This is a genomic window from Vulcanococcus limneticus LL, assembly GCF_943369875.1.
Lineage (GTDB): Bacteria > Cyanobacteriota > Cyanobacteriia > PCC-6307 > Cyanobiaceae > Vulcanococcus > Vulcanococcus limneticus_A.
This window is the reverse complement of sequence record NZ_CALROT020000007.1, coordinates 110,050-164,137: the sequence shown is the minus strand read 5'-3', so window position 1 is coordinate 164,137 and position 54,088 is coordinate 110,050. Positions and strand designations below refer to the sequence as shown.

Annotated in this window: 56 protein-coding genes, 1 tRNA gene and 1 pseudogene (2 of these 58 running past the window's edge); 24 read left to right on the top strand and 34 right to left on the bottom strand. The window is 67.3% G+C overall.

Features of this window, described 5'->3' with window-relative positions; translation table 11 throughout:
• The 3 genes in view from ACLV7J_RS09870 to ACLV7J_RS09860 are tightly spaced (at most 3 nt apart) and all read right to left on the bottom strand, a layout consistent with a single transcriptional unit that may run on beyond the window.
• Positions 1-2,871 carry the 5' portion of a UvrD-helicase domain-containing protein gene (locus tag ACLV7J_RS09870; RefSeq protein ID WP_411868932.1) on the bottom strand. The gene continues 936 nt to the left of window position 1, outside the view, so only the first 2,871 of its 3,807 coding nucleotides appear in the window; the start codon lies at positions 2,869-2,871; its stop codon lies beyond the left edge, outside the window.
• Complete coding sequence (locus tag ACLV7J_RS09865) at positions 2,868-6,245, bottom strand: exodeoxyribonuclease V subunit gamma (protein ID WP_411868931.1); 3,378 nt, start codon at positions 6,243-6,245, stop codon at positions 2,868-2,870. The genes ACLV7J_RS09870 and ACLV7J_RS09865 overlap by 4 nt, the downstream gene beginning before the upstream one ends.
• A gap of 3 nt (positions 6,246-6,248) precedes the next feature.
• Complete coding sequence (locus ACLV7J_RS09860; protein WP_411868930.1) at positions 6,249-6,941, bottom strand: metallophosphoesterase; 693 nt, start codon at positions 6,939-6,941, stop codon at positions 6,249-6,251.
• A 248-nt stretch (positions 6,942-7,189) separates the two neighbouring features.
• Here ACLV7J_RS09860 and ACLV7J_RS09855 point away from each other — a divergent pair, with 248 nt between their 5' ends.
• Positions 7,190-7,528, top strand: coding sequence for a hypothetical protein (locus ACLV7J_RS09855; RefSeq protein WP_411868929.1), 339 nt, complete (start codon positions 7,190-7,192; stop codon positions 7,526-7,528).
• A 34-nt stretch (positions 7,529-7,562) separates the two neighbouring features.
• Here the strand turns inward: ACLV7J_RS09855 and ACLV7J_RS09850 are convergent, their stop codons facing one another.
• Entirely contained in the window at positions 7,563-7,883 is a 321-nt protein-coding gene (locus ACLV7J_RS09850; protein WP_411868928.1) for an MgPME-cyclase complex family protein, read from the bottom strand.
• Positions 7,880-8,629, bottom strand: coding sequence for a pyridoxine 5'-phosphate synthase (locus ACLV7J_RS09845; RefSeq protein WP_411868927.1), 750 nt, complete (start codon positions 8,627-8,629; stop codon positions 7,880-7,882). The genes ACLV7J_RS09850 and ACLV7J_RS09845 overlap by 4 nt, the downstream gene beginning before the upstream one ends.
• A gap of 364 nt (positions 8,630-8,993) precedes the next feature.
• Here ACLV7J_RS09845 and ACLV7J_RS09840 point away from each other — a divergent pair, with 364 nt between their 5' ends.
• The 4 genes from ACLV7J_RS09840 to grxD all read left to right on the top strand — a co-directional run bounded on the left by ACLV7J_RS09840 (position 8,994) and on the right by grxD (position 11,036).
• Positions 8,994-9,782, top strand: coding sequence for a lysophospholipid acyltransferase family protein (locus ACLV7J_RS09840; RefSeq protein WP_411868926.1), 789 nt, complete (start codon positions 8,994-8,996; stop codon positions 9,780-9,782).
• A gap of 26 nt (positions 9,783-9,808) precedes the next feature.
• Positions 9,809-10,357 carry a hypothetical protein gene (locus ACLV7J_RS09835; protein WP_411868925.1) on the top strand — a complete coding sequence of 183 codons (549 nt, stop codon included), beginning with the start codon at positions 9,809-9,811 and terminating at the stop codon, positions 10,355-10,357.
• 100 nt (positions 10,358-10,457) lie between these two features.
• The gene (locus tag ACLV7J_RS09830) at positions 10,458-10,691 is read left to right on the top strand and encodes a BolA/IbaG family iron-sulfur metabolism protein (protein ID WP_255125639.1); all 234 of its coding nucleotides are present in this window, start codon (positions 10,458-10,460) and stop codon (positions 10,689-10,691) included.
• 24 nt (positions 10,692-10,715) lie between these two features.
• Positions 10,716-11,036: a Grx4 family monothiol glutaredoxin gene (gene grxD, locus ACLV7J_RS09825; protein ID WP_411868924.1), complete on the top strand. Its 321-nt coding sequence runs from the start codon at positions 10,716-10,718 to the stop codon at positions 11,034-11,036.
• A 53-nt stretch (positions 11,037-11,089) separates the two neighbouring features.
• Here grxD and ACLV7J_RS09820 read toward each other — a convergent pair whose 3' ends face one another.
• Positions 11,090-11,356 (bottom strand): DUF6761 family protein, encoded by a 267-nt coding sequence (locus ACLV7J_RS09820; protein WP_255125637.1) that lies wholly within the window; start codon positions 11,354-11,356, stop codon positions 11,090-11,092.
• Between the two features lie 207 nt (positions 11,357-11,563).
• On the opposite strand from ACLV7J_RS09820, the gene ACLV7J_RS09815 reads away from it, so the two are divergent.
• A complete protein-coding gene (locus ACLV7J_RS09815) occupies positions 11,564-12,289 on the top strand; it encodes a response regulator transcription factor (RefSeq protein WP_411868923.1) in 726 nt (241 codons plus the stop codon).
• A gap of 4 nt (positions 12,290-12,293) precedes the next feature.
• On the opposite strand, the gene ACLV7J_RS09810 is transcribed toward ACLV7J_RS09815, so the two are convergent.
• From ACLV7J_RS09810 to ACLV7J_RS09785, 6 genes are all read right to left on the bottom strand, one after another.
• Complete coding sequence (locus tag ACLV7J_RS09810; RefSeq protein ID WP_411868922.1) at positions 12,294-12,893, bottom strand: hypothetical protein; 600 nt, start codon at positions 12,891-12,893, stop codon at positions 12,294-12,296.
• On the bottom strand, positions 12,890-13,174 hold the full coding sequence (locus tag ACLV7J_RS09805; RefSeq protein WP_411868921.1) for a hypothetical protein: 285 nt from the start codon (positions 13,172-13,174) through the stop codon (positions 12,890-12,892). The genes ACLV7J_RS09810 and ACLV7J_RS09805 overlap by 4 nt, the downstream gene beginning before the upstream one ends.
• A gap of 94 nt (positions 13,175-13,268) precedes the next feature.
• Positions 13,269-14,879, bottom strand: coding sequence for a carotenoid isomerase (crtH, locus tag ACLV7J_RS09800; RefSeq protein ID WP_411868920.1), 1,611 nt, complete (start codon positions 14,877-14,879; stop codon positions 13,269-13,271).
• 32 nt (positions 14,880-14,911) lie between these two features.
• Positions 14,912-16,315 (bottom strand): FADH(2)-oxidizing methylenetetrahydrofolate--tRNA-(uracil(54)-C(5))-methyltransferase TrmFO, encoded by a 1,404-nt coding sequence (trmFO, locus tag ACLV7J_RS09795; RefSeq protein ID WP_411868919.1) that lies wholly within the window; start codon positions 16,313-16,315, stop codon positions 14,912-14,914.
• Positions 16,316-16,380: 65 nt separating this feature from the next.
• On the bottom strand, positions 16,381-16,503 hold the full coding sequence (locus ACLV7J_RS09790; protein WP_411868918.1) for a photosystem II protein Y: 123 nt from the start codon (positions 16,501-16,503) through the stop codon (positions 16,381-16,383).
• A gap of 111 nt (positions 16,504-16,614) precedes the next feature.
• Positions 16,615-17,136, bottom strand: a complete 522-nt coding sequence (locus ACLV7J_RS09785; RefSeq protein WP_411868917.1) for a gamma carbonic anhydrase family protein — start codon at positions 17,134-17,136, stop codon at positions 16,615-16,617.
• 114 nt (positions 17,137-17,250) lie between these two features.
• Between ACLV7J_RS09785 and ACLV7J_RS09780 the strand changes: the two genes are divergently transcribed.
• Together ACLV7J_RS09780 and ACLV7J_RS09775 are read left to right on the top strand one after the other, a co-directional pair.
• Positions 17,251-17,322: transfer RNA gene (locus ACLV7J_RS09780), tRNA-Lys, on the top strand.
• A gap of 243 nt (positions 17,323-17,565) precedes the next feature.
• Positions 17,566-18,936 carry a hypothetical protein gene (locus tag ACLV7J_RS09775; protein WP_411868916.1) on the top strand — a complete coding sequence of 457 codons (1,371 nt, stop codon included), beginning with the start codon at positions 17,566-17,568 and terminating at the stop codon, positions 18,934-18,936.
• A gap of 43 nt (positions 18,937-18,979) precedes the next feature.
• Here the strand turns inward: ACLV7J_RS09775 and ACLV7J_RS09770 are convergent, their stop codons facing one another.
• The 4 genes from ACLV7J_RS09770 to ACLV7J_RS09755 form a co-directional block, all read right to left on the bottom strand.
• Positions 18,980-19,264: a hypothetical protein gene (locus ACLV7J_RS09770; protein ID WP_411868915.1), complete on the bottom strand. Its 285-nt coding sequence runs from the start codon at positions 19,262-19,264 to the stop codon at positions 18,980-18,982.
• The gene (locus ACLV7J_RS09765) at positions 19,257-19,454 is read right to left on the bottom strand and encodes a hypothetical protein (protein ID WP_411868914.1); all 198 of its coding nucleotides are present in this window, start codon (positions 19,452-19,454) and stop codon (positions 19,257-19,259) included. Before ACLV7J_RS09765 ends, ACLV7J_RS09770 begins: the two co-directional genes overlap by 8 nt.
• 94 nt (positions 19,455-19,548) lie before the next feature.
• Positions 19,549-19,866, bottom strand: coding sequence for a hypothetical protein (locus ACLV7J_RS09760; protein WP_411868913.1), 318 nt, complete (start codon positions 19,864-19,866; stop codon positions 19,549-19,551).
• A 92-nt stretch (positions 19,867-19,958) separates the two neighbouring features.
• The gene (locus ACLV7J_RS09755; protein WP_411868912.1) at positions 19,959-20,657 is read right to left on the bottom strand and encodes a thermonuclease family protein; all 699 of its coding nucleotides are present in this window, start codon (positions 20,655-20,657) and stop codon (positions 19,959-19,961) included.
• 1,398 nt (positions 20,658-22,055) lie between these two features.
• On the opposite strand from ACLV7J_RS09755, the gene ACLV7J_RS09750 reads away from it, so the two are divergent.
• On the top strand, positions 22,056-22,751 hold the full coding sequence (locus tag ACLV7J_RS09750) for a response regulator transcription factor (RefSeq protein WP_411868911.1): 696 nt from the start codon (positions 22,056-22,058) through the stop codon (positions 22,749-22,751).
• Positions 22,752-23,233: 482 nt separating this feature from the next.
• On the top strand, positions 23,234-23,461 hold the full coding sequence (locus ACLV7J_RS09745; RefSeq protein WP_411868910.1) for a DUF3136 domain-containing protein: 228 nt from the start codon (positions 23,234-23,236) through the stop codon (positions 23,459-23,461).
• Between the two features lie 468 nt (positions 23,462-23,929).
• Here ACLV7J_RS09745 and ACLV7J_RS09740 read toward each other — a convergent pair whose 3' ends face one another.
• The 5 genes from ACLV7J_RS09740 to ACLV7J_RS09720 all read right to left on the bottom strand — a co-directional run bounded on the left by ACLV7J_RS09740 (position 23,930) and on the right by ACLV7J_RS09720 (position 29,468).
• Positions 23,930-24,157, bottom strand: coding sequence for a hypothetical protein (locus ACLV7J_RS09740; RefSeq protein WP_411868955.1), 228 nt, complete (start codon positions 24,155-24,157; stop codon positions 23,930-23,932).
• A gap of 1,437 nt (positions 24,158-25,594) precedes the next feature.
• The gene (locus ACLV7J_RS09735; RefSeq protein WP_411868909.1) at positions 25,595-28,120 is read right to left on the bottom strand and encodes a PAS domain S-box protein; all 2,526 of its coding nucleotides are present in this window, start codon (positions 28,118-28,120) and stop codon (positions 25,595-25,597) included.
• Positions 28,121-28,319: 199 nt separating this feature from the next.
• Positions 28,320-28,769, bottom strand: coding sequence for a CopD family protein (locus ACLV7J_RS09730; protein ID WP_411868908.1), 450 nt, complete (start codon positions 28,767-28,769; stop codon positions 28,320-28,322).
• A 226-nt stretch (positions 28,770-28,995) separates the two neighbouring features.
• Positions 28,996-29,271 (bottom strand): DUF1651 domain-containing protein, encoded by a 276-nt coding sequence (locus ACLV7J_RS09725; RefSeq protein WP_411868907.1) that lies wholly within the window; start codon positions 29,269-29,271, stop codon positions 28,996-28,998.
• Positions 29,268-29,468, bottom strand: a complete 201-nt coding sequence (locus tag ACLV7J_RS09720) for a galactose oxidase (protein WP_411868906.1) — start codon at positions 29,466-29,468, stop codon at positions 29,268-29,270. Before ACLV7J_RS09720 ends, ACLV7J_RS09725 begins: the two co-directional genes overlap by 4 nt.
• A gap of 559 nt (positions 29,469-30,027) precedes the next feature.
• Between ACLV7J_RS09720 and ACLV7J_RS09715 the strand changes: the two genes are divergently transcribed.
• The 3 genes from ACLV7J_RS09715 to ACLV7J_RS09705 all read left to right on the top strand — a co-directional run bounded on the left by ACLV7J_RS09715 (position 30,028) and on the right by ACLV7J_RS09705 (position 31,731).
• Positions 30,028-30,282 carry a hypothetical protein gene (locus ACLV7J_RS09715; RefSeq protein WP_411868905.1) on the top strand — a complete coding sequence of 85 codons (255 nt, stop codon included), beginning with the start codon at positions 30,028-30,030 and terminating at the stop codon, positions 30,280-30,282.
• Between the two features lie 292 nt (positions 30,283-30,574).
• Positions 30,575-31,087 carry a hypothetical protein gene (locus ACLV7J_RS09710; RefSeq protein ID WP_411868904.1) on the top strand — a complete coding sequence of 171 codons (513 nt, stop codon included), beginning with the start codon at positions 30,575-30,577 and terminating at the stop codon, positions 31,085-31,087.
• A 452-nt stretch (positions 31,088-31,539) separates the two neighbouring features.
• Positions 31,540-31,731, top strand: a complete 192-nt coding sequence (locus tag ACLV7J_RS09705; protein WP_411868903.1) for a Thivi_2564 family membrane protein — start codon at positions 31,540-31,542, stop codon at positions 31,729-31,731.
• A gap of 333 nt (positions 31,732-32,064) precedes the next feature.
• Here the strand turns inward: ACLV7J_RS09705 and ACLV7J_RS09700 are convergent, their stop codons facing one another.
• Positions 32,065-32,943 (bottom strand): sigma-70 family RNA polymerase sigma factor, encoded by an 879-nt coding sequence (locus tag ACLV7J_RS09700; protein ID WP_411868902.1) that lies wholly within the window; start codon positions 32,941-32,943, stop codon positions 32,065-32,067.
• A 670-nt stretch (positions 32,944-33,613) separates the two neighbouring features.
• Here ACLV7J_RS09700 and ACLV7J_RS09695 point away from each other — a divergent pair.
• From ACLV7J_RS09695 to ACLV7J_RS09680, 4 genes are all read left to right on the top strand, one after another.
• Complete coding sequence (locus ACLV7J_RS09695; RefSeq protein WP_411868901.1) at positions 33,614-33,820, top strand: CsbD family protein; 207 nt, start codon at positions 33,614-33,616, stop codon at positions 33,818-33,820.
• 76 nt (positions 33,821-33,896) lie between these two features.
• Complete coding sequence (locus ACLV7J_RS09690; protein WP_411868900.1) at positions 33,897-34,043, top strand: lmo0937 family membrane protein; 147 nt, start codon at positions 33,897-33,899, stop codon at positions 34,041-34,043.
• 182 nt (positions 34,044-34,225) lie between these two features.
• On the top strand, positions 34,226-34,516 hold the full coding sequence (locus ACLV7J_RS09685; RefSeq protein ID WP_411868899.1) for a hypothetical protein: 291 nt from the start codon (positions 34,226-34,228) through the stop codon (positions 34,514-34,516).
• Between the two features lie 37 nt (positions 34,517-34,553).
• The gene (locus ACLV7J_RS09680; protein WP_411868898.1) at positions 34,554-34,739 is read left to right on the top strand and encodes a CsbD family protein; all 186 of its coding nucleotides are present in this window, start codon (positions 34,554-34,556) and stop codon (positions 34,737-34,739) included.
• A 39-nt stretch (positions 34,740-34,778) separates the two neighbouring features.
• On the opposite strand, the gene ACLV7J_RS09675 is transcribed toward ACLV7J_RS09680, so the two are convergent.
• From ACLV7J_RS09675 to ACLV7J_RS09640, 8 genes are all read right to left on the bottom strand, one after another.
• Positions 34,779-36,569: an alpha-amylase family glycosyl hydrolase gene (locus ACLV7J_RS09675; protein WP_411868897.1), complete on the bottom strand. Its 1,791-nt coding sequence runs from the start codon at positions 36,567-36,569 to the stop codon at positions 34,779-34,781.
• A 495-nt stretch (positions 36,570-37,064) separates the two neighbouring features.
• Positions 37,065-38,306, bottom strand: a complete 1,242-nt coding sequence (locus tag ACLV7J_RS09670) for an IS256 family transposase (RefSeq protein ID WP_411868896.1) — start codon at positions 38,304-38,306, stop codon at positions 37,065-37,067.
• A 170-nt stretch (positions 38,307-38,476) separates the two neighbouring features.
• Complete coding sequence (locus tag ACLV7J_RS09665; protein WP_411868895.1) at positions 38,477-38,752, bottom strand: DUF1651 domain-containing protein; 276 nt, start codon at positions 38,750-38,752, stop codon at positions 38,477-38,479.
• A 542-nt stretch (positions 38,753-39,294) separates the two neighbouring features.
• Entirely contained in the window at positions 39,295-39,597 is a 303-nt protein-coding gene (locus ACLV7J_RS09660; RefSeq protein ID WP_411868894.1) for a HigA family addiction module antitoxin, read from the bottom strand.
• Positions 39,597-39,821, bottom strand: a complete 225-nt coding sequence (locus ACLV7J_RS09655) for a type II toxin-antitoxin system RelE/ParE family toxin (RefSeq protein WP_411868893.1) — start codon at positions 39,819-39,821, stop codon at positions 39,597-39,599. The genes ACLV7J_RS09660 and ACLV7J_RS09655 overlap by 1 nt, the downstream gene beginning before the upstream one ends.
• A 244-nt stretch (positions 39,822-40,065) precedes the next feature.
• The gene (locus ACLV7J_RS09650; RefSeq protein WP_411868892.1) at positions 40,066-40,530 is read right to left on the bottom strand and encodes a hypothetical protein; all 465 of its coding nucleotides are present in this window, start codon (positions 40,528-40,530) and stop codon (positions 40,066-40,068) included.
• Positions 40,531-40,642: 112 nt separating this feature from the next.
• Positions 40,643-40,771: a hypothetical protein gene (locus tag ACLV7J_RS09645; RefSeq protein ID WP_411868891.1), complete on the bottom strand. Its 129-nt coding sequence runs from the start codon at positions 40,769-40,771 to the stop codon at positions 40,643-40,645.
• 296 nt (positions 40,772-41,067) lie between these two features.
• A complete protein-coding gene (locus tag ACLV7J_RS09640; protein WP_411868890.1) occupies positions 41,068-42,204 on the bottom strand; it encodes a hypothetical protein in 1,137 nt (378 codons plus the stop codon).
• A gap of 423 nt (positions 42,205-42,627) precedes the next feature.
• Here ACLV7J_RS09640 and ACLV7J_RS09635 point away from each other — a divergent pair, with 423 nt between their 5' ends.
• Entirely contained in the window at positions 42,628-43,527 is a 900-nt protein-coding gene (locus tag ACLV7J_RS09635; RefSeq protein ID WP_411868889.1) for a hypothetical protein, read from the top strand.
• 591 nt (positions 43,528-44,118) lie between these two features.
• A complete protein-coding gene (locus ACLV7J_RS09630; RefSeq protein WP_411868888.1) occupies positions 44,119-44,679 on the top strand; it encodes a hypothetical protein in 561 nt (186 codons plus the stop codon).
• A 155-nt stretch (positions 44,680-44,834) separates the two neighbouring features.
• Here the strand turns inward: ACLV7J_RS09630 and ACLV7J_RS09625 are convergent, their stop codons facing one another.
• The gene (locus ACLV7J_RS09625) at positions 44,835-45,248 is read right to left on the bottom strand and encodes a sigma factor (RefSeq protein WP_411868887.1); all 414 of its coding nucleotides are present in this window, start codon (positions 45,246-45,248) and stop codon (positions 44,835-44,837) included.
• 28 nt (positions 45,249-45,276) lie between these two features.
• On the bottom strand, positions 45,277-45,552 hold the full coding sequence (locus ACLV7J_RS09620; protein ID WP_411868886.1) for a hypothetical protein: 276 nt from the start codon (positions 45,550-45,552) through the stop codon (positions 45,277-45,279).
• Between the two features lie 252 nt (positions 45,553-45,804).
• Between ACLV7J_RS09620 and ACLV7J_RS09615 the strand changes: the two genes are divergently transcribed.
• Positions 45,805-46,302, top strand: a complete 498-nt coding sequence (locus ACLV7J_RS09615) for a hypothetical protein (protein WP_411868885.1) — start codon at positions 45,805-45,807, stop codon at positions 46,300-46,302.
• A 31-nt stretch (positions 46,303-46,333) separates the two neighbouring features.
• Here ACLV7J_RS09615 and ACLV7J_RS09610 read toward each other — a convergent pair.
• Positions 46,334-46,579, bottom strand: a pseudogene (locus tag ACLV7J_RS09610) (LuxR C-terminal-related transcriptional regulator); the annotation flags it as partial.
• Positions 46,580-47,214: 635 nt separating this feature from the next.
• The gene (locus tag ACLV7J_RS09605; protein ID WP_411868884.1) at positions 47,215-48,147 is read right to left on the bottom strand and encodes a sigma-70 family RNA polymerase sigma factor; all 933 of its coding nucleotides are present in this window, start codon (positions 48,145-48,147) and stop codon (positions 47,215-47,217) included.
• 483 nt (positions 48,148-48,630) lie between these two features.
• Here ACLV7J_RS09605 and ACLV7J_RS09600 point away from each other — a divergent pair, with 483 nt between their 5' ends.
• The 4 genes from ACLV7J_RS09600 to ACLV7J_RS09585 form a co-directional block, all read left to right on the top strand.
• Positions 48,631-49,596 (top strand): hypothetical protein, encoded by a 966-nt coding sequence (locus ACLV7J_RS09600; protein WP_411868883.1) that lies wholly within the window; start codon positions 48,631-48,633, stop codon positions 49,594-49,596.
• Positions 49,597-49,685: 89 nt separating this feature from the next.
• A complete protein-coding gene (locus ACLV7J_RS09595) occupies positions 49,686-51,317 on the top strand; it encodes a DnaB-like helicase C-terminal domain-containing protein (RefSeq protein WP_411868882.1) in 1,632 nt (543 codons plus the stop codon).
• Complete coding sequence (locus ACLV7J_RS09590; protein ID WP_411868881.1) at positions 51,314-52,930, top strand: DNA primase; 1,617 nt, start codon at positions 51,314-51,316, stop codon at positions 52,928-52,930. Before ACLV7J_RS09595 ends, ACLV7J_RS09590 begins: the two co-directional genes overlap by 4 nt.
• A 130-nt stretch (positions 52,931-53,060) precedes the next feature.
• Positions 53,061-54,088, top strand: the start of a protein-coding gene (locus ACLV7J_RS09585; RefSeq protein WP_411868880.1) for a diguanylate cyclase. The gene runs 1,327 nt beyond the window's last position; 1,028 of the gene's 2,355 nt are visible here — the first part of the coding sequence; its start codon is at positions 53,061-53,063; the stop codon falls past the right edge of the window.

The window sequence follows — 54,088 nt, the reverse complement described above, 5'->3', positions numbered from 1 at the left end:
GTCGCGGCTGAGGGCATCGGTGTCGCGCCCCTCCTCGGCGGCCTGGGGCGGCAGGGGGCTGGCGCTGTGGGCCCAGCTGGAGTAGCTGGCCCGGCCCCAGCGGCTGTCGAGCCGGTGCTGGGGGACGGGCCCGCCGGTGAGGGTGCCCTCGGGAGCCTCCGGGGTCCAGTGCTGGTCTGGGGCGGGCAGCGCGGCGGGATCGAGGTGATGCAGCGGCAGGTCCGCCCGCAGGGTGCCGCCGGGCTCCAGCAGCCAGGGGGCCAGGGGATTGGCGCCGTGCTTCTGCTCCTGCCGCCAGCCGAGCACCAGCAGGTGCTGGGCCCGGGTGGCGGCCACGTAGGCCAGGCGCTCGCTCTCCTGTTCCTGGGCGGCCTGGTGGTCGAGGGCGGCCTGGCGGCCCACCCCCCAGTGGGGACTGAGGTGCAGATCCAGGCGCGCCGCCCGGCCGCCGGGCGGCCGCCAGCGGCGCCCGAGCTCACGGCTGGCGCCGGTGGGGGGCTGGGGCGCCATCCACAGGTAGGGGCAGATCACCACCGGATACTCCAGCCCCTTGCTGCGGTGAACGGTCACCACCGCGATCGAGGAATCGGCGGCGGCGCTGTGCAGCTGGTGGGCTTCCGGCACCTCCCGGTCGGGGTCGAGTCGCAGGCGCCGCAGCCAGTCGGCCGCGGCGGCGGCCGTGAGGCCGTGGCGATGCATGTGCTCCTGGGCCAGCTCCGCCGCCTGTTGCAGGTCCGCCAGGGCCCGCCCCCCCAGCGACAGCCGGGCCAGGCCCTCGGTGCGCAGCAGCTGGCCCAGGGCCGCCATCAGCCCCTGGCGCGGCAGTGCCACGGCCAGACGGCTGAGCACATCGGCCAGCGCGTCCCAGGCCTCCGGAGGGGCCGCCGCGATGCGCTCGGCCGACCAGCCCAGCAGCGGTGAGGCCGCCAGCAGCCGCTGCCGGCCCCCATGGCCGGGATCCGCCAGGGCATCGAGCAGCCGCTGCAGGCCCGTGGCCCCCTCGCTGGCGAACACGTCGCCGCGGCTCACCAGCCGGCTGGGCAGGTGGCGTCGCTCCAGGGCCCGCCGCAGCTCCTCCGCCTGGCTGTGGCGGGCCACCAGCAGGCAGAGATCGCCGGGCTCCAGGGGGCGTTCGCGGTCTGCCCTGCCCGCGGCGCCGGGCTGGCGCAAGGGCAGGCGGCGCTGCAGCAGATCAAGGCAGAGGCCCGCCACCTGCTCCGGCAGGGTCTCGCTGTCCAGCTCCAGCAGCTGCAGCGGTGCTTCGCCTGGCGGCAGCCGCAGCTCCCCCTTGCGGGCGCAGGCCTCCACCGCCGGCACGTCGAGGCCGGAGCGCCGCAGGCCCGCCGGCCCCATCAGGGCGTTGAACCCCGCCACCAGCCCCTCGGAGGAGCGGCGGTTCTGGGTGAGGCCGTAGCAGCTGTCGGCCCGATCGCGGGCCTGGCGGTAGGTGGCCAGCTCGCCGCCGCGGAAGCGGTAGATGGCCTGCTTGGGGTCGCCCACCATCACCAGCAGGTGGCGGGCCGGCGTGCCGGGCGGGGCGGTGAAGGCCCGCTCGAGGATGCGCCACTGGATCGGGTCCGTGTCCTGGAACTCGTCGATCAGGGCCACCCGGTAGCGCTCAGCCACCGCCGCGATCAGGGCGCCCTGGCCGTCGCCTGCGCCGGGATCCAGGCCCTCGAGCAGCTGGCCGAAGCCCATGCGGCCGCTGCGGCCGCGGCGCCGGGCCAGCTCGCGGCGGCCCCAGTGGGCGAAGTGCAGCAGCAGCCGTTCGGCGGGGCCATCCACCAGCTCGGCGATCGCCTGCAGCAGCGGCGCCTCCGGCAGGGGCCGGCCCTCCCCCTCGATCGGCGCCGTGGCCTTCACGTAGGGGCCCGGGTGGAAGACGTCGACCAGCAGCCGCTCGCGGGTCTTCTTGGCGCTGTTGCTGAACTCCAGCACCTCCCCGTAGCCCGGCACCGCGCCGTTGCGGGCCGCGATCCAGGTGCTCACCTGGGCGTCCCGTCCGCTGGGCTTGAGCACGTAGGGCTCGTATTTGGCCCCGGCCCGTTTCAGGTCGGCGGCGGTGGCGGCGAGGGCCTGCTCCAGGGCCGCCCCCCGCTGCTGCCACGCGGCCTCGAACCGCTGCCAGAGCCCGGGCCAGAGCGCTGTGAGCTGGGGGGCCAGGGGCTGCTCCAGGTCGAGCTCCGCCGGCAGGGGATCGAGCTCCAGGGCGGGATCGCCGTCGAGTCGCCGCAGCAGCGACTCCAGCACCTGGGGGTTCAGCCCCCGCTGCTGCAGCCCCGCCAGCAGCGCCGGCGGAACGGGCAGCACCTGCTGCTGCCAGTAGTCGTGGCACACCTGGGCCAGCCGCTCCCCGTCGTCGCTCTCCAGCTCCACGGCCGGACCCAGGCCCGCTTCGAGGGAGCGGCGCTGCAGGGTGCGGCGGCAGAAGCCGTGGATGGTGGTGATGTCGGCCCGATCGAGCTCCTCGAGGGCCAGCAGCAGCTGGCCGCGCACCCGCCGGCCGTCGTGTTGGTGCTCCAGCCAGGCCAGCAGCACCGGATCGGGCTGGTGGGAGCCACGCTCAGGGGCCTCGGGATCGGGGGGGCCGGGCTCAGACGGTCTGGCGCTGGCCTCCACCAGGGCCAGGGCCTCCTGCAGGCGCAGGGCGATCCGGTCCCGCAGCTCGGCGGCGGCGGCCTCGGTGAAGGTCACCACCAGCAGCTGCTGCAGGGTGAGGGGAACCTCGGGGCGGGTGACCAGCCGCAGCACCAGGTGGGCCAGGGCAAAGGTCTTGCCGGTGCCGGCGCTGGCCTCCAGCAGCCGCACACCCGGATCCAGCAGGAAGCGGTTGGCGTCGAAGGGCTGCAGGGCGGGGCCGGCGGAACTCACGGTTTCACCTCCTCGTAGAGGGCGAGCACCGGTTGCCAGAGCTCCAGGGCCCATTGTTCAAAGGCTTCCCCCAGCAGCTCCCGGGCCGGCAGCGAGGCCCCGAAGCAGAGGGCCTGGGCCTCCTGGTCGCGTTCGCCCGGTCCCTGGAAGCCCCCTTCCCAGCAGGCCGCCGCCTTGCTGAAGCCCGATCCGGGCTTCTTGGCCTCCGCCGCCGCGAAGGCCCAGCCCGTATCCGGTGGCACGGGCCAGCAGTGCTGCCGGAACTGCTCCCGCCAGGCCCGCAGCTGCTCCAGCTGCTCCCGGGCCGCGGCGGCCGGCGGGGGGGCGAAGCGCCCCACCACCCGGAAGCGCGGCCCGTCCCGGCCGATCAACACACCGCGCTCCGGCGTCTGGCCGGCCGCGGCGGCCAGCACCAGCTCCAGCCACAGCTGCAGCACCTGGCGACTGCGCACCCTGGCGGTGTGGGCTAGCACCAGGGCATCGCCGCGCCAGCGCAGCTCCGCCGCCAGCGCGCCATGGCGGGCAGTCTCCAGCCGCTCCTCCCCCAGCTGGGCCAGGCAGTCCCGCAGGGAGCTCCAGCGGCTGCTGAGCTGCTGGGCCTCCAGCTGGCCGGCGGCGTGGGGCGGCAAGACCCCCTGCCCCCGCTGCAGCCGCACCCAGTCGGGGGCGTCCTCGCCGCTGGCGGCGCTCCGCTCGAGCTGCTGGCGCAGCAGGCTGGCGCGGCTGCGCTCGTCCAGGGCCAGGGGTTCGAGGTCCTGCACCTGCTGGCCCCACTCCCTGGGCCTCAGCCCCAGGGCCGCCAGCCAGCTCTCCTGGGGGGCCAGCAGCCAGTGCTGCAGGTCGGTGAAGGCCTCGGCCTCCGGATCCGCATGGCTGCCGGACCCGGGGGCTGGACCGGCGGCCAGGGGCTGGGGAGGGGTGGCGCCGCGTCGATCCAGCATCCGGCGGGCCTCCAGCAGCCGCCGGTCGCAGCTGGCGGGCGGCCAGGGCCCCTCCGCCAGGAAGTTGCGCCGCTCCAGGGGATTGGGACTGTGGTCCCGTCGCAGCCGCGCCACGGCTTTGGGGCCCAGCTCCTGCTCCAGCAGCGCCAGCCACTGGCGCACGGGGGTGGAGGGCATCAGGGCCTCGCCGGTGCGCTCGTCGCGGCTGCTCCAGCTGATCAGCAGGTGCTCCCGGGCCGAGAGCAGGCTCTCCAGCAGCACGTAGCGGTCCTGGTCACCGGGGCTGGGGTCCCCCAGCTGGCGCTGCTGCTCCATCAGGTGGAAGCCGGGGCGCTCCCGCTGGCGGGGGAAGCTGCCGGCATCGAGGCCCATCAGCACGATCACCCGGTGGGGGATGGCCCGCATCGGCTCCAGGGCGCTGATGGTGAGGGCGCCGCTGCGGTGACCGAAGCGGCCGCTGTCGGCGCCGAGGCGCTCCCCCAGCACCTCCGCCACCACCGGCGCCTCCAGCTGCAGCGGACTGGCGGCGGCCAGCTCCGTCCAGTCGGCGAGGGCCGCGTGGATCGCCTGCAGCTCCCAGGCCCGCTCGCCGCCCTGGCCGAACAGCTCCGTCAGCAGCCCCCGCAGCAGCTCCGCCCAGGCCGCCGGTGTGCGGGGCCGGGCCAGCTGCTCGAGGGCCCGCCTCAGGCCCAGCAGCAGCTGCAACCAGCGGCCCTGCTGCTCCAGGCTGCCGGCCATGGCGAGCGGTGCGGTCCCGGCCGGTGCCAGGCCGGGCTGCTCCGGCAGCACCAGGCCGAGCACCAGCCGGTCCAGGGCCCAGGCCAGGCTGTGGGTCGGGTCGCCGCCGCGGGCGGCGCCATCGAGGCCCCAGCGGAAGCCGGCGCGCTGCAGCAGCTCCGTGATCGCGCCGGCCTCCGTGGGCGGCACCTGGCGGTGCTCCAGCAGGGGCCGGCAGGCCAGCAGCCCCTCCAGGGCCGAGGCCGTGAGCCGCTCGCCCCCCAGCTCCAGCAGGGCCAGCAGGCCGCTGCTGATGCCGGCCTCGCTCTGCTGGCTGCGGTCGGTGAGCCGCCAGGGCAGCTCCACCCCGGTGGCCTCGCTATCGCCGAACACGGCCCCCACCAGCGGGGCGAAGGCCTCCACCTGGGGCGTCATCACCAGGATGTCGCGGGGGGCCAGGCTGGGATCGGCGGCCAGCAGCTGCAGGATGCGGTCGCGCACGATCTGCACCTGGCGCAGCCGGCCCGGGCAGGCGTGGAACTCCAGGGAGGGGTCGCCCGCGGTCAGCTCCAGCGGCGCGGCCTCGTCCGGGTCCACCAGCCGCTGCTGCAGCTGCTCCAGCAGGGTCGGCTCCCGCTGCTGCTGCTCGCGGGCCAGGCAGGCGGCGCCCAGGAACAGGTCCCGCTCCTCCCAGGCGCCGAGCTGGGTGTCGCCGGAGCCCTCCAGCAGCTGCTGGAACTCGGCCCCCAGCCGCCCGAAGCGGGCCTCCAGGCCGGGGACCTCCAGCAGCCAGTCCTCCCCGAGGGGATCGAGGGCCGCGCCGCTGAGCCCACCACCGAGTCCGCCACAGCCTGTGCCGACCCGCTGCCACAGGGCGCGGCAGGGGGTGAGCAGGTAGAGCTCCACCTCCAGGTGACCGGAGAGGGCCTGCAGCAGCTCCACCTGCACCGGCGCCATGCTGCTCAGGCCGAACAGGCGCAGGGGGCTGCCGCGCTCCAGGCCCGGGATCGGCCGATCCCGGGGCCAGTGCCGCAGGCGCTCGATGGCGTCGGCCACCCGCAGCCCGAACGGCGCCCGTCCCAGCCGCTCCGCCAGCCGGGTGAACAGCAGCGGCTGCCACTGCTGCAGCGCCGGCAGGGGCTGGCCGCGTCCATCGAGCCGCTGGCCGGCACTCCAGGCGGCGAGCATCGCCGGGCGGTAGAGGGTGTAGTCGTCGAAGGCATCGGCGATGGCCCGGCCCAGCTGCCAGAGGGGACGGTCCAGGTGGCCCAGGGCGAGCGGCCCCGAGTCGTGGCCTGCTGGACCGTCGCCATGGCCCCGCTGCTGCAGCCACTGGCGCAGCAGCGTCGCCTCGCCCTGCTGCACCAGCTCCGGCAGCAGCTCCAGCAGCGGCCACACCAGCTGGTTGGCGCGCCAGGGATCGGCGCCCGCGGCTGGGCTGCCCCCGTCGTCACCGTCCTGCAGCACGGCCTCCACCAGCTGGCGCAGGTGGCTGCCGGGGAAGGGGAAGCGCAGGTTGGCGGCGATGCCGTCGGCAAAGGCACCGGCGCCGCTCCCGAGCCCGAGCGCCAGCTGTTCCCCCAGCCAGCGGCTGGTGGGCCAGGTGTTGACCACCACCTGCACCGGCTCGAAGGGCCCCGGCGGACTGAGCCGCAGCCGGGCGGCCAGGAGCTGGGCCAGCAGTTCAGCCCGGTTGCTGCGGTAGACCGTGAGCAAGGGTCAGCGGCGGCTCAGGCTGGGAGCCTGGGGGATGAAGCGCTCCATGCCGGGCCAGGGCTCCAGGCCCTGGGGCTGATCACCGGCCCGCAGCCCCGGCACGGACACGACGTCTCCGGTCTCGGGGCAGTAGGCACTCAGGGCGCCGCCGTAGCAGGCGCCGGTGTCCACCATCACGATGTGGCGCAGATGCCGCACGTGGGGTCCGGGGGTGTGGCCGATCACCACCTGGCCGAAGCGGCCGTCGTAGTGGTCCCAGAAGGCCATGCGGACCGTCAGATCCGGCTGCCAGCTGATCGGATCGAAGCCGGCGTGGGTGGCCACCCAGCCGTCGCCCCAGTAGGCGAGGGGCAGGTGGTCGAGCCGCTCCAGCCAGGCGCGGCAGAGGCGATCGCCGAGGTGGCGGTAGGTGTCGCAGCCGGCCAGGCCCTGCTGGGCGCGCCAGCTGCCGCTCTGCAGGGCCTGCACCAGGCCCTGTTCGTGGTTGCCCTTGAGCCACACGGCCCGGCCGCACTGCACCAGCCCCCAGGCGCGCTCCATCGTGGCCGCGATTCCGGGCCCCCGGTTGATCACATCGCCGCAGAACACGAGCCGGTCCTGGGCCGGCAGCGTGTCGAGCAGCCGCTCCAGGGCGGCATCACAGCCATGGACATCGCCGATCACCCAATGGCGGGAGCGGCTGCTGGGGGACGCCATGGATCGGACGCGTTAGGACCAGTGTTGCCTCCGATACCGCCTTCTGTCAGCCCCTGCGCAGACGGATGGCCGGCTCGGCACTGACTCGGCAGCGGCTCAGCAGCGCTGATAGCTTGCGCCAACACGCAGCAGCGGCCGGAGGCGCGGTAGCGATGGATTCCGAGGCCCCGGTTCCCGCCACCCAGGATTCACAACCTTCGTCGGCTCCGGCCCCAGCTCCTTCCCCGCAGGATCTGAGGGCCCTGCCCGTGGGCCGCCGGGTGGCCGCCCTGGTGAAGGCCCTCGATGGCGCCCAGCGCACCAACGAGGCCCTGGCCCGCTGCACCGATGGCGACGCCATGGTGGAGGTGCTGCTGGATGCCTCCAGCAAGCTGGGGCTGGGCCTCAGCCGCGCCGACCTGCTGCGCACCCCGCCCATCCGCGACTGGATCTGGTGGAAGAACAAGGAGGCGGTGTTCACCGTGGGGGACTCCAAGCCCCGCTACCAGCAGGACGGCCAGCAGGGCCGCCCGGAGCCCGCCCGGACCGGCCAGACCCCCACCCCCGAGGGCGAGGCGCCGCGCCGGAAGTTTCTCGGGCTGTTCTGAGCGGCCCGGCTCAGGGGGTTCAGCCCTGAGCCGCTCAGCCGAGGCTGGCCAGGGCGTCGCTGATGCTGGGGCTGGGGGCTTCGAAGCTGCCCCTGGCCACGAATTCCAGGCGCAGCTTGAGGAATTCGATGAATTTGGGATCGCTGGACACCACCGCTGCCGCAGGCCGGGGGACGCCGGCGGCCACGCCCGCCAGTTCGGGGGCCTCCAGGAAGGCCGGGCGCTTCACCAGCCAGAAGTCGATCGCCTTGCCGGTTTCGCCGTAGTGGCGCACCCGCTCCCTGAGCACCTCGTCGAGGGGCTCCTCCACGGTGAGGAAGGCCTCGCTGGCGGCCACGAAGTGGTACTGGGTCATGGGGCGGTGTTGCCGAACAGGGGGTCCCGGCGGGGATTCTGAACCAAGGCCCGCATCTCGCTGACGGCCTGCTGCAGGCCCACCGCCAGGGCCCGGGCCACGATCGTGTGGCCGATGTTCAGCTCCTCCATCCCCTCGATCGCCGCCACCGGCTCCACGTTCTGATAGGTGAGGCCATGGCCGGCGTTGACCCGCAGGCCGAGGCTGCGGGCGATCAAGCTGCCCTCGGTGAGGCGGGCCAGCTCCAGGGGCTGCTGGCTCCAGCTGGCCTCCGCATAGGTGCCGGTGTGCAGCTCCACCCAGCGGGCGCCGGTGGCCCGGCAGGCCTCCAGCTGGCGCGCCTCGGCATCCACGAACAGGCTCACGCCGATGCCGGCGTCCTGCAGCCGGCCCACTAGGCCGGAGAGGGCCTGCTGTTGGCTGGCCACGTCCAGGCCGCCTTCGGTGGTGACCTCCTCGCGCTTCTCCGGCACCAGGGTCACCATGTCGGGCCGGAGGCGCAGGGCGATGGCCTCCATCTCGGGGGTGGCGGCCATCTCCAGGTTGAGCCGGCTGCGCACCACGTGGCGCAGCAGCTCCACGTCCCGGTCCTGGATGTGGCGCCGGTCTTCGCGCAGGTGCACGGTGATGCCGTCGGCGCCGCCCAGTTCCGCCAGCAGGGCGTAGCTCACCGGGTCGGGCTCCACGGTGCGGCGGGCCTGGCGCACGTTGGCGATGTGATCGATGTTCACGCCGAGGCTGGCCATGGCACCGGAGAGGGGGCGAGTCCGGATCCTATGGATCGCCTGGGCCCAGCGCGGAGCTGGGCGTGCGGCGCTGGCCGTGGGGAGCTGGGCGCCAGGGGTGCGGGTCAGGGCCGCGCGGGCAACTGCCCGCACCGGCGCCATCGGCCGCCGGGTGGCCCCTAGGTTTTCATCCATGGCCAAGGTGGCGGGGCGCCCGGTCCAGGTCTGAGCCCTGGCCCACGGGCCAGGCCAGCCGTACAGGCCAGGCCAACAGTTCACCAGACCGGATCAGACGAGTTCAGATCAGACCAGTTCAGACCAGGCCAGCCCTTCGGTCCAGGCCAACAGTTCAGTCCAGGCGCGGATGACGGCCCAGCAGGCGCAGATGACAGCCCCGACGATGGCCAACCAGACCGGGGCCGAGCCCGTGCCGCCCCCCGCGCCGTCATCCCCCCAGGCCGCGGCGACCGCCTCCCTGGCCCTGAGCCGGCGGGAGCGCAGCCTCTGCAACGGCATCAACCCCTGGCTGGCGCCCCTGGCGATGGTGCTCACCCAGGACGTCGCCCTGCGGGGCTTCTTCCGCGCCGGCGTGCGCGTGCAGGGGGCCGAGCACCTGCCGCACTCCGGGCCGGTGCTGCTGGCGCCCACCCACCGCTCCCGCTGGGATGCGCTGATGCTGCCCCATGCCGCCGGCCGCCGCGTCAGCGGCCGCGACTGCCGCTTCATGGTCAGCAGCGACGAGATGGTGGGACTGCAGGGCTGGTTCCTGCACCGGCTCGGCTGCTTCCCGGTCAACCCCCGCAAGCCGGCGGCGGCCTCGCTGCGCCTGGCGGTGGAGCTGCTGCAGGCCGGCCAGCAGCTGGTGGTGTTCCCCGAGGGCCGGATCATTCAGGACGGCGAGGACGCCCTGCGGCTGATGCCGGGCCTGGCGCGGCTGGCGGCCCTGGCGGTGGGCCAGGGGGTGTCGGTGCCGGTGGTGCCGGTGGGCCTGGCCTACGGCCACGCCAAGCCCCGCTTCGGTGACCGCGCCGCCCTCTGCTTTGCGCCGCCGCTGACGCTGGCGGGGGTGGGCCGCCAGGCGGCGGCCGATCTCAACAGGGAGCTGGCGGCTGCGATGCGATCAGCTGAGGAAGCGGCCCGCCTGCTGGTGGGGCGTCCCCTGCAGGGCCCGTAGAGTTTTTTCACCTCATCGGAGTTGCCGTGCGTCGGCCCCTCGCAGCCCTTAGCCTCGCCGCCCTGGCCGCCGCTTCGGCTGCTGGACTGGCCTTCAGCCCAGTCCTCAGCGGTCCCGCCGCCGCCCAGGAGGAGCCCCAGAAGGTGCTCGAGTCCGGCACGACCGGCCTCAACCTGGCGGCGGTGAACGCCAAGGTGGCCCAGGGCGATGCCGCCGCCGCCGCCGGCCGTCTGGCTGAAGCCCGCGCCGCCTACGACCAGGCTCGCTCCGGTGCCCAGAGCCTGACCCGCTTCTACCGCAACCTCAGCGGCGCCTTCCGCGGCCTCGATGCCCGCATCCCCCGCGAGATGGACCAGAAGGGCCGCGAAGCCCTGGAACTGCAGGCCAGCATCAACCTGCGCCTGGCGGCCTTGCTGCGCCGCCAGAACCAGCCTGAGGTGGCCGTCCCCCTGCTGGTGGAGGTGATCCAGATCATGACCCCCGCCAGCGCCATGGGCCAGAAGGCCTACCAGAACCTGCTGGAACTGGGCTTTGTCACCACCCCCTACGCCGCCGCCGGCGCCGCAGCGTCCTGATCCGGCTCCGACGCTGGCCGGCGTCCGTGGCGCCCGTCGCCAGCCAGATCGCGAGCGCGGGCGCCTAGATTCTGCGCCCGTTGCCGCGTCCCCGGTCTGCATGGTCCATCCCGACCAGGTCCGCTCCGCCATCACCCAGGCCCTGCCCGATGCCGTCGTCGCCGTGGAGGATCTCACCGGCGGTGGCGATCACCTCTCGGTGAGCGTCGTCTCGGCGGCCTTCGCCGGCCTGAGCCGGGTGAAGCAGCACCAGCTCGTCTACGGCGCCCTGCGCAGCGAACTGGCCAGCGAGGCCATCCACGCCCTGGCCCTCAACACCTCGGTTCCCGCCTGAATCCCCCCCGCCACCGTTCAACCCATGGATCCCAGCACCCAGCAGCGCATCGAGGCCCTGGTCGCCACCAGCCCCGTGTTCGTGTTCATGAAGGGCAGCAAGCTGATGCCCCAGTGCGGCTTCAGCAACAACGTGGTTCAGATCCTCAACGCCCTGGCCGTGCCGTTTGAGACGTTCGACGTGCTCTCCGACGCCGAGATCCGTCAGGGCATCAAGGAGTTCTCCGACTGGCCGACGATTCCCCAGGTGTATGTGAACGGCGAGTTCATCGGCGGCTCGGACATCCTGATCGAGCTCTACAACTCCGGCGAACTGCGCGAGACCCTGGCCGTCGCCCTGGCCTGAGCCGCGGTCCGCTCAGCCGCTCCGGTCAGCCGTTCCGGCCAGCCCTCAGCCCCTCAGTTCCGACCGGATTCGTAGAGGGTGCTGAGGTCGCCGCCGGGGCCCACGAAGCTGGAGGGATCCATGATCCAGCGGTCCACCATCTCCTCGAGCCGCCGCTGGGCGATCGGATCGAGGATGGCGGTGCGGCGCAGGGCGTGCAGGTAGCCGTCCGCGTAGAGGCGCAGCTCCGAAGGGCCGTGGTAGCGGCTCGCCAGCGACTGGCAGGCGTCACACAGGGACTGGAAGTGACGGATGGCGTCGGGGTTCTGCAGGGAGGTCATGACCGGGGCTCAGGCTGGGGGCCTGCAACGACGACGCGGGGGGCGGGAGAGCGGGCCAGGGGTTGGGCCAGCTGGGAAGGCAGCGCCCGATACCACTGTGCGGCTGGAATTCCCGATAGCCTAAGCAGAGACCGGGAGTAGCGGGTGGAACTCGCGCCAAAACAGATCCCAGTCGCGGCGGCTTCTGGACCGACGCCAGGAGCCGGCATGGGCGCCGGCGGCCCCGCTTCCGAGCTGGGCCTCAAGCGGGTGCTGGTGGTGGATCCCCACCCCACCCTGCGCACGGTGCTGGCCCAGCGCCTGCGCCAGGACGGCCACCTCTCGGCCGCCGTGGCGACCGCCGCCGAGGCCGTGGCCCTCTGCGAAGACCAGACCCCCGATCTGCTGGTGTCGGCCGAGCTGCTGGAGGAGACCTCCGCCCTGCGGCTGGCGGCTCAGCTGCGCTGCCCGGTGATGGTGCTCACGGCCCGCTCCGGCGCCGAGCCGGTGGTGGCCCTGCTCGATGCCGGCGCCGACGACGTGCTGCGCAAGCCCTTCGGCCTGGAGGAGCTGGCGGCCCGCTGCCGCAGCCTGCTGCGCCGCAGTGGCAGCGGCCTGCAGGAGCGCGTCTGCGTGGGGCCTCTGGAGGTGCATCTGCTGCTGCGCCAGGTGACCCTGCGGGACCAGCCCGTGGAGCTCAGCCCCCGGGAATTCGCCCTGCTCTGTGCGCTGCTGATGCCGCCGGGCACCGTGCGCAGTCGCTCGGAGCTGCTGCGCATGGCCTGGCCCCCGTTCAGTGGTGGGCCCCGCTCGGTGGACACCCAGGTGCTCACCCTGCGCCGCAAGCTTGAGCAGGCCGGCCTGGGCGAGGGCGGCGGCATCGAGACCGTGCGCCAGCAGGGCTACCGCTTCAGCCTCGACACCCTGCCCGAGCCCAGCAGCGCCCAGCCCTAGCGGGCTACGGCCCGGGAATCGCCCAGACCCCCCGGACCAGGGCCGCGCCGGCCAGCAGTTCCGCCGCCAGCATCAGGGCGGTGAGCACGGCCAGCAGCTTGTAGGTCCAGGGCGGGCTGATGCGGCCGATGGCGCTGGTGTCCAGGCCGGTGCGGGCCTGGAGTTGCTCCATCAGTCCGTCCAGGTGCTGCACCCGTTGCGGCAGCAGGTAGGCCTGGCCAGGGGACGTGGCGCCGGCTGCCGTGGCCCGGCGCACGTACCAGACCCGGCCCCCCTGGCTGGTGGCCACGGGCGTGAGGCCCGTGATCTCGCGCCACTCCAGCCGCCAGCCGCGCCGCAGCAGCCAGGCGCACCAGCCGGGATGGCCCACCGCCAGGCCCGAATCGTCCACGCTCACCTGTTCGCTGGTGGCGGCCACCACCAGCAGCAGCCCCAGCGGCAGGGCCAGGCCGAGGCCGGTGCGCAGCTCGGGCGGTGCCAGGGCCGGCAGGGGCAACACCAGGGCCAGATAGAGGCCGATCAGGGTGAAGCGGATCAGCGGCGCCATCGGGTAATGGCGGACCCCCGCTGGCTGGTCGGCGCCGGCTGCCGGAGCGGACGTCATCGGTCTTCGGGGGAGCCGGGCAGGGGTTCGATCAGGGTCGGCGGCACGTAGCGGCCGCTGAACACCTCCTGTTCGCGCCCCTTCCAGAACTCGCCCAGGCGCATCAGATCGGCGGTGGCCTCCTGCAGCTTGCCCACGAACTCGTCGGGGTCCATGGAGTCCTTGGCCTCCTTGAGCTTGGTGAGCCGCAGCAGGTGCAGCATCCACGGCTTGCCCAGCTCGCCCCGCTGCTCCAGGTAGCGGGCCAGGTCCTCGGAACTGGGGGTGGGGGAGCTGCTCATGCCGCGCGCCTCAGGTTGTTCACCCTATGGAGCGCCCAGCGGCCAGCGTGATCGGCGAGCGGGCCGGTTTTCCGCAGCCCACTGGTGGGCCAGCTCAGGCGGGCAGGGCCCAGGGGTTGAGGCCCAGGTCGGCGCCGATGCGGTGGGCGCAGGCGAAGCCGCTGAAGGCCACGGCGTTGAGCCCCTGGCCGGGGAAGCAGGAATCGCCCACGCAGTAGAGGCCGCGCAGGCCGGTGCGGTTGAAGGGCATCGGCAGCAGGCCGGGCAGGCGCAGGGCGGGGATCGGGCCGTAGCTGCCGCCCATGCGGCCCAGGAAGCGGCGATGGCTGCGGGGGGTGCCCACCTCGCGGTGGCGGATGGCCCCGGCCAGGCCGGGCAGGATCGCCTCCAGGCGCTGGATCAGCCGGTCGGCGTCGGCCTGCTTCTTGGCGGCGTAGGAGCTGGGGCCCAGGCCCTGCCAGTGCTCCATGGAGCTCGGGGTGAAGCTGTGCACGATGTGGTGGCCGGGCGGGGCCAGGGCGGGATCCAGCAGGGTCGGGATCGACACGAAGATCACCCCCTGTTCGTCCTCCATGGCGCTCCACTCCTCGAGCATCAGGTGGTGGCAGTGGAAGCCCGCGGGGATCAGCGAGGCCTCCACCCCCAGGTGCAGCGAGAGGAAGGAGGGGGAGGGCCGGTAGCGGCGCCGCCAGCGGCTTTCGGCGGCCGGGGTGTGGGCGGCATCCACCAGGGCCGAGGCGGCGGGGCGATGGATGGTGTGGTCCTCCGTTGCGGTGGCCTCCGTCGCGGTGGCGAAGGTGTCCCAGCGGGTGGCGTTGCTCACCACCCGCCGGGCCTGGATCTGCTCGCCGCTGGCCAGCTGCACCCCCACGGCCTGGGCGTTGGGGCCCTCGCCGTCGAACAGCACCCGGGTCACGCGCGCCTTGTAGCGGATCTGGCCGCCATGGCTCTCCAGACCCGCCACCAGCTTCTCGGCGATCACGCCGACGCCGCCTCTGGGGTAGTTGATGCCGCCGGCATGGCGATCGGAGAACACCATGCCGGCGTTGATCATCGGCGTGAGGTCTGCGGGCATCACGCTCCAGCAGAAGCACTCCATGTCGATGAACTTGAGCAGGGCCGGATCCTGGATGTGCCGGCGGGCCACATCGCCCACGTTCACCGGCAGCCAGCGGGCCAGCCCCAGGCAGGCCAGCGGGGCCCGGAAGAACACCTTGGCCAGGTAGGCCGGATCCTCCAGCGACAGCAGGGGCATCGCATCGAGGCAGCGGAACACCTGCCAGCAGGTGTCGTAGAAGGCGCGGATGCCCTTGGCCTCGTGGGGGAACAGGGCCGTGAGCCGGGCCACGAAGCTGTCGTAGTCGCGGTCGACGGCCACGTTCAGGCCGCCGGGCAGGTGGTATTCGAGCTGGGCTGGATCGGGGATGGTGTCGCAGTGCTGGCCCACGTCGGCCAGGGCGCGGGTGAGCAGGTTGGTGTGGCCCTGATCTCCGAAGCCGAAGATCATCGAGGCGCCCACATCGAAGGTGTAGCCGTCGCGCCGGAAGCTGCCGCCCGATCCGCCCGGGATCATGTACCGCTCGAGCACCAGCACCCTGGCGCCCTTGGCGGCCAGCTGGGAGGCGGTCACGAGGCCGCCGATGCCGGCGCCGATCACCACGACATCCCAGGTGGCGGCGGGGCTGCTGGCGGGCACAGGCGACATGGCTGGGAAGGCTCCGACCCTAGGTGCCGGCCTCAGGCGCAGACGAGCGGGCGCTCGCTGGCCTGGGCCGTGAAGGGCGCCAGATCGGCCAGGGCCCGGTCGCGGTAGGCGCCGTAGCGCTCGCGCTTGCCCTGGATGCGGCTGGGCAGCTCCGGCAGCAGGCCGAAGTTCGGCGGCATCGGCTGGAAGCCGCCACGTTTGCCCTTGCCGCCGCAGGGGGCCTCGGCGATGAAGTGGGTGAGGGCGCCGATCATCGTGGTGGGCGGCAGGGCGATGGGCTCCAGGCCCCGGGCCAGGCGGGCGGCGTTGGTGCCCGCCAGCCAGCCGCCGGCCACGGCCGCCGCGTAGCCCTCGGTGCCGGTGATCTGCCCCGCCGCCAGCAGGCTGGGCCGGCTGCGGAACTGCAGGGTGGGATCGAGCAGCTGGGGCGATTCCAGGAAGGTGTTGCGGTGCATCACCCCGAAGCGCACGAACTCGGCGTTCTCCAGACCCGGGATCAGGCGCAGCACCCGCTTCTGCTCGCCCCACTTGAGGTTGGTCTGGAAGCCCACCAGGTTCCAGAGGCGGCCGTCCTTGTCTTCCTGGCGCAGCTGCACCACGGCGTAGGCGCGCTTGGCGCGGCGCACATCCCGGTCGTTCACGTCGCCCCAGCGGGGGTCCCAGAGGCCGATCGGCTTGAGCGGGCCGTAGCGCATGGTGTCCTCGCCGCGGCGGGCCAGCTCCTCGATCGGAAGACAGCCCTCGAAGAAGGTGGCGCTCTCCTTCTCGAAGTCCTTGAGGTCGGCCTGCTCGGCGCTCAGCAGCGCCTCGCGGAAGGCGAGGAACTGCTCCTTGGTCATGGGGCAGTTGATGTAGTCGGCGTCGCCCTTGTCGTAGCGGGAGGCGCGGAAGGCCACCGACAGGTCGATGCTCTCCCCCTCGACGATCGGGCTGGCGGCGTCGAAGAAGTGGCAGTCGGCGCGGCCGGTGAAGGCCCGCAGCTGCTCCGCCAGGGCTTCGCTGGTGAGCGGGCCGGTGGCCAGCACGGCGATCTCACCGGGGCCGGGCAGCTCACCGTGCTCGCGGCGCTCCACCGTGACCAGGGGGTGCTGCTCCAGGGCGGCGGTGAGGGCGGCGCTGTAGCGGCCCCGATCCACCGCCAGGGCGCCGCCGGCGGGCACGGCATGGGCATCGGCGGTGCCGATCACCAGGGATCCCAGGCGCCGCAGTTCCTCCTGGAGGAGACCGGCGGCCCGGTCACTGCTGAGGGCTCCGAAGCTGTTGCTGCAGACCAGCTCCGCGAACTCGGCGCTGTGGTGGGCCGGCGAGCGGCGCACCGGCCGCATCTCCACCAGCCGCACCGGCAGACCGGCCTGGGCGATCTGCCAGGCCGCCTCGGTGCCAGCCAGGCCGGCCCCGATCACCAGCAAGGGCTCTGGGCTGCTGCTGCTGGGCATGGACACGCGGACACCGGCTCGGCCTGAGGAGGCAGGCTAGGAGCCGGTCCGCACAGGCGAGCTGATCAGGCGCGGGCGCGCTTGAGCATCAGCTGCAGCTGGCCCACGGCGGCGCGGCCGATGTTGAACGCGGCCCAGCCCACGGCCAGCAGTACGGGGGCGGCGACGAGCAGGAGCCGTGCGTCCATGGCGGGGGGGAGAAAACTGCGTGGGGCGATCTTAAGGACCTGCTCCGGCTTCAGGGGGCTCCGGCGCCGCGGCTGATCGAATTTGCAGCAAATCGCGGGGCTGCGAGGGCCTCAGGGGCTGAAGCCCAGCTCAGGGCTGCGGCCGGCGTGGGCCATGGCCAGCTGCCGGTAGCGCCGGGCGTGCAGGCGCTGCTCAGCGGCCGCCTCCTCACTCAGCTCGCGCTTCACCTGGGCCGGGGCCCCCATGACGAGGGCCCTCGGCGGCACGTCCTTGGTGACCACCGAACCCGCCGCCACCAGCGCGCCGGCCCCCACCGTGACGCCGTTGAGCACCACGGCGCCGATGCCGATCAGGCAGCCGTCCTCCAGGGTGGCGCCATGGACCACGGCCCGGTGGCCGATGGTCACGTCCGCCCCGATCCGCACCGGCTGGCCGGGATCGCCGTGCAGCACTGCCCCGTCCTGCACGTTGCTGCCCTCGCCGATCACGATCGGGCAGACGTCGCCGCGGGCCACGGCCGTCGGCCAGAGGCTGGCGCCCGCCGCCACCTGCACATCGCCGATCAGCACCGCCGAGTCGGCCACCCAGGCGTCGGGATGCACGGTTGGGTCTGGCCAGGGAAAGGCGTCCATGGGCAGGGCATTGGGGCGCAGACCCCATCCTGGGGCGGCTTGGAGCTCGGTCCCCCTGGGTGATACGTTCTCTTGGTGCCCGCAAGGGCCACCCCGCGGGTTCACCCCAAGGGCGGGTCGCTAGCTCAGCGGTAGAGCACTCGGCTTTTAACCGATTGGTCCTGAGTTCGAATCTCAGGCGACCCACTTTCTGAAATCCTTTGGACTGCAAGGCTTTTCCCTTGCGTCGCAGTGATTTTGGGGCTCCCGGATGGCCGGTTACCCCAGGCGAATTGAGTCCGCGGAGAGCCGCCGAAGACCGTAGTTGTGCCATTTCCTTGGCATAACTGCCAAGAACTGCCAAACGCGCAGGCCGTCTCATGGGTCCGTCTCATGACCGGTCTGCGGGGCGTGCAACAGGGGAACCCTCCTCTCAGTGGTTTCACCCCCATGCCCTGCCTGGTCTCCCCCTTGGAGCGCGCCAACGGGATCCTGCGCCTCCATGAGCTGCCCCTGCGGATCCGGGAACGCCGCAACAGCCAGTGGCTGAGCGTCTACGAAATCCTCCCGAATGGCCGTGTGCTGGAGCGGGCCATGCGTGGTTACTCGGCAAGCAGCGATGGCGATGTCAGCCGCCTGTGCGACGCCTTGGTTGAGGTCTCGAAGGGCGATCGTCCTCTGCCCTGGACCAGCCTTGCCGAGCCCAGCACGGCAAGCACCGCCCACCTGACCCAGCCCTGCTGGCCCGAGATCTGTGAAGCCGTGGTGGCCTTTCAGCGGCGCCAGGGCGTGAACATGAATCTGGCGGGCCCGTTCAAGGGCAAGGGCTACTTCTGTCTGCTGCCGGTGGACCAGCCGGCCACGGAAGAGGACGTGCGCCGCTTTGCGGTGCACACCAGCGAGAGCCTCAAGGCCCGGCTGGAGGATCCGGCGGAACCGCTGGTTCCGATGGCGACCCATCGCCAGGGCTTCCGGCAGAAGCGGGAGGTGGTGTCACTGCTGCGCCGTGCCGGCTTCGGGGCGATCGCCCCACAGACACTGAGCGAGGAGCTCAAGGGGATGGTGAACCGCAAGAAGCAGGCGCTTGTGGCGGCCGGCGAATCGCGCCGGCGGATCCCCATCACCGAGGCGATCGAGCAGTGGCTGGATGCGGTGATGGAGGAGGACCCGCTGTGGGGCTGGGTGTTCGCGATGGTCGCCACCTACGGTCTGCGGCCCCATGAGGTGTGGCACATCGCGGAGCTGCCCGACGCCCAGGGCATGGTCAGCGTGGGAATCGCCGCCCGCCATATCAAGGTCACCAAGACCGGCTTCCGGGTGGCGCTGCCCCTGCCGGCCGCCTGGGTGGAGCGCTACGGCCTGGGCGGCCACAACGGCGAGCGGCGGCTGGCGGAGCTGCGACGCCGCTATCGGCCCCGCTACGTGAATGAGGAGGGGCAGCCCTACGACCCCGAGCGGGACCTGGTGATGCGCTGCGACAACAACGAGCGCCTCGGTGCTGTGTGCTGCCACAAGCTGCGCAGCAGTGATGCCAAGGCGGAGTTCGAGCTGCAGCACAAGCTCTATGCCTGGGTGGAGACGGCCCCGGCCCAGGGCAAGCGCAAGGCCCAGCGCCGCCGGGAGCGCTGCGTGCCCTACGACCTGCGCCACGCCTATGCGATCCGGGCACGGGAGACGACGACCTGGAACTACGCGGATGTGGCGGCGGTGATGGGCCACAGCCCGGAGGTGCACCGGCGCACGTATCTGAGCGAGATCAGCGGGGAGCAGACCAAGGCATCGGTGGCGCGGCGGATGCTCACGCAGTTCGAGGCCGCCTGAGGGCAGCGGGGGAGGGGAAGGGGCTGGAGCCCCCTCCCCTGAATCAGGGTGCCTGTTCCGGGCTGCTCGGGGAGAGGGCGCTGGCTGGGAACCACCGCCTGGCAGCGATCACCTCTCTGCAGTGATCGAGGTGCCAGAGGTGGTCGGAGCGCGGGGCGGCCGGGTTCTTGCGCACCCAGTGGACGCCCTGGCGCAGGACCCGCCGCTGTCGCCAGCGGCAGAGGGTGGAGCGGCTGATGGTCAGGCGCTGGCAGAGCGCAGCGGTCTCCAACCAGAGGCTTTCCGCTGCTGGCGCCTGGGCTGCCGGGGTGTCAGTGGCGTCAGCCAAGGCGTCCCAGGGCGAGCTGACAGCGCTGCAGGTGCCAGAGCAGGTGGGAGCGTCTGGCGGTGGGGTTCTTGGGCACTAGGTGCCGGCCGTCCTTGAGCAGGCCCTGGCGGCGGATGGAGAAGAGGGTGGTGCGGCTGATGGCCAGCTGGGTGCAGAGCTGGTCGGTGGTCAGCCAGAGATCAGCGGCCATGGGCAGTGGCGTGGAATCCGCTGCGGCTGATGCCTGCAGCAGGGGAGGCTACCGGCGGTGGCTGGGGTGCCCGGGGGTTGTGCTTCTTGGGGCCTCAGTCCTCCCAGTCCCAGACGCCCATCCGCTCGAGCCAGGCGTCGCTCTGTTCGGGATCCCAGCCGTGGCTGCTCTCCAACAGGTCGGCGATCGCGATCATCAGGTCGAAGACCTCCCCCGCGTAGCCGCCCTGACGCTGGGCCTGCTGCTGGAGGGCCTGGGCCAGCTGGAGCAGCTCCAGCTCTTCAAGAAGCCCGGCCTGGTCCGCAGCGGCCTGGGCGTGGGCGGCATCGGCCCTGGCCCAGGGCCAGTGGCTGGGCCAGAGGCTGTGCTGCCACGGCAGACACCAGGTCAGGAGTCGGTGCAGGTGCGGCACGGGCGCAGGGACGGGGCCCTTGAGGGTTCCGGGCCGCCGAACTGACACTCCGGCGCTGGGACGCGGGTGGCTCTACGGGTCAGGCGAGTGGCTCAGGGGCGAAGGCTTTCGCAGGCCTCTCCGTCGCCATTGCCATCGAGGTAGGTGTGGCCCTGGCGGAGCAGCTCCTGGGCGAGGGCATAGGAGCCGATCTCGCGGCAGCGGTAGCGCCGACCGCCGGCTGGGGTCGTGTTGGCCCAGGGGGCTGGCTTCTGACTGCTGGATCCGGCGGCTCCCGCACCAGAGGGTTGAGTGGTTCTTCTGCCCCGCCGGAAGTCCCAGGGGCGGGTGATGCCACCGGGCACCTGCCAGACCCCGTAGCGCCTGCGGCTGGCCCGGTGCTCGGCGTTCAGATATTCCTTGGCATCGCAGCCGGCGAGGTACTGGCGGTAGGCAAAGGCCAGGCCGTCCTCCACCAGGGCCAGGTTCAGATTCACCTCGCCGATCACTTCGGCCACGGTGCGGCCATAGCGGTCGGTGGTCTGGGGGATCAGCCGCACGGCGCTGCCGATCGGCAGGCGGGTCTGGAGGTAGCGGCGGGCCTGGGCGCCGTACGGCGCCTGGGCCATCTCGGGGGCATCAATGCAGGCCAGCCGCACCGTCACCAGCCTGCCGGTGTCGCCGACGCGGATCGTGTCGCCATCGCCGATCGACACCACTGTGGCGGTGCCTCGCTGCGCAAGGACAGGTGGTGAAGCCAGCGCTGGAGCCAGCAACAGGATCGAGAGAAGCGGCAAGGAAGTTCCGGGCATGGGGGAGGCTGCCCGATGACCAGCCAATGCAGGTCCACATCAAGTGTCCTTCTAACCCGGCCATAGCAGTGAGGCAGGAGATATCAGGGAGTAGAAGATGTCCAAGTAGGGGCTGGAATGGACATTGACGCTCTACCTTCTCCTGGTGAGTGATGCCTGGCCCAGGAGACATTGTTATTCAGAGGCAGTCAGTCCTGCGACTACCTCGATGCGGTAACCCAAATTGGAGATCAGAACCTGAATCAGTGAGGCCACGCATGCCCCCACCATAGCCTCAGCCAGAAGACCGGTCATGCTTGCCTCGACGAGGCTGGCCAGACTAGGACATCAACAGAAACAACATCATGATCGCTGGCGTAGACGCAATTCAGGATTTTTAGCCTGATCGCGATTCAACTATTTGGCGCTTGTGATAGAGAGTAATCATGCTTCTTTGCTGCGACCTGCAGTCTGAACGTGCTGTTGCCGAGGGGCAATACCCCCATCTGGGGACATTACAAACTGAGCCGTTGATCCAATACTGGAACAGCCGAACGCAAGGAGGGAGGCATGGTGGGCTTTAACGTGAACAGAATTAGCAGCTGCCTGGGACGGACCTGCAGAAATGGCGCACGGATGGTGACCTCAGCGAAATAGACCTGGCCTTGGTCATGGATCGCCTTGCTGAAGTGGATCAAGATATAGCCCGGCTTCAACAGAAAGAGTTGGCTGACACAAATATCAAGCCACTTGAAGGGAATAGCACCTAGCAGAGACAAGACCAAGGCCTGACATCGAACAAGGAATGCGATGCAGTATATGGGCATTCGTTCTTGTGATTTGCACCCTCTTCAAGGGCGAATCAATCGTCGCACGCTCGCTGTAATTGGGTATTGATCCCTGGTGTCTATGAGATTTAGCGAGCATCAAAATAGTCACATCACTGCCGATCGGAGCAATCGTATGCATCCAACGGGTGGCTCATGCTCTGGCGAGATCACATCCATGCACCACTCAGTCGACACGAGGGGGATCACGTCGTTCGATCAGCCAGAGTTTGATTGGAAAGCTAACGAGTATCGAGCTATGCTCAGCCCACCAACAAAGAGGCGGCAGGTCGAGCGCTATGATTCAAGCTTGGTGGCAAGCATTGCTAGCCCTGATCTCCGAGAGTTGATTCGACTCTGTGCGAATCTCTATGGTCACTGCAGTTCTCGTGTTGGGGCCTGAATCCTTATATGCATAATGATCGTGCCCGAGAAGTGAAATGGTCTCAATGCAAGGGTTTCACTGGGACTTGGATCTTTCTGGAGTGTCTTCTCGGCGTACACTAACAGGGTGTCTAGGGTGTTGGCGGAATATGCACTCCTGAGCTGACCACTACCCATTATCTATTTCTTGCAACAGAACTGAAAGCGCATGGACCTAACTGCATTCCTGGCAAGAGCCGACAAGGAAATCCCCGATGAAGGTCTTGAGTCTGTCGAGATTCCTGGTCGTGTCGCTGTGGCTGCAAAGGGACGCTTTCTCCTGCGGGCGTTGTGCCGAAGCTTCAGGGGCTACTCCCGGATCACCTGCGCTGTCACTGACCAGGAGACTTGCTTGAATTACTTAAACGATGGGGCAAGCGATCCCTATACTTTACTTGTTTGTACGGACTACCTTGAAAATGGCAACGGATTTGATCTAGTACGTCAGGCTCGTCTCAATTGCCCGAGTATTCACACTGTTGTCCTGGCTCTTGGTGATGCCATTCCTGCTGAATGTGCTGATGCCCCCTGGCTTGAGGCTGTTGTAGCAGAGGCAGACTTTGTGGATGATCAACAACCACTGCAAGCCGCTGTCTTGGCCGTGCTTGGCGGCCATTCCTATCGCAGCCCTTCATTGCGAAGTGGTGTGCTGCCCTATCTGAGCTGTCCGCGATTAACACCTCGCGAGTACGAAGTTCTTGACCTCCTTGCCAGCGGCCTGAGTGACAGAGAAATTGCAAAGCGGCTGGTGGTTAGCGATGAGACTGCTCACACTTATACCAAGAGGTTGCTGCAAACACTCAACGTGCACAACCGATTACAAGCTGTGCTCAAAGGCATGAGATGCGGCATGGTTCAGATCTGACCGATAGCAACGACCGCTTGGCTTGCTCGCTACCCCTCAGGTCTATTGACAGTCATATGCCGACCTTATTGCCTTTGAGTAGCCAGTTATTGACTAGGTAGTCATTCTAACCAGGAAAGTGGCAATCGGTTTCAAGGTGATGCATTTCTGTCGCAATGAGCATGCCGATCTGCTGCTGGCAAATGGAGGTTGATTAAGGCGGAGAAGTCTGAATTCACCTGGGCTAGCCGAGCAGTGCATACAGTCTAGATGAGACAAGGCCAGGTCTCTTGTGCCCATCTTTACCTGTAAATCACAACTGATTGATATTCCGGTCGTGTGCTGTAGGCACGCATTAGCCCAGCCTGAGCGTGTGTGGCTTTTCGTGGCGTCAGCTCTCATGGAGCAGCCTGGCCATCTCAGTAGTCGATTCACCCCCATTTGGGGGCTTCGCAAAGTGAAGGCACTGATTGATCATTGAAATTGACTACCCTCCTGCTGTCATGAGCGATCAACCTGCCACTCCAGCTCTAACAATCCGGGGGCTGGAATCGAACTACACGCTCTACTGCAAGGCCTTGCGCATACTGATCACAGAAGGGCGGACCATTAATCAGATTCGTCGTAGCGTCTGCTGGAGTAGGCTCTGCATCCTTCACAAGTGCCTGCCGAATAAATACCGAGATCCGGAGCATCTCTACATCTTGCTGACCAGGCAGGTGGAGCCATGATGAGTGCCGACTGGGGTGGGGTCCTGGTCAGCGCTTAACTACTACTTACTGGCATTGTGCTAGTAGGGTGAAGCGACTGTTCTCTGTGAGTAGTAGGTCCCTCTGGTATATCTCTTCTCTTTGCGCTGGATCTGCAGGTCGCCTTCTTCGTGCCTGGACTTGCTGTGGTTGTGCGGGGTGTGTTGTCCTTGATGCGTGATGCATTTTGGCTATGGATGATGCTGTGGAGGGGCGTGTGGTTATGTCCTCCTCCTTGGAGATATATCCAGCTAAAGCATGCAACAATAGGGAGTCAATATGGCCGCTAGAGGCCGGTCAATTGCCTTGGCATCGTGTCAATCGCTGGCATAGCAGGGATGGAGGGCGCAATCAGCCGAGGCTTCGCTGATGTGCATGCCACGCGCTGCGCTCAAGTCCGGGTCGTTGCCAACACGCAGCGCTGGGATGTACGGATAATGGTTCCAGTTCTTATGGGTTACTTGATGTCATTGATTGGCCGCCAGCACCTGTGTCTCCGGTGCTAGCGCTATCTGCGGACAGGTCGTTGAGAAGTGCAAAATCGCCGATTATCTTCTGCGCGTGTTTATTGTATGCAAGCGCAGCCTCGTGTTCTGTCGTGAACGAGCCTAGATAGTAACGCCGCCCTCTCCAATACACCTGAGCGGTCCAAAGCTGGGTCTGCTTTCTGAAAGACACACCGCGATATTCAGAGTGAGCCCCAGGGCGTCTGGGACGACTGGCGTATGCCTGGTAGGTCTCTTCTGGATTGCGACTGGAGAGGAAGGACACAGCGAGCTGGGGGACCTTCTTAAAGTTCTTTCAGTGACGGCCTTGTCGGCTAGTCCCCATTTGGGGCTTGTCTGAGGATTCTAGTACTCAGCTCAGCTCAGCAAGAGATTCCCTGTGCAGGCATCGTTCTGTTCCTTCACCTTGGCGGACGGCTTGGATCCGTTGGCAGCCTTCGTGGCTGAATGCCATTGCGGCGAAGATGGCAGGGTATCCGGATCTCGGTGTTGTGATCTTCGGGACCGGATCACGCGATGGATGCTGCTGATTACTCCTCCCCTTAGAGGTAACAGGGCGTTGTGTTGACGCGCACTGTTGGGAGTTCAGAGTACCAGTCGTACTTGATGTGAGGCTGATTATTGCAGATTGGTTTCCTCGCTCTCGCGGCATCGCTTACCAGCTCGATAACGGGGTCGCCAGTGGGCGCCTGGTTTGGAGAGGCAACTGCCTGCAGAAGCCAGGCGACACCATCGTCGCGCCTCAGACCGACAGGCCACTCAGGTGGCGGGCAGCGATACAGCCCAGGACCTGGGTCAAGGCCAGGAGGACCGACAGAGCCCGCCAACGCCGTGGGGTCATTAGTGCACTCTGGCCCCGCCCACGCCCTCACCCAGACCTGGCATCAACGCCCGGCGCTGCCGTGGAGAGCCCTGATGCCTGTGACCAGCCTGCTCAAGCCGCTTTTACTGAAACAACCTCTCTGGCAAGGCGAGGAAGCGCAGCGGCCCGGGGCCAATGGGGCCTCTCGCGTCGGCAGGGCCCGAGCCCCAAACAATCCAACCTGCTCCGGCTTGGCCCATGGAGCAATGCGTGGAATGACGGATTGCCTTGGGCTGCCAGCAGCGAGATGCTGAGCCCATCACCCCAGGAGGCGCCTGCTATGGACGACACCCCCCCTGAGCACCAGCCAGGAGTGCGCTGACGATCCGGCCCCTGCTCCAACACTCTCGACGGATCTCTGACGTTCCTGGCGTGTCGCTGGTCTGTCTGAACAGCCCTGTCGCCGTCCACTGCACCGCCCCAGGTGCCCCGGACCCAACGGAACGTCCCAATTGACACCTGGCCCCAGGTGCCAGCGCTGGCAGCTCCGACCACAACTGAAGACACCCTGATCTGACGATCATGGCTGTTGCCCAACAAAACCATCGCGCAGCTGCGCCCGACCCCCTTGGGAAGGCACCACGGCTGAGCTGACAGACACCCGGGGCCAACGCTCCGGGCTTTGTTGGGTGTTGTCGCATCGACAGCGGTCAAGCTCGTGCCCACAGCAGGTCGCTGTCTTCCGGGCTGCAGGTCAGCGTCGCCCGGAACGATTGACCGGCGTTGTCTCCGCATGGTGGCGACCTATCAATCGCCAACCCCGCAGTTGCGGCCAGCCTCCTTGGCGGCATAGAGGCGAGCATCGAGCCGTTGCAGCCAATCCGTGGAGGATTCTCCCTCCAGTCGCTGCGCCACACCGAAACTGGCTGTGACGGTGCCCGCCTGGCTGAACGGCGTTTCGGCAATGAGCTGCCTCAGCTTTTCAGCCAGCACCATCGCTGCAGCTGCTCCACTCTCGGGCAGAAGGATCAGAAACTCCTCGCCACCCCAGCGGCCAAAGCTGTCACTGCTCCGCAGCTGCTCCCGGATGCGCCGGCAGAATTCGATCAGCACCTGATCGCCTACTGGATGACCCAGGCGATCATTGATCGTTTTGAAGAAATCAATGTCGCAGAGGATCAGCGAGAGGGGACCCCCGTAACGATCGGAGCGGTCAATGGCCTGCTGGATCCTGGTTTCTATCTGGCGACGGTTCCAGATGCCTGTGAGGCTATCAGTGCTGGCCAGTTGCTCCAACTGCTGGTTGGCTTCCATCAGCTTGCGCTCATAGCCCTTGCGTTCTGTGATATCCCGGCTGACGCCCAGCAGTTTGTCGAACTCTCCTTGCCCGTTGAAGGTGGGCAGTGCGATCACATCCGCCCAGATGGTCGAACCATCGCGGCAGTAGTACTCCAGCTCGCCGCGGAACGGCGGCGGCTCCCGACCCGCCTGGACATCCTCGACCATCTGCTGAAAATAGGCCCGTGAACGTTGCTGCGATTCAGGGGTCAGGGTCTGCTCCAGGGGTTGGTGCATTGCCTCCTCAGGGCTGAAACCACGCAGCAGCTGAATTGACGGGCTCACATAACTGATGCGTCCATCGAGCTCCATGGTCCAGATCACGTCACGGGCGTTTTCGGCCAGTAGGCGGTAGCGCTCCTCGCTGATTCTCAGTTCCTTCTTGAGCTGATGCTGGATCGTCACATCCCGCGTGATTCCGACGACTTCAAGGAAGTGGCCCTCATTGGTGTAGATGCCTGTGGCCTTCGCGTCCGTCCAGACCGTACTGCCATCCTTGCAATATTCTTCCAGTTCTGCGTGGAAGTGGACCGGCCGGCCGGCGGCCACGTCGTAACGGGCCTTGTTAAGGCCTTCAGTCACAAGGGCGAAGGACTCCGGCGTGAAGTTCTGATCCAGGGGGAGGGCCATGACCTCCTCAGGCGAGAAGCCACGGAGCTGCTGGATGGATGGACTGAGATACGTGAACTGCCCGTCCAGACTGATGGCCCACACCACATCCAGCATCTGATCGGCCAAGCGGCGATGACGCTCCTCGCTGATGCGCAGCTGCTCCTGGAGTCGGCGCTGCCCGGTGATATCACGCGAGACACCGGCCACCTCCAGAAACTTGCCATCCTCGTCGTAGATGCTGGTGGCTTTGACATCGGTCCAGACCGTGCTGCCATCCTTGCAATATTCCTCCACCTCCTGTTGGAAGATCACGGGGCGACCGGCTGCCACATCCTCGCGGGCCTGCCGCACGCCCTCCAGCACCACGGCATAGGACGCTGGCGTGAAGTGCTGCTCCAGCGGCATGGCGATCAGCTCCTTGGGCGTAAAGCCGCGCACCCGCTGTAGCGAGGGGCTGAAGTAGGTGAACTTTCCCTCCTCCAGATTGATCGCCCACACCACATCCAGCATCTGATCAGACAGGCGCCGGTGGCGCCGTTCGCTCTGCTTGAGCGTTTCTTCTGCGGCCACCATCTCATCGATAACATGGAAGCTGGCGACGATTCCCTCCACGACTCCTTTGCTGTTGACGTAGGGGCCAGCGTGGGTTTCGATCCAGTGGATGCTGCCGTCCTTGGCATAGACCTGTTCGCGTGCTCTCACGCTGTTGCCGCCCATCGATAGGGTCTGGCGATTGGCCTGGTAGTGCTCGGCCTTACCTCCATGCAGCAGGAACTGGGTGCCGACCTGGCCGATCCAGTCTTCCGGCAGCCAGCCCAGGGCGGCAGTGAGCGACGGCGACACCCAGACGATCTGCCCCTCGCTGTCCACCCGAAAGACCACATCGCTGGAGTTCTCCGCCAGTAACCGGAAGTGCTCTTCCTGCTCGGCCAGCGCCAGCCGCTGGCGGCGGGCCTCACTGACATCAAGGATCTGAACGATGAACAGGCACTGACCACCGCTGCGCAGGCAGGACACTGAGACCTGACCCCAGATCTGGTGTCCATCGGCGTGGATGTAGCGCTTCTCGCGCTGAAAGGCCTCCCGCCGGCCCGCCACCATCTCCTCCACCAGATGGAAACTCTCGGCCAGGTCGTCGGGGTGGGTGACATCCCGCAGCAGCAGCTGGAGCAGCGCGGCCTCATCGCGGCCAAGCATGCGGCAGAGAGCGGCATTCACCTCCAGGAAGCGACCGTCCGCCGTCACCAGCGCCATGCCGATCGCCGCATGGCGCATCGCCTGCTCGAGCAGCCGGGCCTGGCCCAGGTCTTCGCAGAGGAGGAGCTCCTCAGTTGCCGGATCCCCGGGTGCGGAGCCCGCTGCAGGACAGCTCGAATGATCCAAGGGACTCAGGCCGCAAGAGCTGGCGGTGGCAATGTGCTTCGGCGAACCCTAATGAGATTGCCAAGACACCTGACTTGACTATCGAGGCATTTTTATTGAAGTTCGGTATGGAGAGGCAAGGTAATGGCGGTTGATGGTGTAACTGGTCTGAGTCAGGGCTCTGGACTGCCCCACGCCGGGACGGGACCTCAGGCCAAGCTCAACCGAGGCCGCCCAGCCGGATCAGGGCACCCACCACCACGAAGGCGATCGCCAGGGCCGTGATGGCGCGGATGTGCCAGGCCAGGCCGCTGAGAGTGTCGTCCGTGAGCTGGGGGATCAGCCGCAGCCGGGCATGCACCGCCAGCGCGGCCGTGCCGGTCAGCAGGAGCAGCTTCACGCCCACCAGCATCCCGATCGGGTTCTCCGGGCTGAAGAGCCCCTCAAAGCCCGGCAAGTAGATCCAGCCCATCCACAGCCCGGTGAGCACCTGGATCCCTAGGGCCGTCAGGCCCAGCGGCTCGAAGACTTCCTCGAAGGCGCGGATCTGAGCCGCGCTCTGCGCCCGCCGCGCCCGCGGCAGCACCCCCAGATCGAGCACCAGATGGCCGCCGGTCCAGACCGTGGCGGCAAGCGCATGCACGATCACCAGCACCGGAAAAGCAGACACGGAAGCACCAGAACGACTGGCCCAACGATGGTCGCCTTAGGGCGAGGTTGTCGGTGAAGGGGATCCTCGATGGTGGCCTGAGCTGGAAAGAAGGGCCCTCTGTGATGAGGGCCCTACCGCTGCGCGGAAGACTGCGTCTAGCGACCGGTTGCGGGAGCTGTTGGTGAACCCCCGGTCGGGTGTCTACCTATCCCTCCTGTGGTGTCAGTACGGCAAGCCGGCGGCTTCACCACTGCGGTCCGCAGGGCTTCCAACCCTCCTGGCGCTTCTGGCTCCACAGTGTGATCGCCTGTTCACGGGTGAGCTCCTTGCGGTTCTTGAGCAGCGGTACCGGCTGATCCGGCAGCAGTTCGCCGCTGGTCACCTCCAGGCGCTGGGTCCAGCGGTCCCAGAGGGTGGGCCGGAAGTGGAGCACGCGGCGGCCGTCGCTGAGCCAGCCCTCTTTTGGCGAGAGGGGCGGCCTCTTGCTGGCCCCAGCGGCCTTCCCCCTAGTGCTGGTCATGCCCCTTCCGGCGCCCAGCCCTTCCGCCGCACCATGTCGTCGGTCCAGCCCTGGCAGCGGCGGGTGAGGTGCTCGCCGTGGGCGATCAGGCCGTGGTGCAGCCGGCAGGTGAGCAACGGGATGCAGCTGGCTGCGGCGTGGTGGCGGAACCAGTGGCAGGTGAGGCAGACCTGGCGGCTGCGGCTGGGCTGCAGCACGGTCTGATCGAGGTAGGGCCAGGCCTCAGGACAGGGGTCGGCGGAGAGGGGGAGGGGGCGGTCACGGCGACACCGGTGGGCGTACGCCTGTACTAGTAAGAATGGCGCGCCCTGTCGCCTCCGTGATCACGGCCGCAGGTCCCAGGTCTGCGCGGGCGACCGGCAGTGGTTCGCCATGGTCCGCTGCTCCCCGGTGGTGCGTGCCAAGGAGCTGGATCTGGAGCGCGACCCCGATCTCATCCAGGCGCTGGGCAACAGCCAGGCCAGTCCCGTTGGGATTCCCCGATTGCGTGGACTGGTCCGGAGGGGGCACGCCAGTGTCGAACGGTGACGGCCTCGTCGGGGCCTGTAAGTGCGTGCCGCTTCAGCCAGTTGCCTGCATGGGCCACGGCTCTCAGCACTGGCGAGTCCCTGAGGGCCGACCGGATGGGGCCAGCGAGCCCGGTTCGCTGGATGGGTGCTGAATCTGTGCTGAATCGACGAGGGCATCGATCACTAGAAGGTAGAGAACCGCTTGAAGCAATGCCTTCGCGGCGAGCCCTCTTCACCGAGAACTCCCATGAGAAAACGTTTGCTCTCGATCCTTTCGATCATTACCCTTGTGCTGGCACTGGCTCTGCCTTCCCCGGTCTTTGCGGCGTCCAAAGGCCCTCAGCTCTCCCAGGCCAGTCCGGCGCCCACCAAGGCCCAGGTCGATCTCGAGGCCTGCTCCGATGCAGCCGCTGAAAGCAAAGGCGGCAGCGAGTGCGGCAGCACCAAGGTGAGCGGTGCCACCAGCCGTGCGCTCAAGACGGTGACCAGCGGCAAGGGGTGACCAGGTGGGCCTCGATCCTGGGGATGAGCCCGATCCAACCCGGTCGCATTCTGGCGTCCCTCCTTGGTAACGCCGTACAGGCCATCTTGCCCTCGAGCACTGACCACTGACTGGCAAGCTTCCTGTTCCAAGAGGCATCACAGCTTGTGCTGTGATGCGACAAGCTGGATCGTCTTGGCATGGGCCTGGATCACATCAAACGCCCTCCTTGATTTACCTGAAGCATGGGCTATGGATGCCCCGGTCGAGCAGGGACGCCTACAGTTGATTCAGTCGTTCGCATCGGAGCAGAATGAATCGCCAAGGCAAGTACTGGTTGGCCTTGATCTCTGCCATTGTTGTGGTTGTGGGTCTTGTTGTCTATGTCAGTCGGCAGAATCAGGAGCGACTGACTACCGAGGCTCAGACCCAAGAGATGCGGGATCTCGCTGACCGCCAGGACCTGGCCAATCGTCAGGATCTGGCTAGCCGCGAGGAGATGGGCCGACAGCTGAGCGATTCGGCGCTCAGGAATGAACTGGACTCCGCTTCGCGACGGGAGTCTGCCCTCCAGGCGCAGCTCACGGCCATGGATGTGGCGGCCCGAAACCGGGCTGCGGATGCCCAGCAGCAGGCGAAGCGGCAGCAGGCGGAGCAGGAGCTGCGGGACCTCAGGGCGCAGCGGGCACAGCTTCAGAAACAGGTGAACTGCGAGCGTATCCAGCTTTCAATGAATCAGCTGGAAGCCAAGGGGAACTCCGATCAGGTGCTCAGTCTCCAGAAGCAATGGACTGTGGCATGCCCCAATCTTCGGACTGGCGGATGATGCCTTGTGGAGCGATATGGCCCGACCCGGTGGCTTCCACCATCTCGCAGAACCCCTGCACCTGGATGGGCTACAGGCGATTGGGTTGAACGGCGCCCGGGGTCACCTGGGGTTGCGAAACCAAACCGTGGCCCTGTTGGAGGAATCCCCATCCCCGGTGTTGCCAGGGGTGGTCCATGGGAGTGTTTTCGGGGGCTGCTGGTACGGCAGGCCCACGGGATTGCGGCACTGGTGGCGGGCCATCCAGCCCTGCGAAAAGACCGGCACTGCTCACCTGTGCACGACCAGGTGGCTCCCGCTCCCGCCTCCTGGTTCAAGTTTCTGGGCCAACTGTCCCGGGGGCGACTCACTGATCAGAATGGGGAAGGGCAGATCCGGGACACGCGTCGTTTGAAGACGGTAGTTGACTGAGATCCTGCCGCGTTTCGTCAACCAGTGACCGAGGCTGATTCATGGATCTCATTTCTCTCATCATCACGCTCATCGTAGTCGGCGTGTTGTTGTGGCTTGTTAATACGTACATCCCAATGGATGGAAAGATCAAAAGGATTCTCAATATTGTGGTAGTTGTCGCTGTCGTCGTCTGGCTGCTCAATGGGCTTGGATTGATGGATTCGATCCGTGGGGTTCGCGTCGGACGCTGACTCCCCAGTGGGCGCTACTGCTGGGCCCTGGCTCCGGCAGGAATTTGGCCGTGGTGAGGGGATGGCGGGCAATCACACCCGGATCCCCCTGTCCGCCCGGAGATCCTGGGGCTGGGATAAGCCCGTCGCGGTGCCGTGATCAGCAGTGCTGGTCACCGGAGGTGAGCTGAGTCAGTGATGGTGGCGTGACCCCTATCGATCTGTCCACGAAATCAGGGGAACCCCAGCCTGGCGTCGCGGGTACAGAGTGCTGCAGAGCCGATCCACAAGAGTGAGCTGGGGAGGAAGCTGGGCAAGATTCGAGCACCGGCGGCTGATGCCGAGACACAACACCTAGCCGGCTGCCCCAGAGTGACTGGGTTGGGGATGCAGCATCGGGCTCAGGCGCCGGCGCAGGCGCCGCAGGTTACGGCGTTCGGCGTTCTGGACCTGGTTCTTGTTGAGGCCAAGGGCCCTGCCCGTCTCCACCAGGGTGTGGCCCTCGTCGCTGCCGAAGCGCAGCTGCAGCAGCCGCTGGTCGAGCGGATCGAGGCCGCGCAGCTGCTGGTGCAGCCAGGCGTAGTCGTCGCTGACCTCGGGGCTGTGGGGATCCGGGATGCCGTCGAGCAGGGTGGCTCCCTTCTCCAGCCCATCGAGGCTGCGGTCGAGGGAGGCGGTGCTGCAGAGCTCGAGGGTGCGCAGGGCCGTGGTCACGCGGGTCTCGTCCTGCCCCAACCGTTCGGCCACACCGGCCAGGCTCAGCCGCTCTGGCGAGCTCGCCTGCAGCCGCTGGGCGCGGAAGGCCAGCTGGATCATCTGGGTGGGGAGGCGGATGGCGCGCCCCAGCTCAGTGATGCAGCGCCGCGCCGCTTGGTCTATCCACCAGAAGGCGAAGGTGGAGAGGCGGTAGCCGCGGCTGGGGTCGTAGCGCTCCACGGCGCGGATTAGCCCGAGGTTGCCGGCCTGGATCAGGTCGAGCACGTCGAGCTGGAGACTGCTGATGCGGTTCTGGTAGCGGCGGCACACCATCACCACCAGGCGCAGGTTGGCGGACACCATGCGGTTGCGGGCCCGCATGCCACGGCGCCTCAGGGCCGGCGGCGGCTCGGGATGCTGGAGCCACTCCTGCACGATGGCGCCGAGGTGCAGTTCCTCCGCGGCGGTGAGCAGGGGGATGGTGCCCGCCTGGTTGAGGTAGTCGAGCAGGGCTTCACCGCGGTGGGGGCGTGTCATGACTGGGCGGGGCTGTCCAAGGGATCCATCGGCAGTGGTTGATCGGAGCTCATCAAGCCCGAGATCCGAGCCCGTCGCATCAGAACTGCGCTCAGCCGATTGGCTGGATGCACGGATCGACAGGGGAGATTGAGGTGATTACAGGGGGGCCAGTTGACCCTGGTCTTCTACCAGTCTCACGTTAAGAAGAGCGGGGTTGTCTGTGAGTGTTATCGGCCAATTACGCACAACAGGTACACGCTTGCACCTGGCTGTTATTGAGACCTCTAGATGGGGTAGACGTTGGCCAGGGTGACCTCTGGGTTCGGTATCTATTGGTCGCAAGCACCAGGATGCAGGTGGGCAGCATGCAGAGAATGCTCAATAAATCGTTGTACCACTGAGAGGCCTTGCGCTGACTCACGTCTAACAGCAGATCTCCCTATCTCCACCATCATGAGCGCAACTGCAAGAACCCAGGGGATCGAAATGACTAGCATCTGATGAGAACCACTCGCTGGTCTGACCCATGGCAATGACCGCTAGACCATATCGACATCGGCTGCACCGACAGGCCTTGACTCTATTGTCTGCACTCTGCATCTTGGCCTCCTGCCTGCTGGTTCCATGGCCCGCAATGGCGATGTCGCCTGCCTCTGACCCCCTCGCTTTTGCCGCCATGACGAATAGAATGGATGCTGCTGCCAAAAAGGCAGAGGGCAGGCTCGAATCCGCCTATGGTGACCTCACGGGAGACACCGGTCACCAGATCAAGGGCAAAGCCAAGCAGGTGCAGGGCTCGGCCATGAACACGGCAGAGGACCTAAAGGAGGGGACAAAGTCAGCAGCCAAGAAGGTGGCTGGTGCAGCCAACGACATGGCTGATGATCTCGGCTGACACACGTCAGCTGTAGCGGCTCAGCCCAGCGAACTGAGCCTTCCCTACATCCTTATGTTGTTACGCGACTTGGATCATGCTTGAAACAATTGCCATCCTGCTGATTGTTCTCTGGCTGCTGGGGATGGTCACATCCGTCTCGTTGGGCGGTCTGATCCATCTCCTGCTGGTGATTGCCGTGATCGCCATCCTGTTGCGATTGATCCGCGGACGTGGTGTCTGAACGTCTTCGGGGGGCTCAGCTGTGGGGCTTGAGCGCGCTTGCAGGCCGGTTCCCCCTGAGCTGGCTATCCAGCTGGTCTGACCATTGTTGTGCTGTACCTGGCTCGATTGATCATGAAACTACGTTTTCTTCTTGTCTCGCCTCTCTTGGCGTTGGTGGCCTCATCGGCATTGGCCCAATCCGTGAGCGAGGCCCAGATGCGTGCCGCCAATCTGGCACGGATGCAGGCTGAGCTGCTGAATGGTGGCCTGAGCAAATACTCACCGGCGAACTGCATGCACCGTGGCGGCGGCGGCAGTTGTCTGGCGGCCGATACGCCCGAGGGCTTTCGGTTCCGCTTCCTCGGCGGCCCTCCGGGCTGGGATGCCAGGCGGCAGCCCGCCACCCTGGAGACCGTGGTGCTGGTGTCTCCTGATGGTCGCTCGTCCGTTGTGGAATACAACGGGCCGGTCCGTCCTCAACCAGCACCTTGACCCTGACCCCGACCCCGTTGTGATGGAGGTATGACCAATGACCAGCCTGAAACTGAAAGGCGAGTGGAATGAGATCAAAGGCAAGGTCAAGCAGGCCTATGCCGACCTGACTGATGACGACCTGGTCTATGTGGAGGGCAAGCACGATGAATTGCTGGGTCGCCTGCAGAAGAAGCTCGGCAAGTCCCAGGAGGAGATCCGTCACCTGCTGGAGTCGCTCTAGCTGGCCTGGGCCCCCGCGGGCCCAAGACTGGCTCGCCCGTCACTGCGAATAGATCAAGACGCTGTAGGGCGCGATCGACACAGATCCCGAGCAGGGCAGGGCATCGCACGATCCGGGGGTTGCCTCGGTATCACCGCTGCGGTGCCCCTCAAACAGGCTGCTGTAGCCCTGCCAATCGCTGTTGAAGCGCAGCTTCCAGAGGCCAGCGGCAGGGAACCCCATCACGTAGCCGTCCTGGGGCTCATGCAGAAAGTTGGCCACCACCACTACGTCATCGGCGGGGCCACCCTGGTCCCAACGGTGAAAGGCCAGCAGCTTGCGCTCTTCATTGAGGTGGTGCACCTGGGTGAACTGCCCGCACAGCCCTTGGGAGATCCCCAGTTGATTGAGGCGTAGGCCGATCAGATCCCGATACAGGCGAACGATGCCGCAGAACGTCGTGTTCTGATCCCAGTCCACTGGCACCGTGTCGCGGAACCAGCCCCCCTCCAGAAACTCCTGCCCCTGAAACAGCATCGGGATGCCAGGCGCCGTGAACACCATGGCGGCCGCCATGGTGGAGCGCTTCTGGGCATACCAGCCGGTGGGGTCGCTGCCGCTCACCTCCTGGGGGATGCGGGCCTGACCGTTGGCCACATCATCGTGGGATTCACTGTAGATCACACGCTGAAAGGCATCGTCGTTGTAGCGGTAGAGCAGGGCCTCGCGGATGCTGTTCAGGGAACGGCACTGGTCCTGGGAGGCGATCACGGCTTCGCGAATCGGCTGCACGAAGTTGGGATCCCACTGGCTGCCGAATCCGGCGCCACCGGCCCCCACCCCTTTGGTGATCCAGTCGTTGCTCTGGAGATCTTCCGCGATGGTGAGCCGACCAGGGCGTGAGCGCGCCACGGTTTCATTGATCGCCTGAAGCAGGCTCCAACCATCGGGCAATTCCTGGCTGCACTGGTCGCCACAGTGGGTGATGTAGAGCGTGCTGTCGAAACGCAACCCATCCATGTGGTATTCATCCAGCCACATCAACACGTTGTCGAGGATGAACTGCCGCACTTCGCCACGGCCAAAGTCAGGACGGGTTTCCCCCCAGGGGGTGATGGCGCGATCATCGTTGTAGAAATAGATGCCACCTCGGCCATTCTCCGACCAGCCATCGAACTGCCAGAGGTCGAGATCACTGGGGCCGAAGTGGTTGTACACCACATCCAGGATCACGGCGATCCCAGCTTGGTGCGCACGTTTGACAAACCGCTTCAGGCCCAGGGAGCCACCGTAGTCGGAGTCGACGGCGAACAGATGCGATGGGTTGTATCCCCAGGAGCGGCTGCCCGCAAACTGGCCCACGGGCATGATCTGAATCGCATTCACGCCTAACCGCTTGAGATGCTCCAGTCTTGCGGTGATCGAGATGAACTGGCCGGGCTGGCTGGAGTTCTCGTCGTTGAAGGTGCCCACATGCAGCTCATAGATCACCAGCTGGTTCCAGGGGGGCATGGAAAAGTGATCGTCCTTCCAGTCAAAGCCTGGGTCGTGGATGATGGCCTTCCCAACCGAGCTGGTGACTTCCCTTGCGTGGGGATCAATGCGCTGCAGCACACCTGCAGGTGTGGTGAGTTGATACTTGTAGTGATCACCCACCCGGGCGGAGGCCACCGTGGCCTGCCAGTAGCCGTGACCGTCGGCTGTCATCGGATCGCTCGCGCCGTTCCAGCCGTTGAAGCTGCCGATCACAGAGACCTGCTCGGCGTGGGGAGCCCAGACACGGAAGCCCACGCCATTGCTCTGGAGTGTGGTGCCCAATCCGGCCGGTGCTGACGTCTTGTCCTTGGCCATCACGCTGCATCTGTGTTCTACGGGCTAGGTGCGATCGACAGGCCTGTTGACCTCAGGCAACCGCTCTTCACGAAGGAGGCCTCATGGCTGTGGTTCGGACGGGGTGGCTGGTATGCAGATCGGCTTGGCACGATCGGTCTGTGGCGGGCGAAACCCTGTCTTCCCCGTATGCGCTGGTCACAGCCCGCGGCCAGTAGGTTGACCGCGTCTGGTGGCTGAACCATGGGGTGAAGGGTCCTCAGTTGGGGCGGCACCTAGGCTGAGCCGACAGATGCAAGGGGCCAGTGCTCCTGGGTTTGTTGTGTCTTGGAATCCCTTCCATGAAGAAGGGCCCCCTGTGCTGAGGGCCCTTGCACCGGTTGCGGGAGCTGTTGGTGAACCCCCGGTCGGGTGTCTATCTATGTACTAACTCTTCCTCCCGGCGGTGTCAGTACGGGTTGCGTCCCTTGGAGTGGTGTAAAAGCCGAGGCCTGTGATCTGGTCGGAGATCAGTGATCAGGCAGCTGCTCCAAGTGCAGCTGTTGGTTGATCTTGGAGCTGATCGCTGCTCTTGTCCAGCTTGGCCATCGAGAGTTCAGAGAAGACGCGGCGGCCATCGAGCTGCCATTCCTCCTGCTGCTCCAGCAGCAGCGCACCCACCAGGCGGATGATCGCGGCGTCGTTGGGAAAGATGCCGACAACGCGGGTGCGGCGTTTGATCTCCTTGTTCAGCCTCTCCAGTGGGTTGGTGCTCCAGATCTTGCGCCAGTGCTCTGGCGGGAAGGCCCGGAAGGCGAGAACGTCCTCCCTGGCCTGCTCCATCAGTGCTGCAGCGGCTGGGAATTTCTCCGTGAGCATCGTGATCACCTGATTCCACTGCTGCTCCACGGCCTGGGCCTCGGCCTGCACGAACACCGATCGCAGGGCGGCGGCCACCATGTCCTGGCTGCCTTTCGGCACCTTGGCCAGGAGGTTCCTGGCGAAATGGACGCGGCAGCGCTGCCAGGTCGTGCCCTGGCAGCAGCGCGCAATGGCTTTCTTGAGGCCGGCGTGGGCGTCGCTGATCACGAGCTGCACACCCGAGAGCCCGCGCTCGCGCAGGCGCCGCAGGAAGGCGGTCCAGAACGCCTCGTCCTCACTGTCGCCCACCTCGATCCCCAGCACCTCGCGCTGGCCCGTGGCGGTGATGCCGACCGCCACGATCACGGCTCTGGAGATCACCTGCTTGCGGGCCGGATCACGGCCGTGGAGGTACGTCGCATCGAGGTAGACGTAGGGGTAGCAGCTGAACTCCAGCGGCCGGTTCAGGAAGGCCTGCACCTGGGTGTCGAGGCCCTGCCAGATGCGGCTGACCTCCGATTTGGAGATGCCGCTCTCGCAGCCCAGAGCGGAGACGAGCTCGTCGACCTTGCGGGTGGAGACGCCGGAGACGTAGGCCTCCATCACCACCGCCCACAGGGCCCGGTCCACCCGCCGGCGGGGCTCCAGCAGCGAGGGGAAGAAGCTGCCGGTGCGGAAGCGTGGGATGCGCAGCTGGATGTCGCCGGCTGGCGTAGCCAGCAGGCGATCACGGCTGCCATTGCGGTGGCCCCTGCGCTCAGCTGTGCGCTGGTGGCGGTCAGCACCAAGAGCGGCGGCGGCTTCAGCCTCGATCAGGGCCTGCAGCCCTTGCCGCACCAGTTCGGGGATCAGTTCACCGGCGGTGCCGCTGCCAAGCAGCTGCGCCAGCTCAGTGGCGGCAGAATCAGAGATGGGCATGGTCTGGTCTCAGGAAGGTGGTAGTGCTCCGACCAGAGTCACAGACCAGCCCACCCATTCCCCCGCAGGGGCTCTGAGTAACGCACCGTCAGCACCGGCTACGCCGGTGCTGAGCCCAGGGTTTTACACCACTTGGCGGGACGCCCCCTCAGTACGGCAAGCCGTCGGGTTCACCACTGCGGCCCGCAGGGCTGCCAACCCTCCCCGCGTTTCTCAGTCCAGAGCCTGAGCGCCTCCTCGCGGCTCAGCTCCCAGCGGCGCTTGAGCAGCGGCACCGCCTGATCTGGCAGCAGTTCGCCGCTGGTCACCTCCAGCCGCTGGCTCCAGCGGTCCCAGTGGGTCGGGCGGAAGTGGAGCACGCGGCGACCATCGCTCAGCCAGCCCCCTTTTGGCGAGAGGGGCGGCCGCCTGCTGGCCCCAGCGGCCTTCCCCCTGGCGCTGGTCATGCCCCTTCCGGCGCCCAGCCCTTCCGCCGCACCATGTCGTCGGTCCAGCCCTGGCAGCGGCGGGTGAGGTGCTCGCCGTGGGCGATCAGGCCGTGGTGCAGCCGGCAGGTGAGCAACGGGATGCAGCTGGCTGCGGCATGGTGGCGGAACCAGTGGCAGGTGAGGCAGACCTAGCGGCTGCGGCTGGGCTTTAGCACGGCCTGATCGAGGTAGGGGCAGGGCTCGGCGGAGAGGGGGAGCGGGAGGGTCACCACGACAGCAGCAGGCGTACGTCTGTACTGCCAGGGAATGGCTTGCAGTGCAGCCCCAGTTGCTGCGCTGACCTGCTCTGCCGCGCAGCACGGCAAAAATGGGAGCCCACGGCCCTGCTGGGTCCACCGCTCCCCGCTGGTGGATGTAGGGGAGCGCGACTTGTAGCGGAACCCCGATCTTACCCAAGCGCTGGGCATCAGCCCTGCCACTGCCGTTGCGATCAGCCATGGGAGACGTTGATGGCCGACCTGCTGGTGTGCGGGATGGATGCGTCTGGGCAGTCAGGACGGTCAGCAGCTCACAAGGGGCTGGATCCGCTCAATCTCCTCGGCCAGCTCAGCGCTGGCCACCTCGGTGTCATGGGCAGCCTGGGCCCGCAGCCAATACCCAGGACTCAGGCCAAAGAAACGGCAGAGACGCAGGTCTGTATCGGCGCTGATGGCCCGTTGGCCCGTCACGATTTCGCTAATCCGAGACGCAGGCACAGCAATGGCCTTGGCCAGGCGGTACTGGCTGACACCAAGCGGCTGTAGAAACTCCGCCTCGAGCAATTCCCCAGGAGTGATCGGTGTGAGGCGTTCCATTGGATCCATCAGTGGTAATCAACGATTTCGACGTGCTCAGGGCCTGCATCAGACCAGATGAAGCACAGGCGGAACTGGTCGTTAATGCGGATGCTGTGCTGCCCTGAGCGATCACCCCGCAGAGCTTCCAGCCGGTTGCCGGGAGGGATCCGCAGATCGTCTAGGCGGCCGGCGATCTCAAGCTGCCTGAGCTTGCGGCGGGCCACCCGCTCGAAAGCCTGAAACTGGGGCACAGGCCATCCCTGGTGCAGTCGCTCGGTGTCGGGACATCGGAACGATCGGATCATCCCTCCACCATAGTTCTGCCTGGCAGAATGGTCTGGGCTGTTGGGTGGCCTGCGCGCCCTGGCCCCGGGCTGTACTCCAGAGGCTCGCAGAACGCGTTCGGATCTCCTCGTCAGGAGCCTGGCCGGTGGCCATGACAAAGCCCCAGGCGCAGGCCCGGGGCTGGTGGGAGCCATGCAGCGCTGCGGCAGGTCAATCCTTGACGCTCCTCACCTCCCAGAAGGCGGCTCCCAGGCTGTAGCTGGCGTCGCCACTCTGCTGTTCGTAGACCTGGCGTGCCTTGAGCTGGCATTCGAGTTCCTTGCAGCTGAGGCTGTAGCGCCACTGCCTGCGGCCGGGGCGGCGAACCAGCAGGGTCTGGGGGGCGATGCGGTAGCCGTTGCCGTCCTTGCCGGCGGGGAGCTGCTGCTGCAGGTCGCCGCGCAGGTGGGCCAGGCGCAGGTGGTCGTGGAGCTGCTTCTGCTCCTCGGCCAGGGCCTCCTGCTCCTGTTTCAGCGAGAGCAGACGGGTGATGGCTCTGGCGATTGCCTCAGGGGAGAAGCGGGGATCGATCACCTCGGCGCTGGCGGGGAGGACGCCCAGGCCGGCGAGCAGGAGTACCGCTTCCGGGGAACCCGGGACCGGCTCGCTGCCGGCCACGTGTGCGTTGCTGGGCACGACACCGGTGGGAACTGCACTGACGGGGACCGCCGTGGCAGCACTGGAGAGGGTGGTCGTCATGGTCATGGCGTGTGGGTATGGATGGACAGGGCTTGGCTCGAGGGGCGCGTCAGGGGTTGAGGGCCTGCAGCTGGCTGAGGGCCTCCAGCAGTTCGCCGCGGCGCAGCAGTTCGATCGGGGCCGGCAGGGAGGCGCGATCGATCGGGTAGCTGCGCAGCAGCGCGCGTAGCTCCACCACCGAGAGCTCATCCCAGGCGGGATCCAGCCGGTGGCCAGCGCTGGGACTGACGCCGACTCCAGGGGGGTGACCGGGACCGGAGGCCGGTTGTAGCGGCTGCGGCTGACACCAGGCCTCAGGCGTCGGAACCGCCCCAGAGGCCGTAGTCAGCTGAGCCGTGAGCTGCGCCATCAGCTCCGCCAGGCCGCCGATGGCGCTGAGCAGTGCTGCCTGCAGTTCTATCGCCGAGGTGGGACTGCCGCCCTGGGCGCCTGCACGACCAGGGGCGGCGCAGCAGCACCGTTGGTTGTCCCGCATCAGACCACCACCTGAAAAACGACCGAGGGGTTGTGGAGCTTGCGCTCGCTCTTGGGGCAGTAGGCCTCCCACTCCGCCGCAAACGGGTAGGGGTTGATGCCGGTGGTGTCCTGCAGATCCACCTTCATGCCATCGATGCCGCTGGCGGTGACGATGTGGACGTTCTGGGCGGCCTTGCTGCAGAAGTTCAGGCCGGCCTCCGCGTAGGCGTTGCTGCCCACCAGCGAGGCATTGCGGGCGTGGTAGTCACCGATCGCGGTGGCGTGCAGGTGCCCGAAGAGCGTGTAGTCCACCGTGATCCCCTGGGCGGCGTACTTGCCGGCGATCTCCTGCACCGACTTCTGGAGGTTCGACCCGATCTGGTGGCCGTGCAGGCACAGGAAGGTGCGGCCCAGCACCTCGAAGAGCAGCTCATTGGCGCGGAAGCCGCAGAAGCTGATGCCACTGCTTCCCGCGAAGCCGCGCCGCAGGATCTCGTAGATCATCAGGTCGTAGCTGTCGGTGGCCAGCGCATCGCTCCAGCCCAGCTCGCGGTTCACCCGGCTCTCGTTGCCGGTGATCCCGTAGACCTCCACCGCCAGCTCGGAGCGCAGATCCAGCAGAAAGGCCCGCAGGATGTCGACCGCCAGCAGGGTGGCCTTCGAGCGGTTGGTGGCGTTGCTGAGCAACTCATCGAGGCGGCGGTCGCTGTTGAGGAAATCCCCCAGACAGGCCACCACCACCTTGCGGGCTCCGAAGCAGCGGCCCAGCTGCCTGACGCGGGCGGCGAGCTTGGCCAGCCGCGCCGCCGCCACGGAGAAGTCGTAGCGGTTGGAGGGCAGCTCGACCCGCTCGTTGAAGTGCAGATCGCTGAGCTGCACGATCAGCACCGCCTCACCGCCCTCGGGGATCGGGTTGAGCGTCACACCGCTGGTGAAGCCGCGCTGATCCAGCAGGGCACTGAGCTCACGGGTGTAGGCACCGACGGCGTTCTCGAGGCGGGCGTGCTCGCGGAAGGCCTTGCGCTCGATCCGGTTGGTGTCGGCCAGCGCCTGGCGACTCTTGGCCAGACGCACGTTGAACTGCAACAGCTCGCGGTCGGGGTTGCCGTCGCGGCTGCCGTTGTCGCCACTGGGGCGACGTTGCGCACATCCCATGGACACTCGCAGGGGAGGAAGGCTACCGGCGGTGGGTGAATGGCAGGATCCCTGTGTGAGTAGGGGTGGATGGAGCCTCAGCGCACAGCTGGTGGTGGGATCCATGGCCAGCGATTGCCTGGAGAGACTTTCTGCCTACAAGGAGCGCATCACCTACCCCACTTGGCGGCCTATCTCTTTGTGTCACAGGCAACCTGTGGATAGCGGACCCGTGAACCAGCGCTACCCTTGGTGGGTTTGAGTCGGGACGCCTTGTGCTGCAGTCGTCTGGCGAGTTTCTGCCCAGTCAAGGCGCTGTGGATCGAAAAGGTGAGGCCTGATCGTGGTTGTTCACGGAAACCATCCAATAGGCATTAGGCCCCAATGGAACCACCTGAGCTTGTCGAACGCTTCTGCGCTTACTGTGCCCGCAGCCTGGTGCCCTTGCAGACCCCACATCTATCAAGCGACTGTGCTGAGTGCAGCCGCACGGCCTACTACGTCCGGCATGACCCTGAGACTGACGGAATCAAACTAGAAGCGGGCGAGCGCTTCACGATTCCAGCCGGCTTCATCCAGCTGTCGCTGGAGCCAAGTGGACGCGGAAAACTATTCAGGCCGGGCGTTCCGTTCTTGTTGAAGCAGTTCTTCCTCAACCAACATCCGAAGTCCAAGGAGGAGGTCGAGGACCTTCTAAAGTCACTTGAAGCGGAGGCGGATGCGATTCTGAAGGCTTCGCCCCTGCTCAAGGATCTGGATCTTGAGAAGGACTCAGATGCGCAAACGGGTTGGGTCCGCATACGCGACAAAACGGATTCTCGGGAATTCCACGCGGCGTCGCTCGGCTCCTTCGCCAAGGTCTTGGAAACGGCCTTAGAGACCAATGACACCCAGCTAGCCGCGTGGGCTGCCTACATGGCAGGCACCTGTCGCGGTCTCACGATCGTCACTGAGCCGCTGTTCGAGCAGACGCTTTGGCGCGGATACCTAGCGAACGATGTTGTGTACGAGGCGATCTCCGCGGCATCACGGACACCGGCTGAAGCCGAGGCGATGAAGAAGCTGGCCCCACTGTTCCAGAGGCTTGACGAAATGACTCTGCACGCCTGGGTAGAATGTAAGCTACCCATCGGTCCGAGGATTGGGGTAAAGAACCTTCCTGAAGAGCTATTGTCCGCACTTGCGAAATGGCATCTGTCGTCGTTTCATCGACAGCGCGAGGATGCCCTTCGGGCGAAGGCGGATAGCCGCGCGACGTCGGAAATGCGACTCAAGTGGTTGAGCTTCGGGCTCGCGATTCCAACAGTCATAATTGCAGTACTCAAATACGCCGGTGGAGGATGAGGTCTAATCCCTCGCTCAATCTGACCCGCTACTGCAGGCTTTGTAAGCCCGGCATCTGGCACTTGGTGCATTATCACAAGTCGGGCGTACAAATCCTGCCTTTGCGGGCAGGTTGCCTCGAGTGTTCGGAGTTGGTCTCAGGAGTGTAGGCCCAAGAGCTCGTCTGATCTATGGTATGTTGACGCTATTGGCTCGTGTCCTGCCTATTCATCGGCGGGGTATGGTCTGCTCGTTACCGCTTTCAAGCTTGAGGGCACCTCAAAAATGCCGGTTTACCCAAGAGCCACCGATTGAGACTCATGTCCTAGCCGGCCTCGCCCTTGGGCAATGGTCGCGGCAAGGTCGATTTTTCGAGGTGCCCTTTAGCCCATGGCGCAGAAGTGCCCACAATGCAATGGCAGGTCGGTGCGATTCGACCGAAGCCTTGGTGGCAGGGCTGTGTGCGCTGTCTGCGGAGCGCCGATGACCGATGGGAAGCAGAAGATACGCACGCGCCAAGCGAGTTCTTCGAGTCCTATCTCGCGCAGATGGACTCAACCACCTTCTGTCAGGACCGTAATTGCATGGCTCATGCCAGCCGGCTTGGTTGGCGTGTATCTCTTTCTCATGGCCAATCCAAGGGCTGTGTCTCATTGGCTTGCTCCGTATAGTCCATCGGGCAGGGGTGCTTGGTGGATTAAGGCACCTGCTGATATTGAGCTTCTAATCGGGCAGGCTCAAAAGAATGATTTGCAACCCGTTGAGCAATCGGTTCATGCCGTGACCCGTGAGCTGATTGCGCGACTGCAGGGGAAAGGGGTGCGCCTTCTAGTCAGTGAAAAGGTCATGGATCACGCGGGTGGAGAATGGGACCCAGGTCTGGCCGAAATCAGGATCCGTCCATCGACCGTTTCCATGGGTTCTCGGGTTTTGGCGGAAGCACTGGCTCACGAAGCAGCCCATGTGGCTCAGTCCTGTCGCGCCGGTGGGCTGGGACGGAACAGCGAGCCCATGGGGATTCCGGTTAATGCCGCTGAAGTCTTTAAACATCAACTCGACTCGCCTCTGTACAAGGGCCCTCCTTCTAGTAAGGCGATTGAGTTGGAGGCTTTTTCGGTGGGAGTCAATCCCCCTTGGGCTGTCAAGCTACTCGACCATTTCTGCAAGGGCTGAGGAGTCGGGTTCCTGGCTTGATGGCTTTCTTGAGGCCGGATTCGTGGGTTAGAGGATGTAACGCTACAGCTTCGTTCTCCACCTGCTTCCCCCTGCACCTAAGTCTGAGGGCTATGGGTTCTTCCCCCTTGGCCATCTCTTTCTGCCAACCTTCTTCACTCCCCCTGAGCCTCTTCCAACGGCACCGGCCGTTGCCCGCAGGCGCGTCTGCAGTCCAGCCATACCTCTTCTGACACCCCCAGGTGTTGGGCAATCTCGGCATCGCTCAGTCCCAGGGCCAGGGGCCTGCGTGCCTTGACCCAAAGCTCGCGCAGACGGTGGCTGATGCGCAGCAGATAGCCGGTGTCGCGCAGGTGGTGCAGCAGCTCGCCATTCACCTTGGGCACCAGGTAGCTGGAGGGGCGATGGCCAAGGCTGGGATCAAAGCCAATGGCGCCCTTGCAGAGGCCCTCATAGGCCGGGCCGAGCAGGTCATCGAAGCCCAGCTGCCAGCGTTGGGCAAAGCGCCGGGCCTGCCGTTGGGCCAGGCCCAGGTGCTCGCAGGCAAAGGACCGCTGGGCGCTGGTCATCGGCTGGCGTGGGCGCGCTGGCATCCGTTCAGTTCAGGGGCGGGAGGCTACCCAGGGCGCCCAAATGGTCTGCAGGGGCTGGGATGCCCTGAGCGGCGAGTGCGGCGTTCGGCTGCACCGCGGTGCTCAGCAGCGCCCGCAGCGGTGTGGGCTGAACCAGCTGCACGGCCAGGGCGAGCAGCCCCCCGCTGAGCAGCCCGGCGCGGCAGACCTGCCGCAGCGATCGGCTGCTTCTGCGGGCTGCTGGGACGTTGCTGCTGCTGCTGACAGTCACGGCCACGGCGGTGGTGATGGCGGAGGGCATGGCGGTTCACAGCGGGATGCCAAAGGGTTCCGCGGGGCGGCAGCGGAAGCCTTTCGGAACTTGCGGCGGTAGGTGGCGTCACCGCCGCCGCCGACATCCGTTCCCGCGCCATATGGCCGCTCGCCAGTCCTGGTGGGTTGCCCACAGCTGTGGGCAGGCGTGATCACCCCTGCGGCCGCCGCGCTCCACAGCCGTGGGCGGTGGCTGCAGGGGCGCCATGGCGACAACGGAGGAGTCAACGGCCCTGTTCCCATGACCGTCACCTCCATCCACCGCATCGCCGACTCCATCGACTGGAGCAGCGACACCCTGCCCCGCAATCTGTTGCTCACCCACCACCACAGCGAGGCGATGCAAAACGCCTGTGAGCGCGGTTTCTGGATGCCCCTGGCCCTCACCGCTGAGCAGACCCGCGATCTCTCCTTTCTGGTGGCCGTCAGCCCTGGCAGCGAGGCGATCAGCGCCATCGCCGAGATCACCAGCCTCGAGCCCTGGCGCGAGGGCGATGGCATCGAGCGCTGGCTGCCGTTCCTGGGTGAGCTGGTGCCCCTGCGGCGGCCCGTGCCCCTGGGGGATCGCGACCTGCTGGCGGGCTGGCTGCCGCGCAGCCGGGAGCAGCTGCAGCTGCTCAGCCTCGGCGCCCTGCTCCAGGCCAGGAGCCTGAGCGATCTGCTGTGCGGATCCGCGGCCTGTTGCCCTCTGCCCCCAGCTGCAGCGGCCTTGGATGGCTGTGCAGATCTGGCGGCCTGATCAGGCCATGGGCCAGGCTCCAGACGATCAGACCGCGTTGGTCCCGCACTCCCACCTTGCGGTAGAGGTTGCTGAGGTAACGGCGCACAGTGTCGTCACGGAGCTGCTGCAGGGAGGCGATCTCGCGGCTGTTGTGGCCGCGGGCCACGGCGACGATCAGCTGCCGCTCACGGCGGCTCAGCTCCAGCTCCTGGCCATCGGCGCCCTGCAGGGCCAGGGGCTGCTGCAGCCGCTGGCGGAATGCCGGATCCAGGCAGCTCTGGCCCCGGAGCACCATCAGCAGGGCATGGAGCATCTGCCCTCGGCCGCAGGCCTGCAGGCAGCAGAGGGCATCGGCGCCGCTGCTCCAGATCTCCTGCAGACGCGCGGTGGCGATGGTGTCGGGGAGAACGACGAGAAAGCGGCAGCGCTCTGGTCCCAGGGCGCTGCGCAGCTGGCCGATCAGCTCATCGGCGCCGCCATCGGCGCAGCCATCGCTGCAGATCACCAGCAGGGGCCCTTGATCGGGCTGCAGTCGCGTCAGCAATTCGCCGACACTGCCGGCCACCAGGCTGCAGCAGTCGAGGACCAGAGCGGTGGAGGTCTTGAGCAGCAGATCCTCGCTGCAGATCGCCACGGTCCAGCCCTCGGCGGCCGTGGCGATGTCAGTCAGCAGGTGCCGCGTCGAGGCGCGCAGGGCCGCGGGATCCAAGGCCGGAGTCAGGGGATGAATGGAGCGGCCCCAACCGCCACGACCGGCAGGCCCATCTCCGCAGCGTGTCCAGAGCCGAACTACAGGCCAGGCTGTTGATAGGTCTTGTAACAACAGCCAAGCCCCGGGGATCTTGCGGCGCTGCTCTACCTCCAGGACGTTCCGTCAGCTACCTCCAGGGCCCCCTGGCGTTATGTCCAGGGGGCGCGGGATTCGGGCTTTCAGTGCCCGGCGGTTTTCAGCAGCGCGTGGGCTGTGGCGCGCATCCGGGCCAGGGCCCGCTCCTCCACCGAATTCAGAGCCTCAGCCGTCAACCCGAGGGAGCGGCGCAGCTGGGCCTTGCTCAGCGCTGGCTCCCGCAGGTACAGGCCGCGGATCACCTCCAGCTCCTGGGGATCAAGACCCTCCAGCAGCTGCGGCAACACAGTCAGCTGGGGATCGTCCTCCTCATGGGCCTCTTCCGCCAGTCGTAGCGAGGCCTGCTCCAGCCGCTGGGTGCGCTTGCTGGAGTGGCTGTCCTCACCATCGGCGCTGAACGCCTCCAGCGAGCCGGTGCGGGTGAGCTGCCACTGCTGAAGCAAGGCGGCCAGGCCCTTGGCGCTCATGGTCTTGCCGTGGCGGTGGCACTGAGCCGCAAGCCAGGCCAGCGACGGCGGCCTGCCAGTAGCGGCCTCATGGCTCTGACTGAGGCGCTGCACCTTGAGCACCAGGGCGGCCTTCTCAGCGGGGAAGCGGATCGCACGCTTGCCGCGCTGCTCGATTTCGGCAAAGCCGCGCCGCACCCAGAAGGTGGCGTAGGTGGAAAAGCGGTAGCCGCGGGCGGGGTCGTACTTCTCGGCGGCACGGAGCAGATTCAGGGCGCCTTCCTGCAGGGCATCGGCGGTGGCCTCATCGCTGGCGGGCAGGCTGTGGCGATGGCGGCCCCAGGTGTGGGAGACCAGGCGCAGGTTGTGGCTCACCAGTCGGTCGCGGGCGCGCAGGGCACTGCGCCGCACGGCGGCCGGCGCCTTGGCGGGGCCCTCGGGATGGTGCTGCCAGCGCTGGATGCGTCGCGAGAGTTCGAGCACGGTGCGCTCGGCGAGGGGGGTGTGGCGGTTGCTGGCGCTCAGCCAGGCGCAGACCGAGGCGGCTGGGGTGGCGTGGGTCAGGGGCATGCAGTGGCGGCGTGGGATCGGGCCAGCGCGGTGGCGGCCGCCAGGAGCATTCCCCGCGATTTCACGGTTGCGTCATCGGACCGGGGCTGCTATTGGAGCGGGCGAGCCATGGGCGTGATGGCAGCACGGGGAACCCCGAGCCATTGGCGATGGAACGGCGCAGCACCACGGCCGTGAGGCTCCCCGTGCCCCGTGTCCGTGGTCTCCCGATCAGCCGCGTGGGGCATCCAGTGCTTCGCCCCTTGGGCCTTGGGAGCTCAGCCGCTGAGGTCTGCGGTGACGCACCGGTGGGGTCGGCCCTGACTCACCGCTGGGGCCTGGGCTGCCCCCCATCTAAATCTCTAAAGAGATCAGAACAGCCAAACCAACAGAACAGCCGGATCGGTGGGCTGGATTGGTGCCGAGACGACCCGTTGGCACTGGAGTTTGCGAGAGTGCCGGTAGCCTCCCGCGTCTCGACAGGAGCAGGTTCTCCTGGTCTGCATGCGCTTCTACGCCGTCCGCACGGAGGCCATCCACCAGACCCACGTGGCGTTGCAGCAGCTGGAGCAGAGCCGCCGCGGCTCGTCCAGTCCCAGCCGGGCGATGCGGGTGGCCCAGCTCTACGGCCATCTGCAGTGCCGCGCCCATGGGAACCAGACGGTGCAGCTGGGTCTGCGGGACCTGGCGGCGGCCTGGCACCTGCAGCCGCGACTGTTGCGCACCGACCTCAGGGACCTGCAGGCCCTGGGCTGGTTGACCTACAGCAGCGGCCCCCAGGGCACGTGGATTCGGCTGCAGAACCCCGGCGGGTGCAGCGGTGTGGTGGCCAACGATCCGGGAACTGACCCTGCTTCCTCTCCCGCTGCAAAGACTCCAGAACGATCCTTCGCGGTGGCTGTCAGCGAGGCGGAGCCGAGCCTGATCGACCAGTTCGCGCAGCTCTACAACCGCCAGCGGCCGTCCAGCTGGCCCGCCTACAGCCCGCGAGGTAGTGCCCTGAGCGCCCGTCTGCGCCGTGCCATCGCCCATGCCGGTGATGCGGAGACGTTCTGGGCGGTGTTGGCTCAGTCCCTTGCAGGCATGCCGGAGTTCTGGCGCCGCACCTACCCCCAGGGCCGCAGCGGTGCTGACTGCGCAGCGGCTCTCTTCAGCGCGGACCGGCAGGCCGCAGGCCTCGGCGTGGAGTTCTGGCATGTCTTCTGCTGGGGTGGGGCCCGGGGTCCCGTTGCTGGCGGAGGTGCAGCAGATAGCGGCCAGGGTTCCGCTGCGGGGCCTGGGCAGAGCGATCTGGAAAGGGCGCAGCGCCTGCTCTATTGGGCCGGCAACCACTGGCGTGGCACGGGCATCGAGGCCAGCAAGCTCGAGCGCAGTGAGAAGCGCCGGCTCGCGGAGCTCCTGGAGGCCGCCGGCGTGGGTTTGGCGGGAGCGGCGGCGGAGCAGTTCAGCAGGCCCGTTCAGACCTACTGACCCCGGATCACCCGCCCGCTCTACCCATTACTCCTGCATTGATCACTCCCTCCAGCCCTGCAGCAGGGCAGACCACAGGCACCCCCGCCATGGTTCCAGGCGGCTTTGATCCCGCCCTGCTGGAGCGCTTCATCAGTGAGGGCCGTCTGCTGGAAACCGCCGCCGGCCTGGTGGCCGCAGCGCTCCCAGCTCCGGCGCCGGATGGCGCCCTGGTGGAGCAGGAGAAGACCCTGCTCGCCGCCGTGCTGGTCGGACCCGGCGATCAGCGCGAACGATGGGGCCGCTTCCGCCGCTCCATCGGCCTGCGCTTTGACGAGCCGGTGCCGGGTTCCCTCTGGAGTGAACCCGGCCTGCGGGCCCTGGCGCTGGAGATCGATGCCCTGTTCCGCGGCCAGCGCGACATCGCCGTGCTCAATGCCCAGGCTCTGCGGGAAGACCTGCAGCAGCGGGCCCTCGACGGCCGCTTCCGCGGCTCACTGCAGCAGATCGAGACGGCACTGGCGGAGCTGATCGCCTGGGGCGCCGATGGCGGGCCCCACCCGGAGCTGGAGTTCAGCCTGGCCTGCCAGTTGTTCCAGAGCGCCAAGGCACGGGCGCTTTTCTACCCCGGCCTCAGGCGTCTGCTGGCGCGCGAGCAGGTGGATGGCGGGATCGATGGCGAACTGGAGAGCTGCCGCGAGCTGCTCAATGAGGCCACCGCGATTACCGCCGGCCGGATGCGCCAGAGCCTGCAGATCTGCAGCCCCGCCGACGCCGCCCGCGAGTGCCTCGCCCTGGCGTCGCTGCCGGCCGAGCAGCGCCCTAGGCCGATCTCCACGGGGATTCCGTCGCTGGACATCGACATGCGCGGCGGGATCCTGCCCGGGACGGGTGAGAGCACCTGGGTGCTGGCGGCCCGCTCCGGTGTGGGCAAGACGACTGTCGCCATCGCGGCGGCGATGGGCATGGCGATCAATGGGGCGTCTGTGCTGGTGCTCTCCTGCGAGCTAAGCCGCCGCGCCATCGGCGCCCGGCTGCTGGCGCACTACTGCCGCCGCGCCACCGGGGCCTTCAGTCCTCGGTTCAGCAGCAACGACCTGGAGGGCCGTGGTGCGGTGATCGAGGGGCGGGATCTGGAGCAGCTGCAGCAGCTCTCGGCCCGGTTCTCGGAGGGCATCGCCCCGGGCGGTGAGCGGATGGGGCGGGTGCTCTACCAGTCGCAGTTCGCTGCCACGGTGGAGCAGCTGGCGGCCCTGGTGGAGGACTGCAAGAGCGCCCACCCCGAACTGGCAGCGGTGGTGCTCGATCACTTCCACGCCATGGGGCCCACGCCCGGCTACGGCAGCAACACCACCGCCGAGCTGGCGGCGCGGGCGACGGCGATCAAGGCCCTGGCCGGCCGCTGTGAGCTGGATGTGTTCGTGGTGGCGCAGCTGAACCGCGGCGCCTACGGCAACACCGCGGGCCCCGATGTCTCGCACCTGGCGGGGACCTCGGAGCTGGAGCGCTATGCCTCGGCGGTGTGGCTGATCGATCGCCCCAGGGCGGAGGAGTTCAGCAAGCCGAGGCCGGGCGTTCTGGAGGTGCACCACGGCAAGTTCCGCCACGGCCAGATGAGCGGTGAGGACGACTGCAGCCGCACGACGATCCGGCTGGACCGGGGCCACTGCTATCTGGAGGCCGATGAGGCGCGGCGGCTGTTTACCGGCTGCGACCTGTATCCCGGCGTGGAGTGCCTGTGAGCAGCGCCGGTGTCCGTCCCACGGCCCTTGTGAAACCGGCGTTGCTGGAGGCCGTGCGCGAGCGGGTTCAGATCGTGGATCTGTTCAACCTTGCCGAATTGCGCAAAGCGGGCCGTGAGTTCCTGGCCCGCTGCCCCTGGCACGACGATCGCCGCCCCTCGCTCACCGTCAGTCCGGCCCGGAACCGGGTGCACTGCTTTGTCTGCGGCCGGGGCACCGATGCGATCGGCTGGCTGCAGGACCGCCAGGGCCTGTCGTTTCAGGAGGCGGTGCTGGAGCTGGCGCAGCGCTGTGGCCTAAGCCCGGCTGCGGAGGATCCGGAGGCGGCGGCGCGGCTGGAGCAGGAGCGACGCCAGCGGTCACGGCTGTCTGCCCAACGCCAGCGCCAGCGGCTGGAGTTCCACCGCCGCCTGGAGCAGCAACTCGTTTCCGGCGGTCCGGGGGCTGACTATCTGCAGGCCCGCGGCCTGAGCCCGGAGACCGCCCGGCGCTGGCAGCTGGGTGTTGCCGCCGGTCGCCTGGTGATTCCCCTCAACGATCCAGCCGGGCAATGCGTGGGCTTCTGCGGCCGGGCCATCGGCGCCCAGCAGCCCAAGTACCGCAACAGCGCGGCGGATCTGCTGTTCCAGCGCAATGGAGTGGTCTTTGGCCTGGATCGGGCTGCGGAGACGATCCGGCGCGAGGGTGTCGCTCTGCTGGTGGAGGGGCCGCTGGATGTGATCCAGCTGCACCAGGCCGGGTTTCAGCAGGCGGTGGCCTGTCTGGGCACGAGCGTGTCGCCGCTGCAGCTGCAGCTCCTGCGCCGCCATGGGGTGAGGCAGCTGCTGATCGCCTTTGACGGGGATGGCGCCGGCAGAGCCGCCACGGCGCGGCTGATCGAGCAGTTGCAGCCCCAGCTGCTCAGCGGAGAGCTCACCGCTGCGGTGCTGTCGATGCCCGAGGGGCAGGACGCCGATGGGATGTTGCGCAGTCAGGGACCCGCCGCACTGCAGGGCCTGATCGCGACAGCGGAGCACTGGCTGGAGTGGCGGCTGGGGCGGTTGCTGCAGCCCCTCAACGGGCCGCAGATCGCCAGTGGTGGCCTCCCTCTGGAGCTGCTGCAGAAGATCGAGCGTGAGGGGCTGGCGTTCCTGCAGACCCTGCCCGATGGGGTGCTCCGCCGCACGGCGCAGCAGCGGCTGGAGCACGCTCTGGCCCAGAGTGCGGGTTGTCTGGAGCAGCGGGGCCTTGCGGGAGGGCAGCCGCCAGCGGCTTTGCCGTTCGGGGCTCTGCCTCTGCCACCGGCGACCACGGCCCGGCAACGGGCAGAGCGGCGGGTTCTGCGCCTGTTCATCCATGCGCCCGAGTGCCGCGATCCGCTGCTTGCGTTGCCGATCGCCGATCCCGCCTGCCGCGCGGGGCTGGACTGGGCCAGCAACCTGGCTGTGGCTGTCGCCGACGACCAGTTACCTGCGGCGCTGCTGCAGGTGGCAGCGCATCTGTCGGGTCTCACCGGAGCCCAGCTACGCCAGGCGGCCGCCCCGGGGGATGAGGTGCTGCAGCTGCTGCTGCGGAATCCGCAGGCCGAGCTGCAGGCGCTGCTGGATGCGCTGGAGCCGCTGCCTCGGGGGTGAGGACCGGCCACCTGCCCCCTGGCCAATGGCCCGATCGGCCGGAATTGCTCAGGATGGGGTGGCTTCAGGGGGTGCTATGACCCAGCGCCGGTCGCCGCCATCCCCAGGGGGTGCCGAGAACCGGCACCAGATGCTGATCCTGCATCTGGCGATGGTCGGGCTGTTCCTGCTCGATCTGGCATCTCCGCGCGATGTCCCGCTACTGCCCTACTACTTCCTGGTGGTGGTGCTCTCGGCGAGCTTCGCTTCGCCGCGCCAGATGGTCCCCCTGATCGTTCAGGCCTATGGGCTGGCGATCGTGTCGGGGCTCTACTGGCATTTCTTCTCTTCGATTGATTACGTCGCCCGCCTGCTGGCGCTCAGCGGCGTGGCCGCTGCGGCGGTGAGGCTGTCGGCCCTGCGCTGCCGGGAAGCGGCCCTGCGGCGCCGCAGTGAGCAGATGCTCAATCTCACGCTCGACAATGCTGCCGCCGGGGTGCTCCTGGCGGATGCCAGCGGCCGGATGTTCCGCGTGAATGCGGCCTTCTCCACGATGCTCGGCCGCGATGCGGAGACCCTGGGGCAGCTCCTCTGGCCCGAGATCACCGAGCCGGACGACCTCGCCCAGGAGCAGCCACTGGTGGAGGAGCTGTTGGCGAACCGGCGCGACAGCTACCGACTCAGGAAGCGGTTTCGGCGCGGTGATGGCAGCACCATCTGGGTGGACCTGAGCGTGTCGTGTGCCCGTGCCCCGGACGGGCGCCTGGAGTTCTTCATCGCCCAGGGCGTCGACATCACCGCCCAGATGGCGGCCCAGGACGCCCTGGTCCGCTCCGAGGAGATGCTGGACCGCACCCTCGAGCACTGCAGCGTCGGCCTGGCGTTGTGCGCGCCTGGCACGGGGGTGATCCTGCAGGCCAATCCGGAACTCTGCGCGGAGCTGGACCTCTCCCCGACGGAGCTGGTGGGCCGCAGCCTGCCGCAGGTTCTCGGTGCCCTGGACCAGGTGTCGGCGGAGGATCCAGACGTCGTCACCCCGATGGACCAGGCCGCGCTGGAGTCCCTGGTGCGTGGCGAGTTGGATGGTTACGGGGTGCGGGTGCGGCTGCAGCGGGCCGGCTTCCTGAGGGGCTGGGGTGATCTGCAACTCAGCAACCTCCGCGATGCCAGCGGTGCCGT

What these genes read in the sequence shown, in the direction of transcription:
- ACLV7J_RS09860 (WP_411868930.1), bottom strand. Translation starts at nt 6,941, where the DNA reads ATGGCGTCCCCCAGCAGCCGCTCCCGCCATTGGGTGATCGGCGATGTC.
- ACLV7J_RS09850 (WP_411868928.1), bottom strand. Translation starts at nt 7,883, where the DNA reads ATGACCCAGTACCACTTCGTGGCCGCCAGCGAGGCCTTCCTCACCGTG.
- ACLV7J_RS09845 (WP_411868927.1), bottom strand. Translation starts at nt 8,629, where the DNA reads ATGGCCAGCCTCGGCGTGAACATCGATCACATCGCCAACGTGCGCCAG.
- ACLV7J_RS09840 (WP_411868926.1), top strand. Translation starts at nt 8,994, where the DNA reads ATGACAGCCCCGACGATGGCCAACCAGACCGGGGCCGAGCCCGTGCCG.
- ACLV7J_RS09830 (WP_255125639.1), top strand. Translation starts at nt 10,458, where the DNA reads ATGGTCCATCCCGACCAGGTCCGCTCCGCCATCACCCAGGCCCTGCCC.
- grxD (WP_411868924.1), top strand. Translation starts at nt 10,716, where the DNA reads ATGGATCCCAGCACCCAGCAGCGCATCGAGGCCCTGGTCGCCACCAGC.
- ACLV7J_RS09820 (WP_255125637.1), bottom strand. Translation starts at nt 11,356, where the DNA reads ATGACCTCCCTGCAGAACCCCGACGCCATCCGTCACTTCCAGTCCCTG.
- ACLV7J_RS09815 (WP_411868923.1), top strand. Translation starts at nt 11,564, where the DNA reads ATGGGCGCCGGCGGCCCCGCTTCCGAGCTGGGCCTCAAGCGGGTGCTG.
- ACLV7J_RS09810 (WP_411868922.1), bottom strand. Translation starts at nt 12,893, where the DNA reads ATGACGTCCGCTCCGGCAGCCGGCGCCGACCAGCCAGCGGGGGTCCGC.
- ACLV7J_RS09805 (WP_411868921.1), bottom strand. Translation starts at nt 13,174, where the DNA reads ATGAGCAGCTCCCCCACCCCCAGTTCCGAGGACCTGGCCCGCTACCTG.
- crtH (WP_411868920.1), bottom strand. Translation starts at nt 14,879, where the DNA reads ATGTCGCCTGTGCCCGCCAGCAGCCCCGCCGCCACCTGGGATGTCGTG.
- trmFO (WP_411868919.1), bottom strand. Translation starts at nt 16,315, where the DNA reads ATGCCCAGCAGCAGCAGCCCAGAGCCCTTGCTGGTGATCGGGGCCGGC.
- ACLV7J_RS09790 (WP_411868918.1), bottom strand. Translation starts at nt 16,503, where the DNA reads ATGGACGCACGGCTCCTGCTCGTCGCCGCCCCCGTACTGCTGGCCGTG.
- ACLV7J_RS09785 (WP_411868917.1), bottom strand. Translation starts at nt 17,136, where the DNA reads ATGGACGCCTTTCCCTGGCCAGACCCAACCGTGCATCCCGACGCCTGG.
- ACLV7J_RS09775 (WP_411868916.1), top strand. Translation starts at nt 17,566, where the DNA reads ATGCCCTGCCTGGTCTCCCCCTTGGAGCGCGCCAACGGGATCCTGCGC.
- ACLV7J_RS09765 (WP_411868914.1), bottom strand. Translation starts at nt 19,454, where the DNA reads ATGGCCGCTGATCTCTGGCTGACCACCGACCAGCTCTGCACCCAGCTG.
- ACLV7J_RS09755 (WP_411868912.1), bottom strand. Translation starts at nt 20,657, where the DNA reads ATGCCCGGAACTTCCTTGCCGCTTCTCTCGATCCTGTTGCTGGCTCCA.
- ACLV7J_RS09750 (WP_411868911.1), top strand. Translation starts at nt 22,056, where the DNA reads ATGGACCTAACTGCATTCCTGGCAAGAGCCGACAAGGAAATCCCCGAT.
- ACLV7J_RS09745 (WP_411868910.1), top strand. Translation starts at nt 23,234, where the DNA reads ATGAGCGATCAACCTGCCACTCCAGCTCTAACAATCCGGGGGCTGGAA.
- ACLV7J_RS09725 (WP_411868907.1), bottom strand. Translation starts at nt 29,271, where the DNA reads ATGACCAGCACTAGGGGGAAGGCCGCTGGGGCCAGCAAGAGGCCGCCC.
- ACLV7J_RS09715 (WP_411868905.1), top strand. Translation starts at nt 30,028, where the DNA reads ATGAGAAAACGTTTGCTCTCGATCCTTTCGATCATTACCCTTGTGCTG.
- ACLV7J_RS09710 (WP_411868904.1), top strand. Translation starts at nt 30,575, where the DNA reads ATGAATCGCCAAGGCAAGTACTGGTTGGCCTTGATCTCTGCCATTGTT.
- ACLV7J_RS09705 (WP_411868903.1), top strand. Translation starts at nt 31,540, where the DNA reads ATGGATCTCATTTCTCTCATCATCACGCTCATCGTAGTCGGCGTGTTG.
- ACLV7J_RS09700 (WP_411868902.1), bottom strand. Translation starts at nt 32,943, where the DNA reads ATGACACGCCCCCACCGCGGTGAAGCCCTGCTCGACTACCTCAACCAG.
- ACLV7J_RS09695 (WP_411868901.1), top strand. Translation starts at nt 33,614, where the DNA reads ATGGATGCTGCTGCCAAAAAGGCAGAGGGCAGGCTCGAATCCGCCTAT.
- ACLV7J_RS09690 (WP_411868900.1), top strand. Translation starts at nt 33,897, where the DNA reads ATGCTTGAAACAATTGCCATCCTGCTGATTGTTCTCTGGCTGCTGGGG.
- ACLV7J_RS09680 (WP_411868898.1), top strand. Translation starts at nt 34,554, where the DNA reads ATGACCAGCCTGAAACTGAAAGGCGAGTGGAATGAGATCAAAGGCAAG.
- ACLV7J_RS09675 (WP_411868897.1), bottom strand. Translation starts at nt 36,569, where the DNA reads ATGGCCAAGGACAAGACGTCAGCACCGGCCGGATTGGGCACCACACTC.
- ACLV7J_RS09670 (WP_411868896.1), bottom strand. Translation starts at nt 38,306, where the DNA reads ATGCCCATCTCTGATTCTGCCGCCACTGAGCTGGCGCAGCTGCTTGGC.
- ACLV7J_RS09665 (WP_411868895.1), bottom strand. Translation starts at nt 38,752, where the DNA reads ATGACCAGCGCCAGGGGGAAGGCCGCTGGGGCCAGCAGGCGGCCGCCC.
- ACLV7J_RS09660 (WP_411868894.1), bottom strand. Translation starts at nt 39,597, where the DNA reads ATGGATCCAATGGAACGCCTCACACCGATCACTCCTGGGGAATTGCTC.
- ACLV7J_RS09640 (WP_411868890.1), bottom strand. Translation starts at nt 42,204, where the DNA reads ATGGGATGTGCGCAACGTCGCCCCAGTGGCGACAACGGCAGCCGCGAC.
- ACLV7J_RS09625 (WP_411868887.1), bottom strand. Translation starts at nt 45,248, where the DNA reads ATGACCAGCGCCCAGCGGTCCTTTGCCTGCGAGCACCTGGGCCTGGCC.
- ACLV7J_RS09620 (WP_411868886.1), bottom strand. Translation starts at nt 45,552, where the DNA reads ATGCCCTCCGCCATCACCACCGCCGTGGCCGTGACTGTCAGCAGCAGC.
- ACLV7J_RS09615 (WP_411868885.1), top strand. Translation starts at nt 45,805, where the DNA reads ATGACCGTCACCTCCATCCACCGCATCGCCGACTCCATCGACTGGAGC.
- ACLV7J_RS09605 (WP_411868884.1), bottom strand. Translation starts at nt 48,147, where the DNA reads ATGCCCCTGACCCACGCCACCCCAGCCGCCTCGGTCTGCGCCTGGCTG.
- ACLV7J_RS09600 (WP_411868883.1), top strand. Translation starts at nt 48,631, where the DNA reads ATGCGCTTCTACGCCGTCCGCACGGAGGCCATCCACCAGACCCACGTG.
- ACLV7J_RS09595 (WP_411868882.1), top strand. Translation starts at nt 49,686, where the DNA reads ATGGTTCCAGGCGGCTTTGATCCCGCCCTGCTGGAGCGCTTCATCAGT.